We start from the raw sequence: 57166 nt of genomic DNA on the forward strand, positions 1-57166 counted from the left end.
TTCCCGGAACCGAGATTGGTACAGAAATACGCAGATTGTCGTTGAGCTCTTCACGTTGCTCCTGCTGTTGCAGGTACTGTTTCCAGTTGTTGCCCAACAACTCTTTGGCATGCTTGCCCAGCATATTGTCATTGCCGCTGGTACCTGTAATCACACCAGCTGCGCTGACGATCAGGGTCTCCCCTTGGCCATCATAGATGTTATTGTTGAGGCTCTTGGCCTGCTGGTTAAGGGCAGTAACCTCAAGATCGACGCCGATGATCCCCTTGAAGTCTCCGTCAATAAACAGTGGGGATGAGATGGTACTCAGCATGACTTGCTTGCCATTTACATCAAATACATAGGGATCGATAAGGCATGCACTTTTATGCTGTTGGGGGCAACTGTAATAGTCGTTGGCTGGGTTACCGAAGCTGTCGGTATCTGTTTTGGTAATGGAGTAAAGCAGGTCTGTGCCTATAGAACCCCCGTCACGGTAGTAATAGGGAACAAACCGGCCATTACTGTCACTGCCCAGCTCCTTCTGGCCGACATAATTACTATCTTGCTCGTCCAGTGCGTTGGGCTCAAATCCCGCCAAGACGCCATATATCTGAGGATCTGTGGTCAACGTTTTTTTCATTAGTGCAACAACGTTGGGGCGCGTCAGTGGTAGCTCCTTGGAAATGGCCAGTTGAACCACTCCTGCAAGTTGTTGGTCATATGCCAATGCCTTTTGTAGCAGTTGGGTGATGGTGGCCGCCTCGGCGCGGGCATTGGCGCTGACCTTCTGCCAGGCCTCCTGCTGCAGCGCTTCACGGCTGGAGCTGATGGTGAGTTGTTGAGTCTGCTGACCCGAGTATTGGTTGAGCAGGATCAGGATGACCAAGGCGGTGGTCATGGCGATCCCGGCCATCACTAGAATGCGATTCTGGATAGAACGGAACTGCATCGTCTCTTCCTTTTTAGTAGCGGTGTTATTTGGATATCGACCGAAGCCGACAGTGGTTGTAGCAAATAGGAAATAGAACTTCTGTTTTGCGATCCCCTTCAAATATCAGGCGGCAAGCGCCCCGCCAGTAAATTTAATCCCCTACTTTAGCCCGCAATGGCTTCATGGTTTTCCCATCCGTGATTGTCGGTGCTAAAATGCGACGGTTTTTTTAACGAATTGGCCCAAGGCCCTCTACACAAGGCTTAAAGATGAAAGTCAAAACCCGTTTTGCTCCCAGCCCGACCGGCTTTTTGCATGTCGGCGGTGCCCGTACCGCACTCTATTCCTGGTTGTTTGCAAAGAACCAGGGCGGTGAGTTCGTGCTGCGTATTGAGGATACCGACCTGGAACGTTCCACTCAGGAGGCGATCGACGCCATCATTGAGGGCATGGAATGGCTGGAGCTGAACTGGGATGAGGGCCCCTACTACCAGACCAAGCGCTTCGATCGCTACAACGGTTTGATCGACGAGATGCTGGCCGATGGCCGCGCCTACAAGTGCTTCTGCTCCAAAGAGCGTCTGGAAGCACTGCGCGAAGGCCAGATGGCCAACGGCGAGAAGCCCCGTTATGACGGCAAGTGCCGCGACCACGCCCACGATCACCCGGCCGATGCGCCGCACGTCATCCGCTTCCGCAACCCGACCGAAGGTTCTGTGGTGTTCGATGACCATGTCCGTGGCCGCATCGAGTTCGCCAACACCGAGCTGGACGATCTGATCATTCGCCGTACCGACGGCGCGCCGACCTACAACTTCTGTGTTGTAGTCGATGACTGGGATATGGAGATCACCCACGTGGTGCGTGGTGAAGACCACATCAACAACACCCCGCGCCAGATCAACATCTACAAGGCGCTGAACGCGCCGGTGCCGGAGTTTGCCCACGTCTCCATGATCCTGGGTGACGACGGTGCCAAGCTCTCCAAGCGCCACGGTGCAGTCTCCGTGATGCAGTACCGCGACGACGGCTACCTGCCGGAAGCGCTGCTGAACTATCTGGTGCGTCTGGGCTGGTCCCACGGCGATCAGGAGATCTTCAGCCTGGAAGAGATGATCAAGCTGTTCAGCCTGGATGCCATCTCCAAGTCTGCCTCTGCCTTCAACACCGACAAGCTGCTGTGGTTGAACAACCACTACATGCGCAGCCTGGATCCGGCTTATGTTGCCAAGCATCTGGCATGGCACATGGAAAACCAGAAGATCGACACCAGCAATGGCCCGGCGCTGGCCGACGTGGTCACCCTGCTGGCCGAGCGCTGCAACACCCTGGTCGAGATGGCCACCCAGAGCCGCTACCTGTTCGAAGAGTATGAAGCGATCGACGAAGCGGCTGCCAAGAAGCACCTGCGCGGCGTGGCTGCCGAGCCGCTGGCTCTGGCCAAAACCAAGCTGGCTGCACTGGATAGCTGGACTACCGAAGCGCTGCACGAGCTGATTGAAGCGACCGCCGCCGAGCTGGGTCAGGGCATGGGCAAGGTTGGTATGCCGCTGCGTGTGGCCGTCACCGGTCTGGGTCAATCTCCTGCCATCGACGCCGTAATGGCACTGGTCGGCAAAGAGCGTGTACTTGCTCGTATCGACCGTGCGCTTGCTTACATCGAAGCCCGTATGGCTGCCGAGTAAGTGCTGCCGATGTGGCAGACGAGGGGATTACCCCGCTCTGCCACATACTGAATAGCAAAAATCCGAAACCACTGGTTTCGGATTTTTTTATGGCCAGCGCACAGGCCGAAAATACTTTGGATAAAAAAAATGCCAGTCAGCTGATTGGCATTTTTATTGGGACAGAGTGCCGCTTAGTGGCTGTCGACCCAGACGAACTTGAGGACGAACAGCAGGGCCACCACCAGCACGCAGGGGTTGATCTCGCGCCAGCGGCCGGTGCCCGCCTTCATCACGCAGTAGGAGATGAAGCCCACGGCGATCCCCTCGGTGATGGAGAAGCTGAACGGCATCATCACTGCGGTCATAAAGGCCGGTACCGCTTCGGTCAGATCTTCCCACTTCACCCGGGTCAGCTCGGAGCACATCAGCACGCCCACATAAATGAGGGCGCCAGCGGCGGCGTAGGCCGGCACCATGGCGGCGACCGGAGAGAAGAAGATCGCCAGCAGGAACAGCAGGCCAACCACGATGGCAGTCAGACCAGTGCGGCCGCCAACGGCGACGCCGGAGCTGCTCTCGATAAAGGCGGTAACCGAGGAGGTGCCCATGAAAGCGCCGCCGACGGAGCTCACGCTATCGACCATCAGCGCCTGCTTCATGCGCGGGAAGTGCCCCTTGTCATCAGCCAGCTTGGCGCGGTTGGTGACGCCGATCAGGGTGCCGGAGGAGTCGAACAGGTTGACCAGCATAAAGGAGAAGATGATCCCGGCGAGGCTGATGTCGAGCGAACCCATCAGATCCAGTTGGCCGAACACCGGCTCGATGCTGGGGGGCATGGAGACAAAGCCCTTGAAGGTGACATCGCCAAACAGCCAGCCCAGCGCCGTGGTGACCACGATGGCGATCAGCACGGCAGAGTGGACGCCGCGGGCGGAGAAGATGCAGATCAGGAAGAAGCCGAGCAGACCCAGCAGGCAGGGCAGGGAAGTGAGGTTGCCCACCGTCACCATAGTCGCGGGGCTGGCCACGACGATCCCGGCGTTGTGCAGGCCGAGCAGGGCGATCAGCAGACCGATACCGGCGGTGATGCCGACCCGCAGGGTGAGCGGAATGTTGCCGATCAGCCAGTAGCGTACTCGCAGCAGGGTGAGGATCAACAGACCCATGGCGCCCCAGAAGATGGTGCCCATACCCACTTGCCAGGAGTAGCCCATCCCGGCCACCACCACGAAGGCGAAGAAGGCGTTGAGGCCCATGGCGGGAGCCAGCGCGATGGGCAGGTTGGCCAAGAGGCCCATCAGGATGCTGCCGATACCGGCGATGAGGCAGGTGGTGACAAAGACTGCCTGGGTGTCCATGCCGGCCGCAGAGAGGATCTGCGGGTTGACGAACACGATATAGACCATGGTCAGGAAGGTAGTGATGCCGGCGATCAGTTCGGTGCGGGCGGTAGTGCCATGGCCTTGCAGGGCAAACAGGCGCTCAAGCAATCCTTGCCCGGCGGCCTGATTGGCAGCTTGGTGTTGTTGATTCATGTTGGATTCCAATAGGTGACGTGAAATAAGCAGCAGGGGAACGGGCTATCCCATCCATGCGGGGTAAATTGCCCTGTTTCTGGCGGTTAAGTAACCAGACTCGTCCTGATACCGTGACAGCGCGCACATTTTTACACAGGCGGCGCCGTTTACAAACCCCGGATCTGCGAAGCAGATCAATGAATAGAGTAAAAATTCAAACGTTTGCTTTTTGAGCATGAAAAAAGGTTCTCAGCAGAGAACCTTTTATCGAAAATTGGGGGCTTAGAGGGTTTTGAAGTAGCGCTCGACCAGCTGGGCCAGCACAGAATCGAGCCGATCTTGAACCTCACCCAGTTCGCGGCCGAAGCGGCGCAGAAAAAGGCTCGCCTGCTCTTCGGTCAGCTTGCGCCCCTCGATAAAGAACTCCTGCTCCGGTAGTTGCTTGTCGTAGCGGGGGATCAGCACCCAGCTCACCAGCTCGGGCTCCACGGCGGCAAAAATCTTGGTGGCAGCAGCACAGAAGGTCTCTATGTGCTCCTTGCCATCCGGCCCGAGGCAACCCGGTTCAACCCGGATCTGGATGGTGAGTTTTTTCTCTATGGGGGTCGTCATCGTGCTACATCCATGCAAAGGCATCCGTCTAGGATTGTAAGTCAAAAGGCAAGAGAAAGGGGAGCCGAAGCTCCCCTCAACACGCAGTCAGCCTTATTTGGCGATGCGCTTGTACTTGGCGCGATGGGGCTGGATGGCCTCGGCGCCGTAGGTCTTCTTCTTCCACTCTTCGTATTCGGTAAAGTTACCTTCGAAGAACTCGATCTTGCCCTCATCCTGATAGTCGAGGATGTGAGTGGCGATACGGTCGAGGAACCAGCGGTCGTGGGAGATGACCATGGCACAACCCGGGAACTCCAGCAGAGCGTTCTCGAGGGCGCGCAGGGTTTCGATATCCAGATCGTTGGTCGGTTCATCCAGCAGCAGCACGTTGCCGCCGGTCTGCAGCAGCTTGGCCAGGTGCAGACGACCACGCTCACCACCGGAGAGTTCGCCAACCCGCTTCTGCTGGTCGGAACCCTTGAAGTTGAAGCGGCCGATATAGGCGCGGCTCGGAAACTCGTAGTTGCCGATGCGCAGGATATCCTGACCGTCAGCGACTTCCTCGAATACCGTCTTCTTGTCATCCATGCTGTCGCGGAACTGATCGACAGAGGCCAGCACCACGGTTTCACCCAGGGTGATGGCGCCGGAATCCGGCTGCTCCTGACCCGACATCATGCGGAACAGGGTCGACTTACCAGCACCGTTCGGGCCGATGATGCCGACGATGGCGCCCTTCGGAATGGCAAACGAGAGATCGTCGATCAGCACCCGATCACCGTAGGATTTGCGCAGGTTGGCCACTTCCACCACCTTGTCGCCGAGGCGCGGTCCGGGCGGAATGAACAGCTCGTTGGTCTCGTTGCGCTTCTGGTAGTCGTTGGTGTTGAGCTCTTCGAAGCGAGCCATACGGGCCTTGGATTTGGCCTGACGCCCTTTCGGGTTTTGACGAACCCACTCCAGCTCTTTCTCGATGGACTTGCGGCGAGCCGCTTCGGAACTGGCTTCCTGCGCCAGACGTGCGTCCTTCTGCTCCAGCCAGGAGGAGTAGTTGCCTTCCCACGGGATACCTTCGCCGCGGTCCAGCTCCAGGATCCAGCCTGCCACGTTGTCGAGGAAGTAACGGTCGTGGGTGATGGCCACAACAGTGCCTTCGTAGTCGTGCAGGAAGCGCTCCAGCCAAGCAACGGATTCCGCATCCAGGTGGTTGGTTGGTTCGTCCAGCAGCAGCATGTCCGGCTTTTCCAGCAGCAGACGACAGAGCGCCACACGGCGGCGCTCACCACCGGAGAGGTGCTTGATCTTTGCATCCCAGGCCGGCAGGCGCAGGGCATCGGCCGCACGCTCCAGCTGGTTTTCCATGTTGTGGCCACCCTGAGCCTGGATGATGGCTTCCAGCTCGCCCTGTTCGCGGGCCAGCTTGTCAAAGTCGGCATCCGGATCGGCGTAGGCCGCATAGACCTCGTCCAGACGGGCCATGGCGCGCTTCACTTCGCCAACGGCCTCTTCGACCGCTTCGCGTACGGTCTGCTCCGGATCCAGCTTAGGCTCCTGCGGCAGGTAGCCGATCTTGATGCCGGGCTGCGGACGGGCTTCCCCTTCGATCTCGGTGTCGATGCCTGCCATGATGCGCAGCAGGGTGGATTTACCGGCGCCGTTCAGACCCAGCACGCCGATCTTGGCGCCCGGGAAGAAGCTCAAGGAGATGTTCTTGAGAATATGACGCTTGGGCGGCACTACCTTGCCGACCCGGTTCATGGTGTAAATAAATTGAGCCATTGGCTAATTCTCTTCCTTTTCAGCAGGTTAATGTCTTGGCATTAACAGACTGATGTCGTGGTGGGGCCAGGTCGACACAGGTCAACCGGGTTCCAAAAAACCCGTCGATTGTAAACCAACGGACGAGGGGGGGCAAAGGTGGCACCCGGCTATGTCCCCCCTTTGCCGCAGCGGTCACGCCTTGCTGCATCAGTCGTGCAATTTGGGCATGATGTGGGCTGCCGTTTTGTCCCGGAGCCCTCATGAATCCATCTCCTCAAGCCCCCTCACTGGCCGCCTTTCTCTGCACAATGGGATTGGACGCCGCGCTGAGCGAAGCCATCAGCCTGCGCTGCCACGGCAGACACTGCGCGCCGGTCATGCACTGTTGGCGCAGGGGTCAGAGCAGGAAGCTGCCTTCTATATCGAAGCGGGCATCGCTCGCGCCTGCCACTACACCCGGGACGGACAGGAGCGCTGCAAGGAGTTCTACTTCGAAGGGGAGCTCTGCCTGCTCTATGACAGCTGGCTCACGGGATCGCCCGCCCGCTACCAGCTGGAGGCGCTGACGGAGTTGCAGGTAGTTCGGGTGCCGCTCGCCCTGCTGGAAGAGCCCGCCTGGCAGCCGGTCTGCATGGCCCTGCTGCGACAGCAGCTCGGTTACAAGGAGCGCAAGGAGGCGTTTTTGCTGCTCCACTCCCCCGAGGAACGTTATCGGGAGCTCTGCCACACCTTCCCCCACTGGCCAGCGCGGCTCACTCAGGTGCAGCTCGCCAACTATATCGGTATCACTCCGGTCACTCTGTCACGGATCCGCAGGCGCATTAACACGGGTTAATGCCGCTCTCCGACCATCCCCTCATGCTGCACCATCCAAATAACGGATGAGGTGTGGATGATGTCGCTGTTTCTGTGGTCGCAGCTGGTGGTAAGCCTGGCCTTGTTGCTCGATCTGTTGTCGTTTCAGTTGCGGGATCGCCGCAGGATCCTGGCCTGTCTGGCCCTCTCCTGTGCCCTCAATGCCGGTCACTTTACCCTGCTCGGGCAGTGGTCGGCTGCCAGCCTGTTGCTGCTGGCCAGCTGGCGCTTTCTGGTGAGCATCTGGCTGGTTCGCCGCATCTTGATGTGGTTTTTCATGGGGTTGGCCTGTGCGGCGGCGCTGGCGACCTATCAGGGCGCACTCTCATTGATCGGGCTGCTGGCGAGCCTGCTGCAAACCCGGGCCGCGTTTTGCCCGGATGATCGCCTTTTGCGGCGCTGGATGCTGCTCGGTACCCTCTGCTGGCTGGGTAACAACCTGCTGGTGGGCTCACCGGTCGCCGCGCTGATGGAGGGGCTGTTTCTGGTCAGCAATCTGGTGGGTTACTACCGCCACTATGGCTTCGATTATTGGGGGCGTGGCCGCCACAGTGGCCGCAGAAAGGGGCGTGTGCCGCCTTCCGGTCGGGCGAGCTCCTGACCTCCCGCTCAGGGCTGCTTGTGGCCAGCGAAGTAGAGCACCCGTTTCACATACTCCTGCGTCTCGTCATAGGGTGGGATCCCGCCATAGCGTTCCACCGCTTTTTCCCCGGCATTGTAGGCTGCCGAGATCAGTACCCAGTCGCCATCGAAGCGGCGATCCAGCCATTTGAGATAACTGACGCCACCCTTGATGTTCTGGGCCGGATCGAATGGCCGGGTTACCCCGAACCGTTGCTGGGTTTCGGGGATGAGCTGCATCAGCCCTTGGGCATTCTTGGGGGAAACGGCACGGCTGTTGAGATTGGATTCGGCGATGGCAATCGCCAGTACCAGCCGGGCATCCACCTTATGGTGTTTGGCTGCGTGGCGCAGCATGGTGACCAGTTTTTGCTTGGCAGGAGGCTGGCGGGCAACCCAGGTGTCGACATTGAAGGGGGTGGAAGGGAGCCCGGCCAGATAGCCACCCTGACTGCCACGGATCCCGATGCCGCACTGATCACCCATGGGGGCATTGCCGATGCGAGCGTTGTAGTAGCGGGCAGCCTGTCGGTTACCAAGGCGCATTGCCATGGCGAGGTAGCTGTTGGCCAGCTTGGCGCTGCGCACCGAGGCGGGGCCGGTGGCGAGCAGGCGGCCGATCCGGAAATATCCCTCTGGGTTGCCAGTGCTGGCGGCGACACAGTAGAGGGCGATGGCTTTTTGCAGATTGCCGTGTTGCTGGGCCACTTGACCCTGCTTGATCGCCGTCAGCGCCTTGGGGGCCTGTCTGAAATCCCTGCCTTGTGCCATCGCCTGCGGCGTACCTGCCAGTAACAACGACAAAAAAAGCAGCAAAAACAGTCCGTTTTCGCTGATGTGCCTCATGGGTTATCTCCTGTTTGAGTACAGAAGATATAGAGGAACATGGCTGCTATCGCCACGAACCCAGTGGATCCTGTTGTTATAGCCGGTTGATTTCAGAGAGCAAAACGGTATGGAACTTATAGGCTAGCCAATTGTGCCCTCAATCTAAAAATAGATTGCAAGGGACGTATTATTGGTCAGGCTGAGCTCCATCAGCTCCATCAGCTCCATCAGCTCCATCAGCTCCATCAGCTCCATCAGCTCCATCAGCTCCATCACCGCCGTTGCCGCCGTTGCCGCCGTTGCCGCCGTTGCCGCCGTTGCCGCCGTTGCCGCCGTTGCCGCCGTTACCGCCGTTGCCGCCGTTGCCGCCGTTGCCGCCGTTGCCGCCGTTACCGCCGTTACCGCCGTTACCGCCGTTACCGCCGTTACCGCCGTTACCATCGTTACCACCGTTACCACCGTTGCTACCCAGTACGGAGACTGGTTGGTTGTTACTAAGTGTTGAGCAGTCATCCCCTGTTGGGCATGGGGATTGCGCCCACAGCGAAGCACTTTGCAGGCAAGCAAGTAGTATCAGGCTCGAATAAAGTGGGGAAGTTGAGTTCATGATATCGAGCTTGTTAGATGAAGAAGCGTTGGCATAAGGATTTCTTAACAAACTCAGACATCCAAGTGGTAGGCAGATTCGTCTGGTTGGGCGGCTGGTAACTGGCGATATATCAGTCCAATTTCGTTGACAACCCAGAGCGAAAGCAGGGCCAGCAGGCTGAGCAGGGGAAGCAGAGAGTGGCTCTGGGTCAGGGCATAGGCCGCAATGGCGGCACCGGTCAAAAGCAGGGTTCGGATCATGAGGTGGCTCCTTGTCGTCATGGGGGTGTTGCATGGCCACGGACAGAGCGCCTGGGGTCGGGAGTTGTTCCCGGGTGGCACGAAGCGCGCTGAGTATATCGCGTCATGCCGCTGCCGATCCGTGGTGTCATCACACTTTCCATAGTCATGGGTTTCGTATCGAGTTGAGCCCCGCTAGGTGCGGGGCCAGTAATGGTTTGACGGTCAGAAGAAACCGCCGTTGTTATCGTCACTGTCGGCCCAGCCGCCACTCAGGTTATCGTCATCGAGAAAATTGCTGCCAACATCGGGAGGTGAATCCCAGCCGTCCCAGCGTACCGGTTCCACATCGACCGAATTGGCGATGGGCGCTGGCTCTATGATGTCGATGATCTCCTCGGGCCGGTTGCTGTGAAACAGTCCGCCGATCATATCGGCCAACATGACGCCACCGGCCACACCGGCGGCGGTTTGCAGGGCGCCCCCTAAAAAGGAGCTGGCACGGGATGCTGGCTGGGCAGGAGCGGTTGCCGGTGGCGGCGTAAAGCGCGGGGGCGGGCTGCTTTCGTTACCAAACAGGCCGGAGAGAAAACTGCCGCCGCTGGCACTGCTCTGGCTGGCTTCCAGCTCCTTGACCCGTTCGTTGAGGCGGGTAAGGGCAGCCTGCTGAATTAGCAGCGCCTGGGTCATGTAGTAGGGGGCATCGGGCTGCTGGGCCAGATGCTGGCGGATCAGCTGATCCGCTTGTGGGTCTCGCTTGCTATCCCTGGCTTGCGCTTGCTTGAGGCGGTCGAACAGTCCATCGATCAGACCCTGTTCCTGTGATTGCATCTCAAATCCTCGCTATGGTGCGCAGACAGTGTGTTCAGCCATCCTAAAACCCGCGGGGCATCAGTGGTATCTGATTAACTCATCAATGACCGAGGGGCTACCCGCGCTCGTCAGCGGGCGGGCCGATAGTAGTCGATATACCAGCGGACGAACTTGGCAACACCTTGCTTGAGGGGCGTAGCGGGGCGCAGACCGGTGAGGGTGTGTAGCGGTTCGCTGTCGGCCCAGGTGGCGTGCATGTCGCCTGCCTGCATCGGCAGCATCCGCTTGATGGCGGGCTTGCCGATGGAATCCTCCAGCGCCTCGATAAAATCGAGCAGCCGCACCGGCTGGCCGTTGCCGATATTGAGGATGCGGTAGGGTGCGGCGCTCTCGGCCGTGCTCTGCTCGCTGGCGTGCCAATCGGAATTGGGGCGGGGCGGCTGGTCGGCCACGGCGAGGATCCCCGCGACGATGTCATCTATGTAGGTGAAGTCGCGGCTGAGATCGCCGTAGTTATAGACGTCGATAGGCTCTCCCGCGAGGATGGCGCGGGTGAACTTGATGATGGCCATGTCGGGGCGGCCCCAGGGGCCGTAGACGGTAAAGAAGCGCAGCCCTGTGGTGGGCAGGCCATAGAGCGCCGAATAGGCGTGGGCCATCAGCTCGCCGCTCTTTTTGGTCGCAGCGTAGAGGGAGACCGGGTGATCCACCTGCTGCGCGGTGGAGTAGGGCATCTGATCCCCCATGCCATAGACCGAGCTGGAGGAGGCGTAGATGAGGTGCTGAATCCCGTGGTGACGACACCCCTCCAGCACCGTCAGCATGCCGGTGAGGTTACTGTCGGCATAGGCGAACGGATTGTCGATGGAGTAACGCACCCCCGCCTGCGCCCCCAGATGGATCACCCGCTCGAAACCATGATGGGCAAAGAGAGCCGCCATCGCCTCGCGATCCGCCAGATCCAGCCGCTCGAAGTGAAAATGGGGGAAACTGGCCAGCTGGGCCAGCCGTGCCTCTTTCAGGCTCACCTCGTAGTAGGCGTTGAGGTTGTCGATCCCCACCACCTGATGGCCTGCCGCACAGAGCTGGCTGGCCACGTGAAAACCGATAAAGCCAGCGACGCCGGTGACAAGATAGATCATGGTTGAGTCTCCGGGTTGCAGCTGGTGTTGGCAGGCTGCTTTTTGGCGGGAAGATGTGGCCGCCCGATGGCGTGATAGTCAAACCCGAGCTCGCTGAGCTGGCGCGGGTCATAGAGGTTGCGGCCATCGATGATGACGGGCTGGTTGAGCAGCGCTTTCAGCTGCTGGAAATCGGGGGCGCGAAACGCCTGCCACTCGGTACAGATCAGCAGGGCATCGGCCCCTTCCAGTGCCGCTTCCTGAGTGGGGCAGAGCAGCAGATCCGGCCGCTCGCCGTAAAGTTCGCGAGCGCGAGTCATCGCCTTGGGATCAAACGCCTGCACCCGGCCACCGGCAGCCCAGATGGCGGCCAGCAGCGGGCGGCTCGGCGCATCGCGCATATCGTCGGTGCCGGGTTTGAACGCCAGTCCCCACAGGGCAAAGGTGTGGCCACGCAGATCCGGGCCGAAGCGGGTCAGCAGGGTTTGCGCCATCTTCTGTTGCTGGCGCTGGTTGACCTGCTCGACCGCTGCCAGCAGCGGGGCGTCGCAGCCGACACTCGCCGCGGTATGGCGCAACGATTTGATATCCTTGGGGAAGCAGGAGCCGCCGTAGCCGCAGCCCGGGTAGATAAAGTGGTAACCGATGCGGGGATCTGCCCCCATCCCCTGGCGCACCGCCTCGATATCGGCCCCCAGCTGCTCGGCGAGGGCCGCTATCTCGTTCATAAAGGAGATCTTGGTGGCCAGCATGGCGTTGGCGGCGTACTTGGTGAGCTCGGCGCTGCGCAGATCCATCACCACGATCCGGTCGTGATTGCGGTTGAAGGGGGCGTAGAGGGCGCGCAACTGCTCAAGCGCCCGCTCGCTGTCACAACCGATGATGATGCGGTCCGGCCGCATGCAGTCGTTGACTGCTGCTCCCTCCTTGAGAAACTCGGGGTTGGCCGCCACCTCGCAGGCGAGGGGCAGCCCACGGGCGGCCAACTGCAGCTCAATGTGTTCTCTTACTTGCTGCGTTGTGCCGACCGGCACAGTGCTCTTGGTCACCACCAGCTTGGGGCGCTGCATCAGTCGGCCTATGGTGTCGGCCACCGCCAGCACATGTTGCAGATCGGCCGAGCCATCCTCGTCAGCCGGGGTGCCCACGGCGATCAGCAGTAGCTCGGCGTGTGCCACGCCAATGGCGGGATCGACCGTAAAGTTCAGGCGGCCGCTGGCCAGATGGCTCTCGACCAGCGGGGCCAGCCCCGGCTCATAGAAGGGGATCTGCCCTAGCCTGAGGGCGGCGATCCGCTCGTTATCCACATCCACGCAGCAGACCTGATGGCCCACCTCGGCCAGAACGGCGGCCTGCACCAGCCCGACATAGCCTGTGCCAAAAATGGTGACCTTCATGAAAAGTGCCTCGTGCTGTGGATGGAGTGATGGCGCGCTTAAAGCGCGGCATGCTGCATCTTGGTGCAGCGAGTGTCAATGCCAGATGACAGGCACCAGAATGGGGCGTTCAGCCCGACTGTTGTGATCCTTTTCACAAAAAATAGACTGGACCCCATAACGAAGCCCTGTGGACAGGGCTCGCAGCCCGCCCGCAACGGCAGGCGACAGACACACTCTCTTTACTTCGCTTGGATACAGGTTATGGACAACACCTCGATTCGCACTGCCCATCCTATTTATGAGGATGTGCTGGCTCTGCTGACGGCGGCCGGCTTTGTTTCCCTCGGCATCTTTCTGTTTCATCAGGTTGGCCTGCTCACTGGCGGCACCGCCGGGCTGGCGCTGTTGCTGCAAAAGGTGACCGGCATCAGCTTCGGCCTGCTGTTTTTCGGCATCAACCTGCCCTTCTATGCGCTGGCATGGCTGCGGATGGGGCCACGTTTTACCTTCAACACCTTTGTCTCGGTGGCGGCGGTCTCCTACATGACCGATCACCTCAACGGGGTGTTGCAGATCGGCAAGATAGAGCCTCTCTATGCGGCGCTGATCGGCGGTACCCTGATTGGCATGGGGCTGCTTATTATGTTCCGTCACAAGTCGAGTCTGGGGGGCTTCAACATTCTGGCGCTCTTTATTCAGGATCGCTTTGGCATCCGGGCGGGCAAGCTGCAGATGGGGCTCGATTGCGCCATTGTTGTTGCCTCGTTTTTCGTGGTGCAGCCCTGGATCCTGGCGCTCTCCATCGTGGCGGCGGTTATCTGTAATCTGGTGTTGACACTCAACCACAAGCCGGGCCGCTACCAGATTGCCTGATGAGCGGTAGCCGTGACCCGATAGCACGAGGCGGCCTGATGGCCGCCTCGTCTGTTTCTACCCTGGGGTTTGTTCGCTGCGCCTAGCTCGCCTGCTCCAGCCTGCTGTCACCGCTCATGGCGTTGCCACTGATGGCGCTGCCGCTGATAGCGTGACCACCGACGGCGAGCGGGGTGTGGCAGGCCACCTGATGATGGGCCTCATCACACGCCTCAAGCCTTGGCGCCTTGCTTTTGCACAGCTCGGTCGCATGGGGGCAGCGCTGGTGGAAGTGGCAGCCGCTTGGCGGCGAGATGGGGGAGGGCACATCGCCGGTCAGCAGAATGCGCTGGCTGCGCCTGCGCGGGTCCGGTACCGGAATGGCGGAGATCAGCGCCTGGGTATAGGGATGGCGCGGCGTCAGATAGAGCGACTGGGCATCCGCCAGCTCGACGATCCGTCCCAGATACATCACTGCGATACGATCCGAGATGTGTTTAACCACCGACAGATCGTGGGCGATGAAGATGATGGAGAGGTTCATCTCCCGCTGCAGGCTGAGCAGCAGGTTGACGATCTGCGACTGCACCGAGACATCGAGGGCCGAGACCGCCTCGTCGCACACCAGCAGCTTGGGCTTGAGGGCGATGGCGCGGGCGATGCCGATCCGCTGGCGCTGACCGCCGGAAAACTCGTGGGGGTAGCGATCCACCGCACTGCCCGGCAGGCCCACTTTTGCCAGCAACTCCTGCACCCAGCCGCGGCGCTGCTCAGTGTTGCCTTTACCGTGGATGATGAAGGGCTCCTCCAAAATTTGGCCCACGGTGTGGCGGCTGTTGAGGGATTCTGCAGGGTCCTGAAACACCATCTGCATCTCCTGACGCAGGGAGCGCATCTCCTTCGGGCTGAGGGCGGTGATGTCGCGCCCCTCGAAGGTGATGGTGCCTGCGGTCGGCTCGAACAGCTTGAGCAGGCTGCGCCCGAGGGTGGACTTGCCGCAGCCCGACTCACCCACCAGCCCCAGCGTCTCCCCCTGCTTGAGATCGAAGCTGATGCCATCCACCGCATGAACCGTATATTGCTTGCGCAGGAAGCCGCCTCCCAGCCGGAAATGCTGTTTCAGATCCCTGACCGATAACAGAGTGCTCATACGGTCAACTCCTTCCAGTAGTGACAGGCGACATGGTGGCGCGAATTGAGTTGCTCCACCGCCGGAATGGCGCTGACACAGAGGTCGGTCGCATGGGGGCAACGGTTGGAGAAACGGCAGCCAGCGGGCATCTCGTGCAGGGCCGGTACCTGTCCCTTGATGGTCTTGAGCAGGCTCTTGGGCTCATCCTCAAGGCGCGGGATCGAGCTCATCAAGCCGTGGGTATAGGGGTGACGGGGGTGGTCAAACAGCTCGAATACGTCGGCCTGCTCTACCGCCCGCCCGGCGTACATCACCACCACTTCGTCGCACAGCTCAGCTACTACCCCCAGATCGTGGGTGATAAAGATGATGGCCATGCCGGTCTGGGCTTGCAGCTCTTTCATCAGTTCGAGGATCTGGGCCTGAATGGTGACATCCAGCGCCGTGGTCGGCTCGTCGCAGATAAGCAGGTCTGGCTCGCAGGAGAGCGCCATGGCGATCATCACCCGCTGGCGCATACCGCCGGAGAGGTTGTGGGGATAGACCGCAAAGCGCTGAGCCGGTTCCGGGATCCCCACCTTCTGCAGCATGGCGATGGCCGCGGCTTTACGCTGGGCCTTGTCATACTCGGGGCGATGGAGGCGAAACACCTCCATCAGCTGCTCACCGACCGTCTGCACCGGGTTGAGGGCCGTCATCGGCTCCTGAAAGATCATCGAGATGCGGTTGCCGCGCACCTTGTACATCTGATCCGGTGCAAGCGACAACAGCTCCTCCCCCTGAAAGCGGATGGAACCGGCGACTACCTGACCGTGGGGCTTGGGCAAGAGCCCCATGATGGCGAGTGAAGTGACACTCTTGCCACAGCCGGACTCGCCGACGATCCCCAGCGTCTGACCCGGGGCCACCTTGAAGCTGACCCCGTCGAGCACCTTGATCTTGCCGTCATCGACGGCGAACTCCACCTCAAGATCGCGTACTTCGAGGATTGGGGCCTGGTGCTGGCCGTTATCAGCGGCGAACTCCCCCCCGTTATCCGGTACGTCAAGAATGGGGGCCTGAGTGTTGGGCATAACGGCTGCTCCCTTCGCAATGGCCTGAATATCAATGACGTGCATAGGTCTTGTCGAGCAGGTTGATGGGCGCCAGCGCCTCCCCTGCCTCCTTGGCGTTGCGGGTCTCTTCCTTCACCTTGGGATCGAGCCAGAGCAGACCGCCACTACTGTGAGGATAACCGTCCATCGGCCAGTAGAGCAGATCCGGCGTGTTCTTGGTGGCAGGAACTTCCGGCAGCATCACATAACGCCAGCTGCTGGCCCGCACATAGTTGAGCTGCACTCCGGGCACGAAGATGGCGAGGTCATAGATGCGCTGCTGGATCTGCCGGGAGAGCTTGGCCCGTTTGGCCATGTCGAATTCGACGTTGTAGGCATCGATCAGCGCGTCCAGCTCCTTGTCAGCCACGTTGAACAGGTTGTTGGTCTGCGGCTTGTTGGCGTTGGCGGAGTGGAAAAACTCCCAATATTGCGGATAGAGACCGCCGCCGCCCCAGCCGAGCCAGGCCGCTTCGTGTTTCTTCTCCAGCATTACCTTGAAACCGGTGGCGCCATCCACCAGGTTAAGCTCCAGATCGAGACCCGCTTTCTTGGCCTCCTCTTTCAGCACGGTCAGCCGCTTGGAGTGCTCCTGACTGGTGTAGGTGAGTGCCAGCGTCAGCCGCTCCCCCTTCTCATTTTGCAGGATGCCGTCCGGCCCCGGCTTGTTGTAGCCGCCCTTGGCAAAGTACTCCCGCGCCTTGCCAATGTCATAAGCCCGCTCAGGCAGCGTGATGTCAGTGAACTCGCCAAAGCCCGAGTCGAAGGTGGTGGCTCTGTCGTAGTCGCCGCGCAGCACGGTCTCGATCATCTTGTCGATATTGAAGGCGTGCTGGATGCCGAGGCGCACGTTTACGTCCGCCAGCTTGGGGTTGGCCACATTGAGGTGAACCCCCTGACCGCCCTGTTTGGTATCGGTCATGGCCATTACCTTCTGCACGTAGCCTTTTTTGTACTCTGGGGTGACCGCTTTTTCATGCCACCAGTTGGGCAGGATCATCTCGAAGGTATCGATCTCCCCTTTCAGGAAGTGGCGGAAGGCGATGTTGTGATCGCGGATCACCTGCACCTTGATGGTGTCGATGTTGAATCTGTGCTGGTTGTAGCGATCGTCTTTTGCCCACCAATCCTTCTGCTTGCTGAAGGTGACCGACTTGCCCTTCTTGACGTCGCTGATCACGTAGGGGCCTGTGGTGGGCACCACGGCCCAGTTGTACTGCTTCACCCAGTTGGGGGTCAGCTTGTAGTAGTGCTTGGGCTGGGGCCACAGCTCGGTGGTGTTGAGCAGGTCCATCTTGGCTTTGCGGTTGCCCGCTTTGACCATAATGGTGTGATCATCGATCTTCTCTACCGCTACCACTTCAGTGGTGTAGTAGTTGTTGAACCAGGGCCCCTTGATGTGTTTGGAGCGCATCATCTCGTAGCCGAAGGTGTAGTCATCGGCATTGACCGGTTTGCCATCCGACCATTTGGCTCGCGGATCCAGCTTGAAGTAGACGGTCTGGCTGTCTGGCGCGATGGCCCAGTGGGTCGCCAGCGAGGGAATGGGGTTGCCGGTATTGGGGTGGAAGCTGATGAGTCGCAACTGGTTATCAAGAATAAAGGAGCGGAACGAACCGTTGGAGTCAGGCCCCACGGTGCGAAACGTCAGCGGAAAGCTCTCCACAAACATATTGAGGTTGCCGCCCGACAGTGCCTTGGGGGAGGCGAACACAGGATCCGTGTCGTTGGTCTCCCATTTGAGATCGGCGGGCAGGCTGGCCGCCCAGACCCAGGATCCGTTTACCAGCACAAAGAGAGCACCTATCCATTTGATTTTATTTTTCATGTTTGACTTCCAGGTCTGGCCCCTGCACTGGGGGTCTTGATTGATAACGGGATTATCCCTTGCTCCCGGGACCGCCGATGGCGGCGGCCCGTCCTTCATTAATCACTGTTCGTTACCCGGCGCCTGCCGATGCGCTGGTACCGTCTGGCTTATTGGTAACGGGTAAATTTGCGCGGATCAAACGCCTCGCGGATCGCCTCACCAATAAAGGAGACCATGATCAGCACCAGACTCACCGCTGCCACCACCGAGCTGACGATCCAGATGGCATCCAGATTGTTGATGCCCTGGGAGAGCAGCTCCCCCCAGCTCGGGGTCGGCGGTGCCAGCCCGAAGCCCAGATAGTCGAGTGCCGTCAGGGTGGAGATATTGCCCACCACGGCGAACGGCGCCAGGGTGACGATCATCATCAGGGTGTTGGGCAGGATGTGGTTGAAGATGATCCGCCCGGTGGTCGCCCCTTGCGCCCGCGCCGCCATCACATAGTCCCGCGCCCGCTCCTTGTAGGTGAGGGTGCGCATATACCAAGTGATCCCCATCCAGCCGAACAGCACGTTGATAGCAACAAACAGGCCGAAGTTGGGCTTGGCCAGCGACACCAGGATCATGATGACGTAGAGAAACGGCACTTGGGACCAGATCTCGATAAAGCGTTGCAGGATGAGGTCGAAGCGGCCGCCGAGAAAGCCCATCAGACAGCCGATGGTTACCCCGATGGCGTAACTGGCCGCCAGCGCGATAAAGGCAAAGCCGATGGCGATGCGAAAGCCGTAAACCAGCCGCGCCAGTACGTCGCGGCCGCTGGTGTCGGTACCGAGGAAGTGGCGCTCAGCCGCGCTGGGGGCGTAGGGCGGGTAGGCATCCTCCTTGAAATCCTGCTCGTAGGGATTCCAGGGCACCGGCGGCAGCAGCACCCAGTCGCCCTGGCCCTCTGCGGCAAATTTGGCCTTGAGCTGGCGGTAGTTGGTTTCGTACTCGTAATCGAGCCCGAACTGCTGGCCGGGGATCACATCGCCATAGGTGGGGAAGTGCAACTGTCCCTGATAGCTCACCATCAGTGCCCGACTGTTGACCAGCAGCTCCGCCAGCAGGGAGAGCAGCACCAGGGTGGTGAAGATGATGAAGGAGTAGTAACCGCGCTTGATCGACTTGAAGCGCTTGAGTTTTTTCAAGGTAACTGGATTGAGCTTCATGGTCATTCTCCAAACCGCACGCGCGGATCAACAAGGGCAACACAGATATCGGAGACGATATTGCCAATCAGCATCAGCATGGAGGTGATGGCCAGAATGCCCATGACGGTGGGGTAATCCCGCTCGACGATCGCCTCGTAACCGAGCAGGCCGATGCCGTCGATGTTGAAGATGGTCTCGATGAGGAAGGAGCCGCCAAAGAAAACGGTGAGCACAGACCCCAGGTGACTGGCGATGGGGATCAGACTGTTGCGCATCGCGTGGTCGGTGACCGCCTTGCGAAACGGTAACCCCTTGGCCACGGCGGTGCGCACATAATCGGCCGACAGGTTCTCCATCAGGCTGTTTTTCATGGTCATGGTGAGGATGGCGAAATCGCCGATGGCGTAGGCGATAAGCGGCAGCAGGGCGTGGGCAAAGACAGTGCGGATCTGATCCCAGCTGCTCTCCATGTATTCAAAGTCGTCTCCCGGAAAACCGCCCATCGGCAGCCACTCCAGATGGAAGGCGAAGACGGTGATGAGGAAGATCCCTACCACATAGGCGGGCAGGGCATAGGCCATGTAGATGAGCATGGAGCTTAACGAGTCGAAGCGGCTGTTGTGCCTGAGCGCCTTCGCCACACCCAGCGGAATGGAGACCGCATAGCTCAGCAGAAAGGTTGCCAGCCCGAAGAAGGCGGTAACGGGAAGCCGCTCCTTGATGAGATCCCACACCGGCTCGTAGTAGCGGGTCGATTCGCCCAGATCGAGTACCGCCAGCTTCTGCAGCCACTCCCAGTAGGCGACCAGCATGGGCTTGTCGAGGCCATAGAAGGCCTTGAGCTCCTCGATCTGTTCATCGGAGAGGGCCTGTGCCCCCTTGCTGCCACTGGAGCGGCCGGATTCATTCTGGGAAACTTGGGCTTGCAGCAGCATGCGTTCGACCGGTCCACCCGGCACGAAACGGGTGATGGTGAAGACGAGCAGGGTGATACCGAGAAACGTCGGGATGATCAAAAGCATCCGGCGTAGGAAATACGACAGCATGGTGGAACCTCGTCCTTGTTGTTCTTTTTTGCGGCCAGTCAAATCCGGTGACGGGCCTGTCCTTCCTGGCATTACGCGCTGGATTGGTTGCCAAACAGCAGACAATCCGCTTGGCCACTGTAAAAGCTCTGCAACAAAAATCAAGTACAAGGAAATGGAAAACTGGGACAAATGACCCGCTGAGACCAAAAGCACCGAAAAATGACGTTTTTTATCTGAAAAGTGAAAATCAAAACAAAACGCTACTGCTCAACATTATTTTAAAAAATATAAACAGCTGTTTGTTTTAGTTTTAATTGGTTTTAATTTGTTGATTTGTAATGTTTTTGTTTGTGGTGTGAAATTGAAGGAAAACGATGTCATCTCGACAATTTTATCTGTTATCCCCATGAGAACGGTCAGGTGCAACCCTCATGAAGTTAGTGTTTTATTCTTATTAATGCCAATAAATCAAAATAAGATATAAACGGACAGCACGTTAACTAATAAGTTCATCAAATTTTAATTCAGCGCCATTTATGCCATTTAACAATGTTTTTACATTGTGTGGGTTGTTTTTGGCAGAATTATTCACTAATTATGCCGGTCAAAATTAATACACTCCGCTTATTCTACGTCCGACCTCGCCACACCCCTGCTCCATTGACGTCGCTAGTCAAAGATTGATAAGCCTTACACATCGCTCCAAAGAGGGCGGTATCAGGAAGCAAACAATAAACAACCAGGAAGGATATAAGCGATGCTTAGGAAGAGCAGAATCTCTGCTGCGATTGCGTTCGCCTTGGCGAGCCTTGCGGCGGCCCCATCCGTATCTGCCGAAGAAGGGCAGAACGTCGAAAAACTGCAGAAAATCAAAGTCACTGGCTCCCGTATCTCCCGTGTTGATGTTGAGGGGGCGACTCCGGTTGTCTCTGTCAGCAAGGCCCAAATTGAACAGTCTGGTCAGCAGACTGTGGCCGATTATCTGAAACAGGCCTCCTACAACTCCTTCGGTGGTTTCTCCCCATCCTCCGGTAGTTCTGCCCAGTCACAAGCCACAGTAGGGCTGCGTGGCCTTGGTGAAGATCGCACGCTGGTGCTGCTTAATGGCAAGCGTATCGCTGGTTCTCCCTCTATGGGTGGCACTGCCATCAACCTCAATACCATCCCCATGGCGGCGGTTGAGCGGGTGGAAGTGAACCTGGATGGTGGCTCCGCACTCTATGGCTCTGATGCCATCGGCGGCGTTATCAACGTGATCCTCAAAGAGGGTTTCGAAGGGCTGACTTTCCAGGGACGTATTGGTTCACCGACCGAAGAGGGGGGGGACGAGCAGAGTGGTTCCATCGTTAGCGGCATCTCGGGTGAGAAAGGCTCCCTGATGATGGTCTACGAGCACGATGTGAAAGACGAGATCTATTACAAGGATCGCGACTATCTGGCGAAAGAGGGGGCAACTGCTCCGAGTCTCTATGGCCGCAATATCAAGGGAGTGGATGCCACTACCGGCAAGACGGTTACCCGTACCCTGAATGGGGTTGACTGTGAAGGTACCGGCACCGGTTTCGTCACCAAGGGCACTGCTTGCCGTTTCGACTTTGCTCAAGTCGCTGCCAAGACTGCCTCTCGTACCCGTGACACCGTCTACCTCAACGGTCGCTACCATATCAACGACAATGTGGATTTCGTGCCACAGATGATTGGTTCTCGCGTCACCAGTTTTGGTCGTTTCGCGCCAGCTGCTGGTGCCTTCACCGTGGATGGTTCCACCCCTGAAAGCGCAGCAGTGCTGTCTGCCAACAACTTCAGCACCGCCAAGGCTGCGACCGTTTACTACCGCTTTAACAACGTCGGTCCCCGTGACAACGATGTGACTGACTTGACTGGTACCCTGAACCTGGGTTTTGAAGGGGTGGTGCCGACCGAAGCAGTAGGCGATCTGGAATGGAATGCCGGTTACATGTATTCCAAAACAGATAACCAGAGCACCGGCAATGGTTATGTCTTGGCACCCGCCGTGGAAACTCAGGTCAATACCGGCAAGTTTGTTAATGGCAGCTTCTCTGATGCGGCGACCAAGGATCTCTCCTATACCACCAGCCGCAATTCCAAGATGGACTTCTTCCAGTGGTACGGCGGTGTAGGTTGGGATATGGGCGAACTGCCCGCTGGCCCGGTCAGCTGGTACCTTGGGGCCGAGTATAACGATTGGGTTTACTCCGATACCTATGACAGCCAGTCTGAAGCGGGTAACGTACTGGGTTCATCCGGTAACTCCGGTGGTGGTGTACGCGATGTGTTTGCCACCTACATCGAGAGCCTGATCCCCATCACCGAGCAGATCGAACTGAACCTGGCGGGTCGTTATGACAAGTACAGCGATTTTGGCAGCGCCTTCTCGCCCAAAGCGAGTCTGCGTTATCAACCGCTCGACCAGCTGATGTTCCGTACCTCCTGGTCCCAGTCTTTCCGCGCGCCGGGTCTGAACGATCTCTACGCGGCTGATGCTCAGTCAGCGGACTTTGCCAAGGACTATGTCTATTGCCAGGCCAATGGTGTGGCCAACTGCTCCGAAGAGCAGTACATGACCACCCGTCAATCCAACAAGAACCTGAAGGAAGAGACCGCCAACACCTTCACTATCGGTACTGCCTACAACCCACTGGACAATCTGAATCTGTCGCTCGATTACTACTACATCAAGATTGATGACGTGATCCAGCTGGCTACCACCCAGACCCAGTTCTATCAAGAGCTCAATACCGGCAGCAACCCGAACGTCATCCGTGATGCCAACGGCGATGTCGAGATGGTCTATGCCGGTATGGTCAACCTTGGGCAACTCAAGACCAGTGGTATCGACTTCAAGGCGGACTACAAGTACGACTTCAACTCCTTCACCCTGCGCTATGACTTTGGCAGCACTTACATCCTGAAGTATGAAGAGGGTCTGTTTGCTGGCGGCCCAATGGTCGACAAGAAGGGCTGGAATGGCAAACCCGACTTCCGCTTCAACTCCGGGATTGGTGCCAACTTCCCGCAGCTGTGGAATCTGGATACCTACCTGAGCACCAACTATATCGACTCCCAGAGCCAGGACTATGTGGATGGCAAGGAAGAGGGGCATATCGCTTCCAACACCATCTGGAATCTTAACGTCGCGGTCGATACCAGCTGGAATGCCAAGATCCAGACCGGTGTGAAGAACATGTTCAACCGCGGGCCTTCTCTGTCCAACGATGGCTTCACCTATGAAGAAGACCTCTACGGCATCGACGGTCGCGTCTACTACATCGACTACACCCAGAAGTTCTAATCAACCCTGTTGATATACAACCTCAGCCGGCCCGGTCGGGCCGGCTGTGCCCAACGTCCAAGGAAGTTACGGAGATAGGGTAATCCTATGAAGACAAGGACCATTACAATGAAGAAAGCGCTCCTTGGCAGCCTGGTTTCGGCCGCCTTGTTGACCAGCTTCAGTCTGAGTGCCGCCACTGCCAGTCAGGCCGTGGACGCTCAAGCCGCCACCGACAACGCATCCAAAGTTTCCCAGCAGAAGATCGACAGCTATGCCGAATCTGCCGAATCCGCACTGGCCCAGTACAAGGCCGCCCTGCGTCAGGTCGACAGTCTGCGCACCTACAACGAGCAGGTGAGCAAGATGGTCGAGTCCCAGAGTGCCGAGCTGGCGTCGATGCAAAAGCAGATCGCCCAGATTGATCAGACCAGCACCGAAGTCGTCCCCCTGATGCTCAAGATGATCGACTCCCTCGAGCAGTTTGTGGCGCTGGATCTGCCGTTCCAGAAGGTCGAGCGCGAGGACCGCGTAGCAGCCCTGACCGACCTGATGAACCGGGCCGATGTCACCATCTCCGAGAAGTACCGCAAGATCCTGGAGGCCTACCAGATCGAGGAGGGCTTCAGCCGCACCATCGAATCCTACAAGGCGAGCCTGGACAAGGATGGCAGCGAGAAGACCTACGAGTTCCTGCGGGTTGGCCGCATCGCGCTGCTTTATCAATCCCCGGATGGCAATGAAACCGGGATGTGGAACAAGAAGACTCGCCAGTGGGAAGAGTTGCCCCAGGAGTATCGCAGTGCGGTTGAACAGGGCCTTCGCATCGCCAAGAAGCAGGCGCCTCCCGCTCTGATCAAGCTGCCGGTTCAAACTGCGGAGAAAGCATCATGAAAGGAATCAAACTTGCGATTGCCTCCCTGATTGCGGGAGCAACCCTGGTCACCCTGCCGGTGACCGCCGCCGAAAAACCGGTGGATCTCAATGCGCTGCTGAATCAGGTCAAGGCCTCCAGCCTGAGCGAATCCCAACTCAACAAGGAGCGGGAAGCCCGCTTCCTGGCTGACAAGAACGAGCAGGGGGCGCTGCTGGCCAAGGCCAAGGCCGAGCTGGCAGCCGAAACCGCCAAGGGCGAGCAGCTCAAGGCGACCTTTGATGCCAACGACAAGCAGCTGACCGAGCTGACTGAAACCCTGCGCCAGCGTTCCGGCAACATGGGCGAGATGTTTGGTGTGCTGCGTCAGTTCGCTGGTGAGTTCAAGGGGATCTTCAACGCCTCCGCTCGTCGGGTCGAGCATCCGGAACAGACCGCGCTGCTGACCCGTCTGGCCGAGAGTAAAGAGCTCCCCTCCAGCGACGATCTGGAAGCGTTCTGGACCACCACCCTCAGCCGCATGGTGGACGGTGGCAAGGTGAGCCAGATCCCGGCGACCGTGGTCTACGGCGAAGGCAACCAGGCCGAGAAGACGGTCACCCAGATCGGTGAGTTCAACACTGTCTCCGAAGGCAAGTACCTCACCTTCGTGCCGGAGACCGGCAAGTTCGAGCAGCTTTCCCGTCAACCTGACAAGGGGGTGCTGGAACCGATCGCCGAGTTTGAACAGGGCGGTGACGGGGTCAAACCCATCTTTATCGACCCATCTCGCGGCGTGATCCTTTCTCTGCTGGTGCAGTCACCGACTCTCAAGGAGCGGATCGATCAGGGTGGTGAAGTGGGTTACGTCATCATGGTGCTCGGTGTGCTCGGTACCCTGCTGGCCATCTTCTGCGGTATCCGGCTGTCGTTGATCGGCTCGTCCATGCGCAAGCAGCTGAAATCCGATCAGATCATCAAGGGCAACCCCATTGGTGACATGCTGGGAGCCTACCAGAGCCATCGCGGTGACAACATCGAGGATCTGGAGTCCAAGCTCGACGAGATCATCCTGCGCAACGTGCCCAAGTTCGAGAAGGGTATCAGCATCATCAAGCTGATCGCTTCCGTCGCGCCGCTGCTGGGCCTGCTCGGCACCGTAGTGGGGATGATCGCCACCTTCCAGGCCATCACCCTGTTCGGTACCGGCGATCCCAAGCTGATGGCGGGCGGTATCTCCGAGGCGCTGGTGACCACCATGCAGGGTCTGGTCGTCGCGGTGCCCATGCTGTTCCTCTACACCATAGTGCAGACCCAGAGTCGTCGTCTGATCCAGGTGCTGGAAGAGCAGAGCGCCGGTTTCGTGGCCCGTTATCAGGAACGTCTGCACGCCTCCAAAGCCGCAGCGTAAGGAGTCACCCATGTGGTTCTGGTTGATTGAAGAAGTCGAGTCGGTCCGCCGGTTTTTGGGATTGGGGGGCGATGTACTGGTCGCCCTGTTCTTCCTGACCCTGATGATGTGGGCCCTGTTGCTGGAGCGCTGGTTCTACTTCATGGCGGTTTACCCCAAGCAGGTGAAGCAGACCAAGGCCACCTGGCTGGCCCGCACCGATCACCTCTCTTGGTCTGCCAAGCAGATCCGGCGCGAGCTGGTCTCACGGGTTGCCATGGCGGTGGACAAGGGGATGCCGGTCATCAAGGTGCTGATCGCTCTCTGCCCGTTGATGGGGCTGCTCGGCACCGTGGTGGGGATGGTGCAGGTGTTTGACACCCTGGCCATCACCGGCACCGGTTCGCCGCGGGCGATGGCATCGGGGATCTCCAAGGCAACGGTACCGACCATGGCGGGCATGATCGCCGCCCTTTCCGGCCTGTTTTTTGTCAACCAGCTCGATCACAAGGCCAAACTGGCGGTGCAAAAGCTGGAAGACAACTTGAAACACGGTTGACGCAGGATGCATACCCCCGGCGAGGCATGGCCTGCCGGGGGCACAGAACAAGCAAGGAGTTTCTGCTATGAGAAAACGTTACAGCGACAGCGGTGCTGACGAGGCGGCTATCGATTTGACCCCCATGCTGGACATAGTGTTCATCATGCTGATCTTCTTCATCGTCACCACCTCCTTCGTCAAGGAGTCCGGTGTCGAGATCAACCGTCCCAGTGCCAGCACGGCCGAGACGGTGAAGAAGGGCAATATCATGGTCGCGGTGCGCGAAAACGGTCAGGTCTGGGTCGACAAGCGGGTGGTTGAGGTGGGGGCGGTGCGCGCCAACATCGAGCGGCTGCGGGCCGAAAACCCGGAGAGCGCCGTGGTGATCCAGGCCGATAACGAATCCCGTTCCGGTCTGGTGGTGCAGGTCATGGATCAGATCCGCATGGCCGGTGTCCAGAACATCTCCATCGCGGCAGACAAGAGCAGCTGATGCCGGAGAGAGACCTATGAGATACCTGATATCGTTGGCGGTCTCCTGTGTGGTGGTGTTCTTTCTGTTTCTGGGAATGAACAAGCTGATCACACCGGATCACCGGGAGCTGGTGGAGAAGGATGACGTCACCATGACCGATTTCATCCGCCTCAAGCCCCAGGAGACCCTGCAAGAGAAACAGCGGGAGCTGCCCAAACCGCCGCCGCCCAAGCGTCCGCCACCGCCTCCCGAGATGGAGGTGGCCAGCACGGATCGGCCGAAGATGGAGAGCGCGCCGATGGACATGCCCAAGCTCGACATCCCGGTCAATATCGGTGGTGGTAACGCGCTGGGTGCTTACAGCACCGGCGGTGGTGGTGGCGGCGTCGGTGGCAACAACGGCGCTATTCCGCTGGCAACCTTCGAGCCCATGATGCCCCGCAAGGCGGCACTGGCGGGGCTGGCCTCCGGCAAGGTGCTGGTGGAGTTCACCGTCACCGAGCGCGGCACCGTCAGCAACGTGCGGATCGTCAAGGAAGAGCCGCGCAGCTATGACCTCGGTAAAGAGGCGCGCAAAACCATCGCCAAGTGGACGTTCAAACCGGCCATGGTGGATGGCAAGCCGCAGGCGAGCCGTATGCAGCAAGAGATCGAGTTTGCGGTCAACTAAGGAAGGTGGCGATGAACAAGTTACACAAGATGATCCTCGCCCCGGTCGCCATGGCGGTGCTGCTCAGCACCGCCAGTTGGGCCGCCGAGCAGCCGGCCCTGTCGGATCGGGCCTATCGGGCGGTCAACAAGGCGCAGGAGCTGATCACCGAGAAGAAATACGGCGAGGCCAATGCCAAGCTGCAAGATGCCCTCTCCAGCGCGGGCGAGCGGGTCTACGACAAGGGGGTCATATTGCAGACTCTCGGTTTCGTAGCCGCCCAGCAGGAGAAATACGGTCAGGCGACCAAGTACTTTGCTGATGCCATCGCGACAGGCGGCCTGCCGCCACCTGTGGCCCAGCAGGTGCGCTACAACCTGGCCCAGCTCTATATGGCGGAGGGTAATTATCAGGGCTCGATCAAGACCATGAAGGAGTGGTTTGCCAACCAGGGCAAGGATGACAAGCCCAACTCCCATGCCTATATCACGCTGGCCAACGCACACGTGCAGCTCAAGCAGTACCGTGACGCGATTCCGGCGGTGGATCAGGCGATCAAGCTGTCGGCAGGTAAAGCGCCGGAGTCCTGGTATCTGCTGAAGATGGGCGCTCACTACGAGCTGAAACAGTACAAACCGGCGACCGAGGTGCTGACCTCTCTGGTCAACATGTTCCCGGAGAAGAAGAAGTACTGGACCCAGCTGTCGGCCATGCATATGCAGGCAGGCAACGATGCCAAGGCGCTGGCGGCGCTGGAGTCGGCCTACAACCTCGGCATGTTGACCGAGGCCGCCGAGCTGCAGCGCCTCGCCAACTACCTCGCCTTCACCGGCATTCCCCATCGCGCCGCCCGGGTGATGGAGAAGGGGATGAAGGATGGGCTGATTGAGCCGAGCGCCGGCAACTACAAGACCCTGGCCAACTACTGGCATCAGGCCAAGGAGCTGGATCCGGCCATCGATACCCTGGCCAAATCCTACCAGCTGGTCCCGAGCGCCGAATTGCAGCTGAAAATGGCACGCATGATGATCCAGAGCAAACGCTATCAGGATCTGGTGGCGCTGGCCGCCAAACCGGCCGCCAATGCCAATGGTGAACAGCGTGCTGATCTCAAGTTCCTGACCGGGGTCGCCTATTTTGAGCAACAAAAGCCGAAGGAGGCCCTCAACGCCTTCACCCAGGCGGCTCAGAATGGCAACGTCAGCGGTCGGGCATCTCCGTGGATCAGCTTCCTCAAGGAGCAGAGTGGCACCGGAGAGGCAGCCGTCCAGTAATTCCAATGACAACTACCTGTAGTCCCTTTTATGGTTGCCTGGTGGCTCCATTAACCGCTCTTCGGAGCGGTTTTTTTATGGTGGCTGCCAGCACCGGCGGGTGGCCGATGCGCGGTTTTATCCCTCTTCATGCCAATACAGAGCCTCTATCGACATTGGTCTATCTCTCCCGGTGTGACAAACGTTTCAGCTAGGGCTGCAACCGTGAAGCAAGGTGGCGCTGCGTTGTGGTTGATGGGGCTCGGGTGGCTTGCTGACAGGCGGGCCGTGCCATTCATCTTTCTCTTTGCTGCGACTTGCCTGTGTGGCTTTTGCCCTGTTGATAAGCGTCACACCGAAAACGGCTACTTTTAACAAGAAAAGCAACATATGGAAGTTGAAATTTTGGCCGACTCAGGAAAGAATGCGCGCTCGGTTATTGGCGTCGTGGGGCAGGTTGACCCGCCACCGGCAGACCGAGGATGAGACGGCCCCCGGCCCATTTGGTACAGGAAACCACACAGGAATTTTATGAATCCCCTTCGCACTGCCGCTTCGGCCCTTTTATGCACATTTGCGCTGGTCAGCCAGCAGGCTGCCGCCGTCGAGTACCGTCTGCCTGCGGCCAACAGCCGCCTGATCGGTGAAAACCAGGAATACGTGGTGCCTGCGGACAACCGTCCGCTGGAGCAGATCGCTGCTGACTTCCAGCTGGGTCTGACCAACATCATGGAAGCCAACCCGGGCGTAGATCCCTATCTGCCGAAGGCGGGTAGCACCCTGATCATCCCCCACCAGCTGATCCTGCCCAACGCGCCCCGCGAAGGGATCGTCATCAACGTTGCCGAGATGCGTCTCTACTACTACCCGAAAGGGAAGAACGTGGTGGAAGTGCTGCCCATCGGCATCGGTCAGCTGGGGGTAAACACCCCGGAGAACTGGATCACCAAGGTAGAGCGCAAGCGCGCCAACCCGACCTGGACCCCGACCGAGAACATCCGTCGTCGCTATGCCGCCCAGGGCAAGACCCTGCCGGCAGTATGGCCAGCCGGTCCGGATAACCCCATGGGTCTGCACGCCCTCTATATCGGCAACCTCTATGCCATCCACGGCACCAACGCCACCTTCGGTATCGGTCTGCGGGTGAGCAGCGGCTGCGTGCGTCTGCGCGCTGACGACATCAAGTATCTGTTCGACAACGTGCCGGTCGGCACCCGCGTCCAGTTCGTCAACCAGCCGGTCAAGACCACGGTCGAGCCGGATGGCGGTCGCTACATGGAAGTACACGAGCCGCTGTCGCGCACCGAGGAGGAGTTCAACTCCACCGCCTCCGTGCCGCTCCCGATGACACCGGCCATCACCCGCTTCATCGCGCACGCCGAGTCTGACTCCAACGTGGTCAAGCAGGTGCTGGAACAGCGTACCGGTATGCCGACCCGCCTCAATCCCTGATTGAGCAAGTTGGCGGTGCCGCGCGCACTGGCTGAATAAAGAAAACGGCGACCAGATGGTCGCCGTTTTTTATGGGGAGAGTCACCGCTTGCTTACTGCACGCAGACCGGGCAGAAGGCGTAGGTGCCTTGCGGATCGTTGAAGCGGGTGAGCGGGTCGAGACTGCGGTTCACTTCCACCAAGGCCTTGCCAAAGCCGACTGGCAGCCAGCTTTGCAACTGGGGGGCCAGCACTTGGGCGCTGCTGTCAAACAGCTGGCGCAGGAACTTGTCCTTGGTGGACTCCTCCTGCTCGATGGGGGTCACCTGCCACTCCTTGAGGTTGGCCAGTTCGGCGGCGGCCTTGATGGCGTCATCCAGATTGCCGAACTCGTCCACCAGACCCAGGGCCTTGGCATCTTCGCCGGTCCAGACTCGGCCTTCGGCCGCTTTTTCGGCCTCTTCCGGGCTCAGGCCGCGGCCCTTGCTGACCAGACCGATGAAGCGCTGGTAGGTATCTTCCACGCTCAGCTGGATTGCCCGACCGACGTGATCCGGCAGGGCGCGGGTCGGGCCGACGCCAACGTAATCTGTGGTGCCAACCCCGTCGGTATGCACGCCGAACTGGGCCAACGCCTTGTCGATGGTGGCAAACATGCCGAACACCCCGATGGAGCCGGTGAGGGTGGTCGGGGAGGCGAAGATCTTGTCCGCATCGGCGGAGATCCAGTAGCCACCGGAGGCGGCATAGCTGCCCATGGAGACAACTACCGGTTTGCCTGCCTGTTTCAGGGCCAGCAGCTCGGCGCGGATCTGCTCGGCGGCGAAGGCGCTGCCGCCCGGGCTGTCGACCCGCAGGACCACTGCTTTGACCTTGTCATCGCGGCGAGCATCGGCCAGCAGGTCGGAGAGGCTATCACCGCCGATGGTGCCGGCAGGCTGGACGCCATCCATGATGGCGCCGCTGGCGACCACCAGACCCACCTCATCCTTGCCGCTCTGGGGATATTGTTCCGGAATGGCAGCCAGATACTCTTTCAGGCCGACCCCTTTCCAGCCGTGGTCGTCCGCTTCACCCACCTCTTTAATGACCGCCTGGGTCATCTCGTCGCGGGTGGCCAGCTGATCCACCAGACCGTTGTCGAGGGCGTAGTTGGCGGCATTGCCACCGGCTTTGCGCAGCAGCTCGAGGAAGCGATCCTTGCCTGGCGCGACCGCCTCGGGTTCGATCTCCCGCTGCTCGGCTACGTCAGCCACATAGGATTGCCACAGCTGATCCAGCCAGCGCTGGTTTGCTTCTTTGCTCTCGGGGGACATCTCGTCGCGGGTATAGGGTTCGACGAAGGATTTGTAGGTGCCGACCTTGAATACATGCGGGGTGATGTTGAGCTTCTCCAGCGCCGACTTGAAGTAGGTCTGGTAGACACCAAGCCCCTCAATCACCACGGCGCCGCTCTGGTTGAGCAGCACGTGATCGGCGTGGGCCGCCAGCAGGTACTGGCCTTGAGTGTAGAAGTCGGCCATGGCGATCACCGGTTTGCCGCTCTCCCGGAAGGAGTCGATGGCACTCGCCACCTCCTGCAGTTTGGTGAAGTTGGCTCCCTGCAGCCCTTGCGGCTTGATCACCAGCGCCTTGATGCGCTCGTCATCCTTGGCACTCTTGATGGCCCACAGCAGGTCGGAGAGGACGATCTCGCTCGGCTGCTCGTCGCTGCTGTCCATCTGGCGCAGCAGTTGTACGGTGGGATCTGTCTGGGAGCGTTGCTCCACCAGCACGCCGTTGAGATTGAGGGTCAGCGCCCCTTCGATGGGCGCCTTGGGAGCCTCTTTCTGGCTGACGCTGAAGACGATGACCAGCACTACGATGAGAAACAGCAGATTGACCAGCATCAGCCGGGTGAAATTGAGCAGGCGCCACAGGCTGCGGAACAACCAACCCAGACCTTTGAAAATAGACATAGTCGCGTTATCGCCCTGTTAATGGGTAGAGAAGAGCCATTATTAACCAGTTGCGGGCGAAATTGCCATTTCCGACTGGCGGATCCCGTCTATCTTCGTTCAGGGCACGGCTGTTCGCTGAAAAATTGTCCAAACATTTGTTTGAAAAAGAATTTTCGATTCTTTACTCTAGCCTCAGTTTGATAACAAAAAATTAACTGGAGGCATCGTGAGCCGCTATCCGACCCTGCTGACCCCGCTCGACCTTGGTTTTACCCAGCTGCGCAACCGGGTGTTGGGCGTTGTTCCATGCACCCTGGCCTTAAAGAGGAAGGCATCATGAGTCGCTATCCCCATCTGCTGAAGCCCCTTGACCTCGGTTTTACCCAGCTGCGCAATCGCGTGTTGATGGGCTCCATGCATACCGGCCTCGAAGAGGAGAAGGGCGGTTTTGACAAGCTGGCCGCCTTTTATGCCGAGCGCGCCCGTGGTGGTGTTGGCCTTATCGTCACCGGCGGCATTGCCCCCAACCTGCGCGGTCGGCTGGTGCCTCACGGCTCCCAGCTAAGCTTCCCCTGGCAGGTGAGCAAGCACAAGAAGGTGACCAGCGCCGTGCATCAGGAGGGGGGCAAGATAGCGCTGCAGATCCTCCATGCCGGTCGTTACGCCTATCATCCGTTCAGTCTGGCGCCGAGCGCCCTCAAGGCACCCATCTCCCCGTTCAAGCCACGCGCCATGAGCGAGCGACAGATCCGCGGCACCATTCGCGACTTCGCGGCTACAGCAGCGCTGGCTAAGGCAGCCGGTTATGACGGCGTCGAGGTGATGGGCTCGGAAGGCTATCTCATCAACCAGTTCATCTGCGAGCGCACCAACAAACGGACCGATGGCTGGGGCGGCAGCAGCGAAAACCGGATGCGCTTCCCGGTGGAGATTGTCCGCGCCATCCGCGAGCGGGTCGGCACCGACTTCATCATTATCTTCCGCCTCTCCATGCTGGATCTGGTGGAGCAGGGCTCGACCCTGGAAGAGGTGATTGCCCTTGGCAAAGCGCTGGAAGCTGTGGGGGTGACCCTGATCAACACCGGTATCGGTTGGCACGAAGCGCGCATTCCCACCATCGCCACCAGCGTGCCACGCGGCGCCTTCAGCTGGGTGACAGCGGAGCTGAAAAAACACCTCAAGGTGCCCCTCATTACCACCAACCGTATCAACACCCCCGAGGTGGCCGAGCGGATTCTGGCGGGTGGCGAGGCGGATATGGTCTCCATGGCGCGCCCTTTCCTGGCGGACCCGGAGTTTGTCATCAAGGCGGCCGAGAACCGGGCGGACGAGATCAACACCTGCATCGCCTGCAATCAAGCCTGCCTCGACCATGTGTTCAAGCAGAAGCGCGCCTCCTGTCTGGTCAATCCCCGCGCCTGTTTCGAGACCGAGCTGACCTTTGGCCGCGTGCCCCAGCCCAAAAAACTGGCGGTGGTGGGGGCGGGCCCGGCCGGGCTGGCATTTGCCTGCTACGCTGCCGAGCGCGGTCATCAGGTGAGCCTGTTCGATCAGGCCAGCGAAATCGGCGGCCAGTTCAACTTCGCCAAGCAGATCCCGGGCAAGGAGGAGTTTCACGAAACCCTGCGCTATTTCGCCAAACGGCTGGAGAAGTGCGGCGTCGAGCTCTATCTGGGCCAGCGCCAGAGTGCCGAGAGCCTGCTCGGCGGCGGTTTTGACGAGGTGATCCTCGCTACCGGTATTCGTCCGCGCACCCCCAATATTCCGGGCATCGAACATCCCAAGGTGATGAGTTATCTCGATGTATTGCGGGATCACAAACCGGTCGGCCAGAAGGTGGCGGTGATCGGTGCCGGCGGCATCGGCTTCGATGTAGCTGAGTATCTGGTAGAGAAGAAAGTGGAGATGGATGCCGATGGGCACCGTGATCACTGGCTCAAGGAGTGGGGCATTGACAAGCAACTCGGCGAGCGCGGTGGCCTCACGGCTCCTGAAATCGACGCCCCCGAGCGTCAGATCTGGCTGCTCCAGCGCAAGGAGAGCAAGGTGGGTGACGGACTTGGCAAGACAACCGGCTGGATCCACCGTACCGTGCTCAAGAACCGCAAGGTGCAGATGCTCTCCGGGGTGCAATATCTGGGGATCGATGACGCGGGTTTGCACATTCAGGTGGGCGAGACCAAGCAGTGTCTGCCGGTGGATCAGGTTATCGTCTGCGCCGGGCAGGAGCCCCTTAAAGAACTGCAGGCCGGGTTGCAGGCGGCAGGCAAGCCGGTGCATATCATCGGCGGAGCCGACGTGGCTGCCGAGCTGGATGCCAAGCGCGCCATCCGGCAAGGGGCCGAGCTGGCTGCGATCATCTAGCCAACTGTGCCCTCTTGTCCTTTATAGTGCGATAAACCCCTGAGCCTCAGGGGTTTTCTTCATTCGGTGCTGTGCTAAGGTAGCGCCATCATTGCCCCAGAGAAGGAATTGCCCATGGATGCCCTCACCCTGTTGCTCAATCGTCACTCCTGTGGCCGTCTCGCCGATCCCACCCCGAGCGGTGAGGTGCTCGACAATATCCTCAAGGCGGGCCTGCGCGCGCCGGATCACGGCACCCTGACCCCCTGGCAGTTCATTCTGTTTGAAGGGGAGGGGCGTGAGCGGCTGGGCAAGCTGCTGGCCGAGGCGGCCCGTGCCCGTGGCGAAGATGAAGAGAGCATCAAGAAGTGCAGCGAAGCGCCGCTGCGGGCGCCCTTGATCGTCGCTGTGGCAACCCGTTATCAGGATCACCCCAAGGTGCCGAAACTGGAGCAGGAGCTCTCTGCCGGTTGTGCCCTGATGGCGATGCAGATGGCTGCGCAGGCGCAGGGCTTCAACGGCATCTGGCGCTCCGGCTGGTTTATCTTCGATGAGCAGATCAACAAGGGATTGGGACTGGCGGCAGAGGATCAGCTGGTGGGTTTCCTCTACCTCGGCACCCCCATGCTGGAAGCGCGTAAACTGCGCGAACTGCCGCTCGATGAGTTTGTCCGCCGTTTCTGACTTTTCGGCCACGTTGCGGTTGAGAGAAGCAAAGCCTCGAGAAATCGGGGCTTTTCTGTTTAACCGTGAATAGTAACCAGAGAAATTGGGGAAAATAAATGGGTCAAAGAGGCTTCGCGCGTCATAGCAGGTAATTATTTAAATAGTGCGATGTACCTCGCAATCCTGTTGTATTTCACTATGTAAAACGTTTGCGCATTCGCTAATATCTCCCTGCCAGTTTAGAAGGGCACTCCTTCTAATTTTTCTGCGATGAGAGTCGCAATTCCGTAGCACCTTTTAACAGCCCAACGTCTTCGTGACATTGGGCTTTATTTTTTTATGGGGTGTCGGGGCTGTTGTGAACTGATGGCGGTATCGGCATACAACCCGGTTGGCTGCCTTATGCCCTGTTTTTGGCTGGCAGGATCCGGGCTGGATTACCGACTACCCGAGCTCCGGCCGGTACATCTTTGGTGACTACGGCGCCTGCGCCGACGATCGCCTCCCGCCCTATGGTGACGCCGGGCAGCAAGATGGCGCTGCCCCCAATCCAGACCTTGTCTTCAATGGTGACCGGCAGCGCCGTCTCTGTTCCCTGAATCCGTTCGTCGGCCTCCAGCGCATGGGCTGCGGTATAGATCTGCACATTTGGCCCAATCATCACATGGGCGCTGATGCGAATAGGGGCATTGTCCAGCAGGGTCGCCCCCATATTGATGTAGGAGTCCTTGCCCAGGTGGATGTGGCGGCCATAGGTGCAGTAGAGGGGCGGGCAGATAAAGGCGTTCTCTGCCAGTTCGCCAATCAGCTCCGCCAGTAGTGCCCGCTGCTCAGCCTCATCTTCCGCCTGATTGAAACGGCGATAGCGCCGTGCCGCCTCCCGGCGCAACAGGGCCAGCTCGGGTGCCATGCAGTTGTAAGGTTGGCTGCAGATCATCTTCTGGTATTCGCTCATGAAGGTTGCTTTCCTTTATCTGCCAGGGATTTGGATATTGGCGCCAATACGGCAGAAGTAACGTGATCATCCACCCGATACGGGCAGAACCAGGTTGGCAGGTCTGCCTTCGGCAAAGGCCAGTACATTCTCGAACGCCACGCGAAAGTAGAGTTCGTAGCTGTTTTGCTCCACATAGCCGAGATGAGGCGTCGCCAGTACATTGGGCAGGCGCAGCAGGGGCTCGCTTTCCTGTGTCGCCGGCTCGATGTCAAATACATCGAGCGCGGCCCGTTTTCCAGGATGGGTACTTAGCTCTGCATAGAGGGCGCCCGGCTCGATAAGTTCGGCACGGCTGGTATTGACCAGCAGAGAGTCAACTTTCATGCGGGCCAGATCTGCGCGGGTAACAGCGCCGCGGGTTGCCTCGCTCAGGCGCAGATGCAGCGTGAGGATATCGGCTTGACTGAAGAGTGCCTCCTTGCTGGAGGCGTAGGCATAGCCATCCAGCTCGGCCTGCCTGCGCGAAGCCTCACTGCCCCATATCAGTACCGACATGCCAAATGCCTTGCCATAGCGGGCGATCCGCTGGCCTATCTTGCCGTAGCCCCAGATGCCGAGCGTCAGCCCATGCAGCGTGCGTCCCAAACCGAGGTCACCAGATTGCTGCCATTGGCCTTGGCTTAACGCCTGGCTGTAAGCAGGTATATGGCGGGAGGCTGCCATAATGAGCGCCCAGCAGAGCTCGGCGGGAGCAATAGGGCTGCCGATCCCTTCTGCCACGGCAACGCCGTACTGCTGGCATAGTGCCGGGTCGATATGCTGGCTGACTTTGCCGGTCTGGCTGATGAGTTTAAGGGTGGGAAGCCGCATCAGCAGCTGTTCGTCGATGCGGGTACGCTCGCGGGTCAGCACCAGTGCTTCCATTCCTTCCAGCAGGGCGGCAAGGCGCGTTGTATCGGGTTCGCTCTGGTTGAGGATGGTGACGTCATGACCCGCCAGCAGGGTAAAGCAGGGGAGGTGGCGCACCTGATCCTGATAGTCATCCAGAATGGCAATCCGCATAAGAAATCCTTCTCGGTTGCGTTGGCTCGGACCGCTATCTTACCGGAATAAAAGGTGTCTGTTGTTTTCAAACGAACACAATCAGAAGGGAGGGCGATCAAGCCCATGTCCACGGACTGGGATGAGCCCGACAGGCCAAAACAATCAGGGCCCCCGAACGGGAGCCCTGATAGTACGAGCTTGGCGTCTATGTTGTCCGCACTTAGCCGTGTTTGCGGCCGGAGAGACGGCACCACTCCTCCTTGACGGCGGTCGGGTCCATCTCGAACCACTGGCCGTAGATGGTTTCCAGTTCCGGGGCCTGACTTTCCAGCACGCCGGAGAGGGCCATCAGGCTGCCCGGCTTGCCGTGACCGGCGATCAGCGGTGCCAGTTCGCGCAGCGGGCCGGCCAGGATGTTGGCGACCACCACGTCCGCTTCGACATCTTGCGGCTGGTCGGCCGGCAGGTAGAGCTCAATCTGGTCGGCGACGCCATTGCGCGCGGCGTTGTCGCGGCTGGCCTGAATGGCCTGCGGGTCGATGTCGATGCCGATGACGCGGGCAGCACCCAGTTTCAGGGCGGCGATGCCGAGAATGCCGGAGCCACAGCCAAAGTCGACAACGGTTTTACCGGCCAGATCCAGCCCGTCCAGCCACTGCAGGCAAAGCGCTGTGGTGGGGTGGGTACCGGTACCGAAGGCCAGACCCGGATCCAGCATGACGTTGACTGCATCGGGGTTCGGCACATCGCGCCAGCTCGGGCAGATCCAGAGGCGCTCGCCAAACTGCATGGGGTGGAAGTGATCCATCCACTCGCGCACCCAGTCCTTGTCCTCCAGCTGCTCGACCTTGTAGCCGACGTTTTCGCCGAAGATCTGCTGGAAGAAGGCGATGGTGGGAGCCGGATCGGTTTCGGCATCGAACAGACCCATCACTTCGGTCTCGCCCCAGAGCGGGGTTTCACCGGGCATGGGTTCATAGACGGGCACATCCTTGGCATCCATAAAGGTCACCGCCTGGGCTCCACGCCCCAGCAGCATGTTGCTCACCTTGTCTGCGGTCTTGGCAGTGGCGTTGATTCGAATTTGTATCCAGGGCATGGCGTCGACTCTTCATAAATGTGAAACCGCGAGATTCTACCATCATGGGGCAGTGCTGTCGTGGTTTGCCCATGACGTGGAGGGATTCGGGGGCTTTTGCCGGATTGGCACGTTTCCTGTATTGCTCTATGCAGGCGAAGACGACCGGTTTTCGCTGAACGCTTTGCTCAAGTTCCGTCATCTTTCACTGCCACCCTCGGGTGGCATTTTTTTATCTGCGCTTGTTTGCCTTGGTAAACAGTCTGCCAGACAAAAAAAGAGCAAGGTCGGCACCTTGCTCAAGGACGGGCTGACGCCGTTTTGGCGCATTCATGCTGCTGTTGGCACGCCAGATGCAAAGACTAATATGTCCTGCATAAGGATATGTGTGTGATTGTTACCCCAATGTTCAGGTATTCAGGCCATTTCTCGCGAAATGGCCTCTTTTTTGGCTGATTGTCGGACGTTGGTCTGCCACAGGCTGTCATGAGTGCCGCTGATTGTGCCCGTTTGGGGCATCTCCTTGGTGAACTTATCCCATCATGGTGCGTTGGAGGGCTTAGTTGGCAAAGCCGCTCATGTCGATCACCAGCTTGCCAACCATACGGCCCGCTTCCACCTCGGCATGGGCCTGAGCCAGCGTGATCGGGGTCAGTGACGAGATGGTTCTGGTCAGGGTGGTCTGCAATACCCCTTCATCGACCAGTGCCGCCACCCGGCCGAGCAGGCGGTGCTGCTCGATCATGTCCGGCGTCTGGAACAGGGAGCGGGTGAACATGAACTCCTGGCTGAAGGTGACGCTCTTGCTCTTGAGCAGGGAGAGATCCCACGGCTCGCTCGATTCGGCGATGGTACAGATATGGCCGAACGGGCGGATCAGCCCGGCCATGGTGGCCCAGTGCTCGGCGGTGGCGTTGGTGCAGAAGATGGCATCGACCTGAGTGATGCCAAGGGCGGTCAGCTCCTCCTGCAACTTGTGATGGTTCACGACCTGATGGGCGCCCATCTCGAGGCACCACTCGCGGCTTTCGGGGCGGGAGGCGGTCGCAATCACCTCCATACCGGTGAGTTGGCGGGCCAGCTGGATGGCGATGGAGCCAACGCCACCGGCGCCGCCGATGATCAGCAGTTTGCCACGGCTCTCGCGGGCGAGGGCAAAGCGCTCGAACAGGGTCTCCCAGGCGGTGATGGCGGTGAGCGGCAGGGCGGCGGCCTCCACATCGCTCAAGCTGGTGGGGGCGATGGCGGCGATGCGCTCATCCACCAGTTGCAGGGCGCTGTTGCTGCCCGGGCGGCTGATATCACCGGCATACCAGACCCGGTCGCCCGTCTTGAACAGGGTGACTTCGCTGCCGGTGGCGATCACTTCCCCCACCGCATCCCAGCCGAGTACCCGAGGCGAGCTTTCAATTTTGGCCTTGGGGGAACGCACCTTGGTATCCACCGGATTGACGGAGGTGGCGGTGACCCGCACCAGCAGATCCCGCGGACCCGGAACCGGATCGGGCAGGTTGGCGGCGATGAAGCAGTCGGGGTGGTCGCTTGGCAGATAGTGAGTCAGGGCAATGGCTTTCATGGTTTTTCCTTTCAAATCGCTGTGTTCGGGATTGCCACTCACTCTAGTCTGGTTGATTATCAAGATTAAGATGGGTAATCGGTAAAGACTGTTTGAATATATGAACAATGTCGATCTGGAGTTGATGGGGCTGTTTGCCACCGTGGTAGAGCAGGGGAGCTTTACCCGGGCCGCCGAGCTGCTTGGTATGCCCAAGTCGTCGGTGAGCCAGAAGATCTCGCGGCTCGAATCCCAGCTCGGGGTGCGGCTGTTGCAGCGCACCACCCGCAGGTTGAGCCTGACCCCGCAGGGGGAGCTCTATGTGGAGCACTGTCAGGGGCTGCTGGCACTGGCCCGCAGTGCCAATCTGGCGATGGCACGGCTGCGCTCGGCCCCGGCGGGGCGGGTGCGGATCACCGCCCCCGAGGCGACCGGTACTCTATTGCTTGGCCGGATCCTCGCCGAGTTTCGCGCCCTCTATCCCGAGGTGGTGCTGGAGCTGACCCTGAGCGACGATCAGCTCGATCTGGTGGGGGAAGGTTATGATTTGGCGCTGCGGGCGGCGCCGCTGAAAGACTCCAGCCTCATCTGTCGGCGTATCGGTCAGGTGGCGCGTCATCTGGTGGCAGCGCCCGCCTATCTGGCGGCCCACGGCATGCCGCAACAGTTGAGCGAGCTGGGCCGTTATGCCTGTCTGGTGCACTCGGCCATGCCGGTGTGGCCATTGCAGGAGGGTGGCTGGCGGCCGCAGGGGGCCTGTGTCAGCAACAGCTTGTTGGCGCTGCGGGAGATGGCGCTTCATGACGGGGGGATTGCCCTGTTGCCCCACCATGTCTGTGAAGGGGATTTGGCGGCGGGGCGGCTGCAGAAGGTGTTGCCGGATCAGCCCATTCCGGCCAACCCGTTCTACCTAATCTATCCGAGTCGGGAGCATCTGGCCCCCGCTCTGCGCACCCTGATGGATTTCGTGGCCGAGCGGTTGCCGTTTGCCTGAGTTACCAGCTGCTCTGGCTGGCCGACTCCTGATTGGGTTTGAGGCCGAGGGGGACCGACTGGCGCTCCGCCAGCATGCGGATCTGCCCTTCAATCAGGCTGGCGCTGGGGCCCAGCACCAGCACCAGCTGGTGCTCGTTGAGCTGGATCCAGGAGAGGCAGCCCAGGCCCAGCAGGCGGGATTCATCCACCAGTGAAATATCGCGCACCCGCAGGCTGAGGCGGGTGATACAGACACTCATCGCCACCAGATTGTCCATCCCGCCCAGCACCTTGAGGTACTGGATCGCCAGCATCTGGGGATCGGAGGGGGCAACGCTGGCAAGGCGCGGATGCTCCACCGCGATGGGCTTGCTCGGCATGCTGAGGGGGGCACGCTCCAGCAGTTGGTAAAAGAGCAGGGTGTAGGCGACGAAAAACAGGATACCGACCGGAATAAGCCAGAAGCTGTGCTCCCCAGCCTGATAGCTCAGCACCAGATCCAGCAGACCGGCGGAGAAGTAACTGCCCACCTTGATCCCCAGCCCGCTACAGACAGCGAGCGACAGCCCGGTCAGCAGGGCGTGGGCGAGAAACAGCCAGGGGGCGGTAAAGGCGAACAGAAACTCAATGGGCTCTGTGATACCCACCAGTGCCGAGGTGAGCGCCAGGGTGAGCAGCAGCCCGCCCTGCGGCAGCCGCTGCATCCGCTGGCGGTGCAGCCAGATGGCAAAACAGGCGCCCGGCAGGCCGAACATGATGATAGGGTAGAGACCGGCCACATACCCTTCATGAAGGGGCTGGGCGGTGGCCAGCGCCTGCAGGTTGCTCTCGCCAAGGCCGATGACGCTACCCAATACCTGATGCAGCCCGAGCGGGATCAGCAAGCGGTTGAGGGTGCCGTAGCAGAAGGCGCCAAACGGCGTGGTGAGCAGCTCGGAGGTGAGCAGGGTCAGCCCGCGCTCCAGCGGCGGCCACAGCAGCGAGAGGGGGATGGCGATCAGCAGGCAGGCCAAGGCCGACACCAGCAGGCTGGGAAACTCTCCCCTGGCGATCTGCAGCCAGCGGGGCAGGGTTTGCTGGTGAACCCAGGGGTAGATGATGGCGGTGGTGAGCCCCGCCAACAGGCCGCAGATCATGTCGGCGTGCAGGTTGGGGGCCAGCGTATTGAAGGCGGTGCTGAGCAGCAGGAAGTTGACCGCCCCCGCCAGCGTCTGCCCGCCCAGCTCCTGCCGACTCAGGCCAAAGGCGATCGCCACCGCATAGATAAGCGGCATCTGGCTGAAGATCGCCTGACCGGTGAGGGAGAGCACCGCCAAATCGAGCACGTCGGGTTGACCAAGCCGGTAGATCAGCGCCGCCATCGGCAGGATGGAGACGGGCAGCAGCAGGGCATAACCGAGCCGCTGCAGGGCTTGAGTAACGACTTGTCGAGTGGCTTTAACGGGCATACAGCGGCTACGTTCTGTGACTTGGCGCACAGTTTAACCGGAAAACACCTATTTGGGGATAGTTTTGGAACCCCTAATTTATATTTTTATTATTTCTGCCCGAAAAGCTCGCGCACTTCCCGCGAGGGCGGTGCCGTCAGCAGGCTGACCGTGATAAAGACCACCAGCGCCAGCGTGAGGCTTGGCACGATGGCGTGCAGACCAGCCAGCTTGATCCCCCACTGACTCAGTACCCCATAGCTGACGATGCCGCTGACCATGCTGGCCAGCGCGCCCGGGCCGTTGGCCCGTGACCAGTAGAGGCCGAGCACCAGCGGCCAGAGGAACACCGCCTGCAGACCGCCAAAGGCGAGCAGGTTGAGCCAGATGATCATCTCGGGTGGTTGCAACGCCGCCAGCAGCACCAAAGTGCCGAGGATCAGGGTGCAGAGCAGAGAGAGGCGGGGAATGCGCACTTCCAGCTTCTCCTGCTTTGGACTCAGATAGTTGAGATAGAGATCCTTGACCAGAGTGGCGGAAGCCTGGATCAGCTGGGAGTCGATGGTGGACATGATGGCCGCCATCGGCGCCGCCAGAAAGACCCCGGCCAGCCAGGGGGGCAGCACTTCCATCATCAGGGAGGGCATGATCTTGTCCGGGCTGTCCATACCCGGCAGGATGGCGCGGCCAAGGGCACCCGCCAGATGCATGCCGAACATCAGCAGGGCGCTGACCACGGTGCCGATCAGAATGCCGCGATGGAGCGCCTTGCTGTCGCGATAGCCAAAGCAGCGCAGCGCCGAGTGGGGTAGCCCCACCACCCCGACACAGACCAGGATCCAGAAGCTCAGCATAAAGGGCTGGGTCAACATGTCGCCGGCCCCTTGCGGGCTCACCAGCTTGGGATCGATCTCCCTGAGCTGGTGGATAAGGTTCGGCAGGCCGTCACCGGCAATCAGAATTCCCGCCAGCAAGGCGCCGGTGCCGATCAGCATGATGATCCCTTGCAGGGCATCGGTCATCACCACCGCGCGAAAGCCGCCGATGATGGTGTAGAGCAGCACACAGCTGGCAAACAGCATCAACCCCTGCTGGTAGGAGAGGCCGGTGGCGGTCTCCAGCAGGCGGGCGCCGCCGATAAACTGCACCACCATAGTCGCGATAAAGGCGAGGATGATAGTAACGGATCCGAGGATCACCACCGCCTTGCTCTGGTAGCGGGCCCACAGCATGTCGTTGATGGTCACCGCATTGACCCGGCGGGCGATGATGGCGAACTTCTTGCCAAGTACTCCCAGAGTGAGCCAGACGGTGGGCAGCTGGATCATCGCCAGCAACACCCAGCCCAGACCGATCTTGTAGGCCGCACCCGGTCCGCCGATAAAGGAGGAGGCCGAGGTGTAGGTGGCCACCAGCGTCATCGCCAGCACCAGCCCGCCCATGCTGCGGTTGCCGATGAAGTACTCCTGCACGAAGTTGCCTTCTGCGCGATGGCGGCTAGCCCAGAAACCCACCCCCAGCACCAGCACCAGATAGATGACGAGCGGCAGCATCAACTCAAGATTCATGGGATGACTCCTTGCCGCAAGGGGCGTGGGTATCGAGGGGGATCTCCACAAACAGCCGGTTCACCATCAGGGCGCAGAGCAGAATGAACAGCAGCGGCATCACCATGCAACTGAGCAGGAACCACAGTGGCAGCCCCCACAACTCCAGCTGGAGCGGGATAAAATAGGCGGTGCCATACCAGGCAAAGAAGTAGAACAGGGTCAGCAGCAGGCAGAAAGCTGCTTCCCGGCGGGCGAGAGCAAAACGGTTCACCTTGGCCTCCGACAAATTTGAGGGGCGCAAGGATAACAAAAAAGGGCCATGTCGCCATGGCCCTTTTTCAGCAGAGGCTCCTTGCGGAGCAGACTTCCACCGGAAGTCCGGTCTCTATCAGCGATCCTTACAGACCTAATTTCTTGTGCAGATAGTGGATATTGGTGCCACCGTGCTGGAAGTTTTCGTCTTTCATGATCTCTTTTTGCAACGGTACGTTGGTCTTGATCCCTTCCACCACCAGCTCGTCCAGCGCATGGCGCATGCGGGCGATGGCAATGTCACGATTCTCGCCGTAGCAGATCAGCTTGCCGATCATCGAATCGTAGTGGGGCGGTACCTTGTAACCGGCATAGATGTGGGAGTCCCAACGCACGCCCAGACCACCCGGCGCGTGGAAGCGCTGCACCAGACCCGGAGAGGGCATGAAGGTGGCCGGATCTTCGGCGTTGATCCGGCACTCGATGGCATGGCCACGGATGCGGATATCCTGCTGGGTGATCGACAGGGGCTGACCGGCGGCGATGCGCAGCTGCTCCTTGATCAGATCGATACCGGTGACCATCTCGGTGACCGGATGCTCAACCTGAATACGGGTGTTCATCTCGATGAAATAGAACTCGCCGTTCTCGTACAGGAACTCGAAAGTACCCGCGCCGCGGTAGCCGATCTCGATACAGGCGCGCACACAGCGCTCGCCGATGAACTTGCGCATTTCGGCGGTGATGCCGGGCGCCGGCGCCTCTTCCACCACTTTCTGGTGGCGACGCTGCATGGAGCAGTCACGCTCGCCCAGATAGAGGGCGTTGCCCTGGCCGTCTGCCAACACCTGAATTTCAATGTGGCGCGGGTTTTCCAGGTACTTCTCCATGTAGACCATGTCGTTCTTGAAGAACTGGCCAGCTTCGGATTTGGTCAGCGCGATGGCGCCCGCCAGTTCCGCTTCATTGCGCACCACGCGCATACCGCGACCACCACCGCCACCGGCGGCCTTGATGATCACCGGATAGCCGATGCGCTTGGCAATGGCGGCGTTGTGCTTGGCATCGTTGTCGACGGGGCCGTCAGAGCCCGGTACACACGGTACGCCCGCTTTCTTCATCGCTTCGATGGCGGAGACCTTGTCACCCATCAGGCGAATGGTCTCGGCGCGCGGGCCGATGAAGATGAAGCCGGATTTTTCGACCACTTCGGCGAAATCGGCGTTCTCGGAGAGGAAGCCGTAACCCGGGTGGATGGCCACAGCACCGGTTACCTCAGCGGCGGCGATGATGGCCGGGACATTAAGGTAGGATTCAGTACTGGCCGGTCTGCCGATACAGATGGATTCGTCGGCCAGCAGCACATGTTTGAGCTCCCGGTCGGCGGTGGAGTGAACGGCCACTGTCTTGATCCCGAGCTCTTTACAGGCGCGCAGGATCCGCAGGGCAATTTCACCGCGGTTGGCGATGACTACTTTGTCCAACATGGGTGGCGATTTCCCTTATTCGATGATGAACAGCGGCTCGTCAAATTCGACGGCCTGACCATTTTCAACCAGGATCGCTTTGATCACACCGGCCTTGTCAGACTCGATTTGGTTCATCATTTTCATGGCTTCGACGATGCACAGGGTGTCGCCGACATTGACTTGCTGACCCACTTCCGCGAACGGCTTGGCATCCGGGCTGGAGGAGCGGTAGAAGGAGCCAACCATCGGGGAGCGCATCAGGTGACCGCTCGGGGCGGCATCTGCGGCCGGTGCGGCGGCAACCGGGGCGGCAGCGGCAGGTGCGGCAACCGGAGCGGCTTGCTGCATCATCATCTGCGGCATGGCGGTGGTCACCTGACCGGAGAAGTTGCGGCTGATGCGAACGGACTCTTCACCTTCGGAGATCTCCAGTTCGGCGATGCCGGACTCTTCAACCAGTTCAATCAGCTTCTTGATTTTGCGGATATCCATTAGCATTCTCTTTCTTCTTTATCTGATCAGTGATTATCAAGCCGCGCGCAGATGGTGCACGGCCGCGGTTAAAGCGAATTGGTAGCCATCGGCCCCCAGACCACAAATGACCCCTTTGGCGACATCAGACAGATAGGAGTGATGACGGAACGGCTCCCTGGCATGGACGTTTGACAGGTGAACCTCGATAAAAGGGATGGCGACACCCAGCAGCGCATCGCGAATGGCGACGCTGGTGTGGGTGAAGGCGGCTGGATTGATGATGATAAAATCCACCTGGCCCATGGCCTGATGAATGCGGCTGACCAACTCATGTTCGGCGTTGGATTGCAGATGTTCCAGAGTGACACCGAGTTGGCTGGCGTTAAGCTTCAGATCGGCGACGATCTCATCAAGCGTCTTGCTGCCGTAGATACCCGGTTCCCGTTTGCCCAGCAGATTCAGGTTTGGTCCGTTGAGCAGGAGAATGCGGTGATTTTGCGACATATTGAGTACATCCTCGATGATAATGCTGCTATCTATCAGCTATCTTGTGGACTACCAGAAATCTAGCCATTTTCTGCGCAAATCGGTGTGCCCTGGCACACAGATTTCGCAATTATATTGATTTCGTGAAAATTAGCAGCATTTTACTGGTCTAATCTCTACATCTGGCTATTTGTTGCACGTTTCGACCTGAGATACTTCGTCGCTGCCACCTTGCTGTTTGCTGGCAGATAAGAAACGACAAAGCCGGCACAGGGCCGGCTTTATTGAGCAACAAACGAAGCGGGATCAGGCTGCTTCCGACTTCTCGCGAATGAGTTTGTCTACTACCCCCGGATCCGCGAGGGTGGAGATATCCCCCAGGCTGTCGGTCTCGCCGGTGGCGATTTTGCGCAGAATTCGCCGCATGATCTTGCCGGAACGGGTCTTCGGCAGCCCCTCCGCCCAGTGAATGACATCTGGCGTGGCGATGGCACCGATCTCCTTGCGCACCCACTCCTTCACCTCTTTGTGCAGCTCGCGGCTCGGCTCTTCCCCGGCGATCAGGGTGACATAGGCATAGATACCCTGACCCTTGATCTCGTGAGGAACCCCCACCACCGCGGCTTCAGCAATCTTGGGATGGGCCACCAGCGCCGATTCAATTTCGGCGGTACCCATGCGGTGGCCAGAGACGTTCAGTACATCATCCACCCGACCGGTGATCCAGTAGTAGCCGTCCTCGTCGCGACGGGCACCGTCGCCGGTGAAGTAGCGGCCCGGGAAGGTGGAGAAGTAGGTCTGCTCGAAGCGCTCGTGATCGCCGAATACGGTGCGCATCTGGCCCGGCCAGGAGTCGGTGATCACCAGATTGCCCTCGGTGGCCCCCTCCAGCGGTTCGCCCATGTTGTCCACCAGCACAGGTTGCACCCCGAAGAAGGGACGAGTCGCCGAGCCCGGTTTGAGGTCGGTGACGCCGGGCAGCGGCGTAATCAGGATGCCGCCGGTCTCGGTTTGCCACCAGGTATCGACGATGGGACAGCGCTCATCACCAATGGTGCGGTAGTACCACTCCCAGGCTTCCGGGTTGATGGGTTCACCCACCGAACCCATGATGCGCAGGCTCGAACGGGAGGTGCCGGTCACGGCCTCGGTGCCTTTGGCCATCAGGGCGCGGATGGCGGTCGGGGCGGTATAGAGAATGGTGACCTGGTGCTTGTCCACCACCTGACTCATGCGGTTGGTGGCCGGGTAGTTGGGCACCCCTTCGAACATGATGGTGGTGGCGCCGTTGGCAAGCGGCCCGTAGACCAGATAGGAGTGACCGGTGACCCAACCCACATCGGCGGTACACCAGTAGATATCCTCTTCGTGGTAGTCGAACACATATTTGAAGGTTAGGGTGGCATAGACCAGATAGCCGCCGGTGGTGTGGAGCACCCCTTTGGGTTTGCCGGTGGAGCCGGAGGTATAGAGGATAAAGAGCGGATCTTCGGCGTTCATCGCCTCGGGCGGGCAGTCGCTGCTGACGGTGGCGGTCGCTTCATGCCACCAGATGTCGCGGTGGTTGTGCCAGGCGACATTGCCGCCGGTGCGCTTGAGCACGATCACTTTGTTGACCTGGGTATCCGGGTTGGTGAGCGCTTCATCCACATTTTTCTTGAGTGGCACCGGACGGCCGCCACGCAGTCCCTCGTCGGCGGTGATCACGATGCGCGAGCCCGAGTCGATGATGCGGCCAGCCAGCGCTTCCGGCGAGAAGCCGCCGAATACGATGCTGTGTACCGCGCCGATGCGGGTACAGGCCAGCATAGCGATGGCGGCTTCGGGCACCATGGGCATGTAGAGGCAGACCACGTCGCCGCGGTGAACCCCTTGTGCTTTCAATACGTTGGCAAACTTGCACACTTCGCTGTGCAATTCGCGGTAGGTGAGTTTGCGATCTTCGGCGGGGTTGTCCCCTTCCCAGATGATGGCGACCTTGTCACCCCGTTCGGCGAGATGGCGATCGAGACAGTTGGCCGAGACGTTGAGCTGGCCATCTTCAAACCATTTGATGGAGACATGGCCCGGATCGTAGGAGGTGTTCTTGACCTTGCTATAGGGTTTCATCCAGTCGAGAATTTTTCCCTGCTCTCCCCAGAAGGTATCGGGATCCTCGACGGAGGCCTGATACATGGCGGCGTAGTCGCCCTTGTCGAGCAGTGCATTGCTGCTGATGTGGGGTTTGACCGGGTAGACCTTGCTCTCGCTCATCTGTCACTCCTTTGAATAGATCTTTTAATGGTTTCTTAACAACTTATACCTTTGGTGGCGGGGGGCAATTAGACTTTTGGATAGGCGGCAACAGTTGGTTACAGGACAAAGAGTGACAATTAATCGGTGAGTGGGTAAAAGGGGGCGTTTCGATTAATTGGAGGTCATGATGTTTTCTCTGTTGCTCTGTGCATCCCTCTGGCAGTTTGATGCGCCAGTGCCCGCTGGCGAACCCCCGAAAGAGTTTGCGATCACCCATCAGGAGGCTTCACCTGCGCTGCGGGATCGGGTGGCCGATCAGCTTGGTCATGCATGGCAGGCCAAGGAGCCCGGTACCAGACTCACCTTCAGCGAGCCAGCTCCCCGTTATGCAGGCGAATCACCGTTGACGCGCATGCTCAATGATCGTGATGATGGTTGGGAATCCCGCTTGCAGATTGAGTGGTAACCCGGTCGGCAGCCAGGAGGCTGATGCCTCCCGGCTGGTGATGATGATTGCCTGCCTCTATGAGACGTAGCGTTGATGCAGGCGATCTCCCATATGTTCGACATGCAGTGGTTTGCTGAACAGATAGCCCTGTCCTTCGCCGCAGTTGAGTGACTGCAAGAAGGCGTGTTGTGCCTTGGTTTCAATTCCCTCGGCGGTGACCTCCATATCCAGACTGTCTGCCAGATTGATGATGGTGCGGCAGAGCTCCCGACTGTTCTTGTCTTCCGGTAATGCCTGCACAAACGCCCGGTCGATCTTGATGCGATCGATCGGCAGGGTCTTGAGCAGACTCAGTGACGAGAAGCCGGTACCAAAGTCATCGATGGCAATCTGCACGCCGAGATTTTTCAGGCGGGTAAAGAGATCCAGACTCTGTTCGACCCTCTGGATGATGCTCTCCGTCACCTCGATCTCGAGCCGTTCTGGCGGAAATCCTGTCTCGGCCAGAATGGCGGCGACCCGTTCAACGTAGCCCGGGGATCGCATCTCCCGCACCGACACATTGACCGACAAGCGGGGCACCGGCAGTCCGGCGGCCAGCCAGTTTTGTCCCTGCTCACAGGCGTTGCGCATTACCCATTCCCCAATTTTCTCTATCAGGCCGCACTCCTCCGCCACCGGAATAAAACGGGTCGGCGCTATCATCCCCTCATTGGGATGCTGCCAGCGCAGCAGGGCTTCCAGTCCACTCAGGTGGCCGTTGGCCAGATTGGTCATGGGTTGATAGAAGATGCAGAGCTGTTCGAGTTCCAGGGCCTTGAGCAGACCCTGCTCAATCTGCATCCGCTCGCGTGCTCGAGCCGCCATGCAGGGGGTATAGAACTGGAATCCGTTGCGCCCCTGACTTTTCGCCTCGTACATGGCGCTGTCGGCGGCGCTGACCAGGGTTTCCGGGCTGTCTGCATGATCCGGATAGATGGCGATACCGATACTTGCCGAGATTGCCACCAGCTCATGGGCCAGCTCAACCGGTTCACGCAACACGGTCAGCAGGGTATTGGCCAGGGTTGCCAGCTCGTCAGGCTCCTCCAGATAGGGGATCAGCACCAGAAACTCGTCTCCCCCGAGGCGGGTCGCCAGATCGTTGTGTTGCAGGCAGCCGCGGATCCGCTCTGCCAGCCGCTTGAGCAGCTCATCGCCAACTCCGTGGCCCAGGCTGTCGTTGATCAGCTTGAAGCCATCCAGATCTATAAAGAGCAGCCCCAACCGTTTGCGATTGAGCTGCGCGGTTTTCAGCTCAAGGGCCAGCCGCTCCTGCAACAGATGACGATTGCCCAGCTCGGTCAGGGGATCGTGATAGGCAAGGTGGTTCAGCTCGGCCTCCACCTTGCGAATGGCGCTGATGTCGGAAAGGGCGATCACATAGTGAGTAGTGTTGTTGAAGTTGTCATAGACAGCGCTGATCTGCTGCCAGGAGGAGAAGTAGCTGCCATCCTTGCGCAGACAAACCATCTCGCCATGCCAGGCGTTGTTGCCGGGGCGCAGGTGATACCAGGGATAGTCGAGGTCAGTGTAGCGCCTGGGATGCATGATGATATCCGGGGTACGGCCTATCACCTCCTCGGCATTGTATTGGGTCAGCATGGTGAAGGCCGGGTTGACCGACAGAATATGGTGTTCGCTGTCGAGGATGATGATCCCCTCGGCAGTGGTATCGAATACCACGTTGGCCTGATGGAGTCGCTCCTCCTGACGGCGGCGGGCGGTGGCATTGTGAATGACCCCCATGACCCGGTGGCCGACCGACTCGGTGGCGGGGACATGGTCGGCATGAATATCGACCCAGTGGCGCTCGTTGAGAGTGGTGAGGTAGCTCAGGGTGAGATGGATGGGGTCATGACTTTGCAGGGCGGCCTTGAGCTGGCTGCCGGATTCCGGTTCAAAACAGTCGACGAACGCTTGCAGCCCGCCGTGGAACTGGTTGGCCTCGATACCCAGCAGCGGCTCAATTTGGCCGTCGAACAGCAGTCTGTCCTCCGCCACGTGCCATTCCCACACCCCGATTTGGGCCGCTCGCATTGCCAGTTGCAGCCGTTGTTCGGTTTCGTACTGCTCGGTGATGTCCCGCACAATGGCGAGGATGCCGTTCAGCTCCCCCTTCTCATCACGCATCGGGCTGTAGGTGGCCTGAAAACGGCGGGAACTGCTGTCGTACGCCGCGGTTTGGCCCGTGATGGCGATATCTACGTAGGGCATGCCGCTTCGCATGATCTGCTGAAACATGGGCTCCAGGGTCGGTGCCAGTTTGGGAACCACCTCTCTGAGGTGCTTGCCCTGATGCTCCTCGATGCTTTTGCCATTGATGTCGGCCAGCACCTGATTGACTTTACGGTAGCGAAATTCGCAGTCAAAGACGCCGATGCCCAGAGGGGCATTATCCATCAGCTGTTCCAGGACGGTGTGATCTGACAGCTGGCTCAACATTGCCTCGGTGTCGGCGTTGAAAAGCTTCCCATCCATGATGACCTCGGCATTGATTGTTTTATCACTTGCATCAGTTGTCAGTATGGCACGAACTGTTTGGCTGGGAGTCAAGCGGAGTTATCTGGTTGTTTTGACGGCAAGAATAGGCATAAAAACCTGATAAAAAGGATGGAGAAAGGGGGCGAGTGGTTATCCCTTCTGGCGACCAAACGCCTGAATACCGCGTACAAATACCAGCCAGCCGATCAGATGGAAGGGGAGGGCAAGCAGATAGAGCAGCAGGAAGTGCGACTCGCAGCCACTGCTGTTGATGAAGTCGATCCAGGCGGCCAGCAGCGCCAGCATGCCGGCAATCTGGAAGCGGCGGCGCAACACCACCTCGACGCCGAGATTGGCAAGGTAGAGGGTGAGCAGGATGCCGGCAAAGCCGGTGAGCTGGGCGGTGCCGTAGAGCTCGCGATCCGGGTTGAACTGCAGCGCAATCAGGGGAGTAATGCCCTGATCCAGCGGGATCAGGGCCAGCAGCCAGCATGCGATCAGAAGCAGGGCTGTTTTCATCGCGGCCTCAGTCGGCGGACGGTGCCGGTTTGACCAGAGAGAGGTAGTTGGCATCCATCTTGAGGAAGACCCCCAGCAGACGGGCACTGGCGCCGTAGAAGCCAAACCGGTCGGCGGCGCGACAGGCGCTTTCGAACTTGTCAAACCAGCCCAGCAGATGACCGTGCAGCAGCGCTTCCTGCTCGTCGAGCCAGCGTTCCCGCTCGGCTGCGCTCTTGGCTTCCGCCGCACGGATGATGAGATTGCCCATCAGATCCAGCTCGATGGCTAGATGATCCGCAGGCTCTTTGTATTTATCGCTGACATTGATACCAAGGCGATCGAGGCGGGCCTGCATCTCGGCCATCGGGGCCTGCATCAGCAGCTTGGCCTCGCCACGGTAGAGCGATTCGTAGGGCAGGGCGCCCTGTTTGGGATCCACCAGAAACAGGCCGGCGAAGTCGGCGGCGAGTTCCAGCTGGCGATCCGGGCGCACCAGCAGGCGGGCGATGGCCTCGTTGAGCTCGGCCACGGCTTCGCGCATCGGATCCAGGGTGGAGAGGCTTTTCAGGAAGCTTCGCACATCATAGGTGTCATATTCGGCGATCTGCTCATCACTGAGTTCGGCGGCGAACAGGGTGGAGAACCACCAGTAGAGTTCGGCCCGGCGTTCGCTGGTAGCCATAAATTCCTGCATTTTTCCTCCGTGGATGGCAATCGGGAGCCTTGATGGCTCCCGATTCTAACGACTTTAAAAATAAAGGAAACTCAAGGGGGCGCTTTCGTCCCCCTGGGGTCAGAGTGCCGGGAACATGGGGTCGATGCCCTTGGCCGATTCCGGCGCGCCGAAGGCAGTGACGGCGGGCGCCTGTCCGCGGAACTTCTCGATCTCCACCAGCGCGGTGTGGGCCGTGGTGGCCTGCGCCAGGCTGGAGGAGCCGATGTCGGCGGTCAGCACGTTGGGATCGCCGTAGGTACAGAGAGTCCCTACCTTGCCGCCCTCTTGCGGGCCATACCAGGCTCCTTCCTGTATCCGGACTACGCCGGGGGCGTAGTCATCGCTCACCACCAGCCCGGCCAATACCTGACCGCGGCCGTTGAACACCCGCACCAGATCGCCGTCCTTGAGGCCGCGGGATTTGGCATCCTGCGGATTCATGTAGACAGGCTCGCGACCCTGCACTGTATAGGTGGCGCGATAGTTGTCGGAGGAGCAGAGCTGGCTGTGCAGCCGCTTGTCCGGGTGGCAGGATTGCAGGTGCAGCGGGTACTGCTTGCTGCCCGGCCCGCCGTGTGAGCGCTCGTAGGGCTCGATCCAGACCGGATGGCCCGGGCAATCCCCATAGCCGTAGTCGGCAATGGTCTTGGAGTAGATCTCGATAAGGCCAGACGGGGTACCGAGGGGTTCCAGATCCGGCTCCTGACGGAACGACTCGTGACGCACCCAGGGCTGGCCTGCCGGGAAGGTGACGAAGCCTTCGCCGTGCCAGAACTGGCTGAAACGGGGCAGACGGATGCCGATGCCGCGGCCCTGCAGGCGGGCATCGTCATAGATGCTCTGGATCCACTCCAGCTTGCTCTTGCCGCCGGTGAATTCGACCTCGCGACCGAAGCGACGGCAGAGATCGGCGAAGATGTCATAGTCATCGCGCGCCTCGAACAGCGGCTCCACCACCTTGTACATGGCCAGAATGCCCGCGTTGGAGTGAGAACCCCACTGCTCGATGTCGTCCCGCTCATAGGTGGTGGTGGCGGGCAGCACGATATCGGCGAAACGGCAGCTGGCCGTCCACTGGTGATCGATGCTGACCACGGTTTCCAGCTTGCGCCAGGCGGCGACCATCTTGTTGCGATCCTGCTGGTGGTGGAACGGGTTGTTGCCGCAGAACACCGCCATCTTCATGTGGGGGTAGGTGATGGTCTGGCCGTTGAAGGCGATCTGCTTGCCCGGATTGAGGATGCAGTCGACGAAGCGGGCCACCGGAATGTATTTGGAGTAGCCCTTCCAGTCGCCGTCATGGAGTGGTTTAACGCCGGGAATGACCGAGCTGAAACCTGACATGATGGGGCCGCTGGAGGTGATGGTGCCCGCCCCGTTGTAGTGCCAGCCAAAGCCGTAACCGCCCCCCGGCAGGCCGATCTGGCCAATCATCGAGGCCAGTACCACCAGCATCCAGGCGTACTGTTCGCCGTGGTGCATACGCTGCACGCACCAGCCGCCGATAAGCTGGGTACGGCCGCTGCTCATGGTGCGGGCCAGCTCGCGGATGGTTTCGGCTGGTACGCCACAGATGGCGGCGGCCCACTCTGCGTCCTTCACCTGACCATCGCTGGTGCCCAGCAGGTAGGGCAGGAACTTGTCAAAACCGGTGGTGTAGTCTTTCAGGAACTTCTCGTCGTGGCGCTTCTCGCTGTAGAGGGTGTGGGCGATGCCCAGCATCAGCGGTACGTCGGTCTGCGGATTCAGGGTCACCTGATCGCAATTGAGGTACTTCTGGGTCTTGGATTTGACCGGGTCGACACTGATCACTCGGATCTCGCCCTTGGCCACCTTCTCTTTCAGCTGTGCCCAGTAGTCGTAGACGCTGTGATCCGGCACCAGCCAGCCCACCTGCAGGTTCTTGATGGGATCGGAGCCCCAGATGACGATGGTTTTGCTGTGCTCCAGCACCAGCGGCCAGGAGGTCTGCTGCTCGTATACCTCCATGGCGCCCGCCACGTGGGGCAGGATCACCTGGGCGGCACCGGTGGAGTAGTCACCAGCCTTGGCCAGATAGGTGCCGTGCAGGTTCATGGCGCGCCCCAGCATGGCACCAGCGGAGTGCAGTTTGCCTACCGACTGCCAGCCGGAGTGACCGGCATAGAGGGCGCTCGGGCCATAGATCTTCTGCACCCGCTCCAGCTCGTGATAGAAGAAGTCCAGCGCCTGGGACCAGGTCACCCGCACGAAGCGGTTCTGGCCACGTTCGCTGGTGTCGGACTGGTGCCCCTTGCGCAGCCAGTCCAGCCGCACCATGGGGTAGCGGATGCGGGAGGGGTTGTAGACCACCTCACTCAAGGCCTTGAGCATGTCGGTGGGGTGCTTGTCATGCTCGAACGGCTGGGTCTCGACCCAGCGCCCATCGACCACCCGGGCACGGAAGGCGCCCCAGTGGGAGCCGGACTGCACCAGCTTGTCGCCAGACTCGGCGGCCATCACGGCGCGACCGAGCAGGGAGGGGCCGATCAGGGCAGAGGCACCGCTGGCCAGCAAGCCACCCAGAAAACCACGACGGGAAATATTGATCATCTTGTTATTCCTCTTTCGAATCCGGACTTAGTGGCTGCCCTGACCACCGGTATCGGCGGCATGGTTTTGCAGGTATTTGAGCAGGGTGCGCTCCTCTTCCTTGCTCAGGCGATAGTAGGCAGACATCGCCTTGAGCCCCGAGATCCAGCCGTTGGCAGTGAAGTGAGCGGGATCCGGCGCGCCGTGGCAGGAGTTGCAGGTGGATTTGTACATCTCGCCGGCGTAATCCCAGATCGGCTTGAGCGAGGACTCAAAGCCCTTGCCATCGACCCAGGCCTGCACCTGAACCTGTTCCCACTTGATATGGGTGGCGCTGTCGGTCTCCTGTTTGAGCACTTTCTCGCTCGCTTTCAGTTCGTCACGGATGGTAGCGACGAAGACCCGCTTGCCCATGTATTCGCTCAGCACCCGGCCCTTGCCATCGCTCTCGCGCCACCCTTCGATGGTCACCTTGAGGCGATCGCCGCTGCGGTCCACCACGTCGATGCGGGAGGCAGGCAGCAGTTTGCCGACCGGGTCGGTGCTCTGCTCGCTGGCGTAGAGATCTTTTTCACCCAGGTTGTAGAGGGTCTCGGCGGCTGGCGCCTCTTGCGCGTCGTTGACCAGGGTGGCGTAAGTGGCCCGGAAGCCCCCCGCCATGTTGGGCAGTTCGTGGGCGATGCCCTTGTGGCACTCGATGCAGTTCATGTTCTTCGCCGCCGCATCTTTCATCGCCAGCGCTGCCGCCGGGGACTGCTTGGCGTGATCCATGTTGTCGTAGCTATGGCAGGACTTGCAGGTCTTGGAGTTCTGGCTGCTCATCCGTGCCCACACCTTCTCGGCCAGATGCAGGCGCCGGTCCTCGAACTTCTCCTGGGTGTCGATGCTGTGGCCTATGTACTCCTGATAGAGGTCGTTGGCCGCCTCCATCTTGCGGGCCACCTTGCCGACAAAGTCCTTCGGCTGATGACAGTCGGTACAGACCGCCTGTACCCCTGAGGCATTCTTGAAGTGGATGGACTCCTTGTACTCCGGATAGACGGTGTCTTTCATGGAGTGGCAGGAGATACAGAATTCGAGGCTGCTGGTTTTCTCAAAGCCATAGTGCAGGCCGACGGTGCCCGCGAGGGTGACGCCGACGCCCACCAGAAGCAGCGCCAGTACCGACCAGCGACGGCTGGGGGTGCGCAGGAAGTGCCACAGTTTTTTCATCATGCTCTCTCACATCACTTTTTTGATGGGAGCCATGATAGGGAGGCGTTGTGAACAGGGCTGCCGCCACAAATTAATGAAATAGGGGTATTTATGACAAAATGTGAATAGAATAATCCTCCCTTGTCGACCATCGTGAACCCTGCCCATGAGTTACCACATTCTGGTTGTTGAAGATGATGCGGTTACCCGCGAGAAGCTGACCGGCTATTTCGAGCGGGAGGGCTATCGGGTGACGGCGGTCGAAAATGGCCTGGAGATGCGCGCCGTACTGGCAGAGCAGCCGGTCGATCTGGTGATGCTGGATATCAACCTGCCGGGGGAAGATGGTCTGCTGCTGACCCGTGAACTGCGGGCGCGCAGCACGGTGGGGATCATTCTGGTCACCGGCCGCAGCGATGCGGTGGACCGGATTGTCGGCCTCGAGATGGGGGCCGACGACTATGTCACCAAGCCGTTCGAGCTCAGGGAACTGCTGGTGCGGGTCAAGAATCTGCTGTGGCGGATCTCGCTGGCGGCCGCCGCGCCGAGCGAGCCTGCGGTGGCTGACGATGCGGTGCGCTTCGGCCCCTGGCGGTTTGATATTCCCCGCCGCCAGCTCAGCAAGGACGGGGTGCCGGTGCGCCTGACCAAGGCCGAATATGAAGTGCTGGTGGCCTTTGTCGCCCATGCCGGGCGGGTGCTCAGTCGGGAGAGGATCCTGACCCTCATCAGCCATCGCGGCGATGGCCCGAGCGATCGCACCATAGACGTGTTGATCCGGCGGCTGCGCGGCAAGATGGAAGCGGATCCGAGGGATCCCCAGCTGTTTGTCACCGTCCATGGTGAAGGCTATCTGTTTGCCGGCGAGATAGCCTCCTGAGCCCGTTACGGTGGCCTTGACCTGTTTGACCGGG

Annotated in this window: 48 protein-coding genes and 1 pseudogene (1 of these 49 only partly in view); 18 read left to right on the forward strand and 31 right to left on the reverse strand. The window is 59.7% G+C overall.

Annotated features, from left to right (window positions below; all coding sequences use genetic code 11):
• Positions 1–931, reverse strand: partial view of a methyl-accepting chemotaxis protein gene (locus AB5Y73_RS01405; protein WP_107682573.1) — the start only. It extends 1172 nt beyond the left edge of the window; the window shows 931 of its 2103 coding nt (coding positions 1–931); the start codon lies at positions 929–931; its stop codon lies beyond the left edge, outside the window.
• Between the two features lie 251 nt (positions 932–1182).
• On the opposite strand from AB5Y73_RS01405, the gene gltX reads away from it, so the two are divergent.
• Entirely contained in the window at positions 1183–2598 is a 1416-nt protein-coding gene (gene gltX / locus AB5Y73_RS01410; protein WP_107682572.1) for a glutamate--tRNA ligase, read from the forward strand.
• A 173-nt stretch (positions 2599–2771) separates the two neighbouring features.
• Here gltX and AB5Y73_RS01415 read toward each other — a convergent pair whose 3' ends face one another.
• The 3 genes from AB5Y73_RS01415 to ettA form a co-directional block, all read right to left on the reverse strand.
• The gene (locus AB5Y73_RS01415) at positions 2772–4115 is read right to left on the reverse strand and encodes an NCS2 family permease (protein ID WP_107682571.1); all 1344 of its coding nucleotides are present in this window, start codon (positions 4113–4115) and stop codon (positions 2772–2774) included.
• 264 nt (positions 4116–4379) lie between these two features.
• Complete coding sequence (locus AB5Y73_RS01420; RefSeq protein WP_064337236.1) at positions 4380–4709, reverse strand: hypothetical protein; 330 nt, start codon at positions 4707–4709, stop codon at positions 4380–4382.
• 93 nt (positions 4710–4802) lie between these two features.
• Complete coding sequence (ettA, locus tag AB5Y73_RS01425; RefSeq protein WP_005358378.1) at positions 4803–6470, reverse strand: energy-dependent translational throttle protein EttA; 1668 nt, start codon at positions 6468–6470, stop codon at positions 4803–4805.
• A gap of 242 nt (positions 6471–6712) precedes the next feature.
• Between ettA and AB5Y73_RS01430 the strand changes: the two are divergent.
• Positions 6713–7287, forward strand: a pseudogene (locus tag AB5Y73_RS01430) (Crp/Fnr family transcriptional regulator).
• 57 nt (positions 7288–7344) lie between these two features.
• Complete coding sequence (locus AB5Y73_RS01435; RefSeq protein WP_181497572.1) at positions 7345–7908, forward strand: YgjV family protein; 564 nt, start codon at positions 7345–7347, stop codon at positions 7906–7908.
• Between the two features lie 8 nt (positions 7909–7916).
• Here AB5Y73_RS01435 and AB5Y73_RS01440 read toward each other — a convergent pair whose 3' ends face one another.
• Positions 7917–8774: a lytic transglycosylase domain-containing protein gene (locus tag AB5Y73_RS01440; RefSeq protein ID WP_107682570.1), complete on the reverse strand. Its 858-nt coding sequence runs from the start codon at positions 8772–8774 to the stop codon at positions 7917–7919.
• 172 nt (positions 8775–8946) lie between these two features.
• Between AB5Y73_RS01440 and AB5Y73_RS01445 the strand changes: the two genes are divergently transcribed.
• On the forward strand, positions 8947–9261 hold the full coding sequence (locus AB5Y73_RS01445; RefSeq protein WP_279499309.1) for a hypothetical protein: 315 nt from the start codon (positions 8947–8949) through the stop codon (positions 9259–9261).
• 155 nt (positions 9262–9416) lie between these two features.
• Here the strand turns inward: AB5Y73_RS01445 and AB5Y73_RS01450 are convergent, their stop codons facing one another.
• The 4 genes from AB5Y73_RS01450 to AB5Y73_RS01465 all read right to left on the reverse strand — a co-directional run bounded on the left by AB5Y73_RS01450 (position 9417) and on the right by AB5Y73_RS01465 (position 12915).
• Positions 9417–9605, reverse strand: coding sequence for a hypothetical protein (locus AB5Y73_RS01450; protein WP_107682569.1), 189 nt, complete (start codon positions 9603–9605; stop codon positions 9417–9419).
• 204 nt (positions 9606–9809) lie between these two features.
• Positions 9810–10415 carry a DUF2076 domain-containing protein gene (locus tag AB5Y73_RS01455; protein ID WP_107682568.1) on the reverse strand — a complete coding sequence of 202 codons (606 nt, stop codon included), beginning with the start codon at positions 10413–10415 and terminating at the stop codon, positions 9810–9812.
• A gap of 110 nt (positions 10416–10525) precedes the next feature.
• The gene (locus AB5Y73_RS01460) at positions 10526–11539 is read right to left on the reverse strand and encodes an NAD-dependent epimerase (protein ID WP_107682567.1); all 1014 of its coding nucleotides are present in this window, start codon (positions 11537–11539) and stop codon (positions 10526–10528) included.
• Positions 11536–12915: a UDP-glucose/GDP-mannose dehydrogenase family protein gene (locus AB5Y73_RS01465; protein WP_279499307.1), complete on the reverse strand. Its 1380-nt coding sequence runs from the start codon at positions 12913–12915 to the stop codon at positions 11536–11538. Before AB5Y73_RS01465 ends, AB5Y73_RS01460 begins: the two co-directional genes overlap by 4 nt.
• A gap of 243 nt (positions 12916–13158) precedes the next feature.
• On the opposite strand from AB5Y73_RS01465, the gene AB5Y73_RS01470 reads away from it, so the two are divergent.
• Positions 13159–13770 carry a YitT family protein gene (locus AB5Y73_RS01470; protein WP_005349421.1) on the forward strand — a complete coding sequence of 204 codons (612 nt, stop codon included), beginning with the start codon at positions 13159–13161 and terminating at the stop codon, positions 13768–13770.
• A gap of 82 nt (positions 13771–13852) precedes the next feature.
• Here the strand turns inward: AB5Y73_RS01470 and AB5Y73_RS01475 are convergent, their stop codons facing one another.
• The 5 genes from AB5Y73_RS01475 to AB5Y73_RS01495 all read right to left on the reverse strand — a co-directional run bounded on the left by AB5Y73_RS01475 (position 13853) and on the right by AB5Y73_RS01495 (position 20024).
• Complete coding sequence (locus AB5Y73_RS01475) at positions 13853–14899, reverse strand: ABC transporter ATP-binding protein (protein ID WP_107682566.1); 1047 nt, start codon at positions 14897–14899, stop codon at positions 13853–13855.
• Complete coding sequence (locus tag AB5Y73_RS01480) at positions 14896–15954, reverse strand: ABC transporter ATP-binding protein (RefSeq protein WP_107682565.1); 1059 nt, start codon at positions 15952–15954, stop codon at positions 14896–14898. The genes AB5Y73_RS01475 and AB5Y73_RS01480 overlap by 4 nt, the downstream gene beginning before the upstream one ends.
• 31 nt (positions 15955–15985) lie before the next feature.
• Positions 15986–17803, reverse strand: a complete 1818-nt coding sequence (locus AB5Y73_RS01485) for an extracellular solute-binding protein (protein ID WP_118854261.1) — start codon at positions 17801–17803, stop codon at positions 15986–15988.
• Positions 17804–17952: 149 nt separating this feature from the next.
• A complete protein-coding gene (locus AB5Y73_RS01490) occupies positions 17953–18996 on the reverse strand; it encodes an ABC transporter permease (RefSeq protein WP_013724081.1) in 1044 nt (347 codons plus the stop codon).
• A 2-nt stretch (positions 18997–18998) separates the two neighbouring features.
• Positions 18999–20024: an ABC transporter permease subunit gene (locus tag AB5Y73_RS01495; protein WP_139710230.1), complete on the reverse strand. Its 1026-nt coding sequence runs from the start codon at positions 20022–20024 to the stop codon at positions 18999–19001.
• 739 nt (positions 20025–20763) lie between these two features.
• Here AB5Y73_RS01495 and AB5Y73_RS01500 point away from each other — a divergent pair.
• The 8 genes from AB5Y73_RS01500 to AB5Y73_RS01535 all read left to right on the forward strand — a co-directional run bounded on the left by AB5Y73_RS01500 (position 20764) and on the right by AB5Y73_RS01535 (position 29911).
• Positions 20764–23319, forward strand: a complete 2556-nt coding sequence (locus AB5Y73_RS01500) for a TonB-dependent receptor (RefSeq protein WP_107682563.1) — start codon at positions 20764–20766, stop codon at positions 23317–23319.
• Between the two features lie 108 nt (positions 23320–23427).
• Complete coding sequence (locus tag AB5Y73_RS01505) at positions 23428–24192, forward strand: DUF3450 domain-containing protein (protein WP_107682562.1); 765 nt, start codon at positions 23428–23430, stop codon at positions 24190–24192.
• Positions 24189–25562: a MotA/TolQ/ExbB proton channel family protein gene (locus AB5Y73_RS01510; protein ID WP_107682561.1), complete on the forward strand. Its 1374-nt coding sequence runs from the start codon at positions 24189–24191 to the stop codon at positions 25560–25562. Before AB5Y73_RS01505 ends, AB5Y73_RS01510 begins: the two co-directional genes overlap by 4 nt.
• A gap of 10 nt (positions 25563–25572) precedes the next feature.
• Entirely contained in the window at positions 25573–26100 is a 528-nt protein-coding gene (locus AB5Y73_RS01515; protein ID WP_005338936.1) for a MotA/TolQ/ExbB proton channel family protein, read from the forward strand.
• Between the two features lie 67 nt (positions 26101–26167).
• Positions 26168–26575: a biopolymer transporter ExbD gene (locus AB5Y73_RS01520; protein ID WP_005338933.1), complete on the forward strand. Its 408-nt coding sequence runs from the start codon at positions 26168–26170 to the stop codon at positions 26573–26575.
• 16 nt (positions 26576–26591) lie between these two features.
• Positions 26592–27227, forward strand: a complete 636-nt coding sequence (locus tag AB5Y73_RS01525; protein ID WP_005343441.1) for an energy transducer TonB — start codon at positions 26592–26594, stop codon at positions 27225–27227.
• A gap of 11 nt (positions 27228–27238) precedes the next feature.
• Entirely contained in the window at positions 27239–28480 is a 1242-nt protein-coding gene (locus AB5Y73_RS01530) for a lipopolysaccharide assembly protein LapB (RefSeq protein ID WP_107682560.1), read from the forward strand.
• A gap of 510 nt (positions 28481–28990) precedes the next feature.
• A complete protein-coding gene (locus tag AB5Y73_RS01535; protein ID WP_005338927.1) occupies positions 28991–29911 on the forward strand; it encodes a L,D-transpeptidase family protein in 921 nt (306 codons plus the stop codon).
• Between the two features lie 92 nt (positions 29912–30003).
• On the opposite strand, the gene sppA is transcribed toward AB5Y73_RS01535, so the two are convergent.
• Positions 30004–31848 carry a signal peptide peptidase SppA gene (gene sppA, locus AB5Y73_RS01540; protein ID WP_107682559.1) on the reverse strand — a complete coding sequence of 615 codons (1845 nt, stop codon included), beginning with the start codon at positions 31846–31848 and terminating at the stop codon, positions 30004–30006.
• Positions 31849–32166: 318 nt separating this feature from the next.
• Here sppA and AB5Y73_RS01545 point away from each other — a divergent pair, with 318 nt between their 5' ends.
• Together AB5Y73_RS01545 and AB5Y73_RS01550 are read left to right on the forward strand one after the other, a co-directional pair.
• Entirely contained in the window at positions 32167–34194 is a 2028-nt protein-coding gene (locus AB5Y73_RS01545) for an NADPH-dependent 2,4-dienoyl-CoA reductase (protein ID WP_107682558.1), read from the forward strand.
• A 114-nt stretch (positions 34195–34308) separates the two neighbouring features.
• Entirely contained in the window at positions 34309–34857 is a 549-nt protein-coding gene (locus tag AB5Y73_RS01550; RefSeq protein ID WP_107682557.1) for an NAD(P)H nitroreductase, read from the forward strand.
• A gap of 382 nt (positions 34858–35239) precedes the next feature.
• On the opposite strand, the gene AB5Y73_RS01555 is transcribed toward AB5Y73_RS01550, so the two are convergent.
• The 4 genes from AB5Y73_RS01555 to AB5Y73_RS01570 all read right to left on the reverse strand — a co-directional run bounded on the left by AB5Y73_RS01555 (position 35240) and on the right by AB5Y73_RS01570 (position 39474).
• On the reverse strand, positions 35240–35794 hold the full coding sequence (locus tag AB5Y73_RS01555; protein ID WP_107682556.1) for a sugar O-acetyltransferase: 555 nt from the start codon (positions 35792–35794) through the stop codon (positions 35240–35242).
• 66 nt (positions 35795–35860) lie between these two features.
• The gene (locus AB5Y73_RS01560) at positions 35861–36838 is read right to left on the reverse strand and encodes a D-2-hydroxyacid dehydrogenase family protein (protein ID WP_107682555.1); all 978 of its coding nucleotides are present in this window, start codon (positions 36836–36838) and stop codon (positions 35861–35863) included.
• Positions 36839–37040: 202 nt separating this feature from the next.
• Positions 37041–37919, reverse strand: coding sequence for a 50S ribosomal protein L11 methyltransferase (gene prmA, locus AB5Y73_RS01565; RefSeq protein WP_005349476.1), 879 nt, complete (start codon positions 37917–37919; stop codon positions 37041–37043).
• Positions 37920–38457: 538 nt separating this feature from the next.
• Positions 38458–39474: a zinc-binding alcohol dehydrogenase family protein gene (locus AB5Y73_RS01570; RefSeq protein ID WP_118854260.1), complete on the reverse strand. Its 1017-nt coding sequence runs from the start codon at positions 39472–39474 to the stop codon at positions 38458–38460.
• Between the two features lie 100 nt (positions 39475–39574).
• On the opposite strand from AB5Y73_RS01570, the gene AB5Y73_RS01575 reads away from it, so the two are divergent.
• Positions 39575–40447, forward strand: a complete 873-nt coding sequence (locus AB5Y73_RS01575; protein ID WP_162504381.1) for a LysR family transcriptional regulator — start codon at positions 39575–39577, stop codon at positions 40445–40447.
• A 1-nt stretch (position 40448) separates the two neighbouring features.
• Here the strand turns inward: AB5Y73_RS01575 and AB5Y73_RS01580 are convergent, their stop codons facing one another.
• The 7 genes from AB5Y73_RS01580 to acs all read right to left on the reverse strand — a co-directional run bounded on the left by AB5Y73_RS01580 (position 40449) and on the right by acs (position 48339).
• Positions 40449–41876: a PTS transporter subunit EIIC gene (locus tag AB5Y73_RS01580; RefSeq protein WP_088870041.1), complete on the reverse strand. Its 1428-nt coding sequence runs from the start codon at positions 41874–41876 to the stop codon at positions 40449–40451.
• 89 nt (positions 41877–41965) lie between these two features.
• Positions 41966–43423 (reverse strand): sodium/pantothenate symporter, encoded by a 1458-nt coding sequence (gene panF, locus AB5Y73_RS01585; protein WP_058059446.1) that lies wholly within the window; start codon positions 43421–43423, stop codon positions 41966–41968.
• A complete protein-coding gene (locus AB5Y73_RS01590; protein WP_118854259.1) occupies positions 43413–43676 on the reverse strand; it encodes a YhdT family protein in 264 nt (87 codons plus the stop codon). The genes panF and AB5Y73_RS01590 overlap by 11 nt, the downstream gene beginning before the upstream one ends.
• Before the next feature lie 127 nt (positions 43677–43803).
• Positions 43804–45144: an acetyl-CoA carboxylase biotin carboxylase subunit gene (gene accC / locus AB5Y73_RS01595; protein WP_005338910.1), complete on the reverse strand. Its 1341-nt coding sequence runs from the start codon at positions 45142–45144 to the stop codon at positions 43804–43806.
• 15 nt (positions 45145–45159) lie between these two features.
• Positions 45160–45618: an acetyl-CoA carboxylase biotin carboxyl carrier protein gene (gene accB, locus AB5Y73_RS01600; protein ID WP_005338908.1), complete on the reverse strand. Its 459-nt coding sequence runs from the start codon at positions 45616–45618 to the stop codon at positions 45160–45162.
• 36 nt (positions 45619–45654) lie between these two features.
• Positions 45655–46104, reverse strand: coding sequence for a type II 3-dehydroquinate dehydratase (aroQ, locus tag AB5Y73_RS01605; protein WP_118854258.1), 450 nt, complete (start codon positions 46102–46104; stop codon positions 45655–45657).
• A gap of 288 nt (positions 46105–46392) precedes the next feature.
• Complete coding sequence (gene acs / locus AB5Y73_RS01610; RefSeq protein ID WP_107682552.1) at positions 46393–48339, reverse strand: acetate--CoA ligase; 1947 nt, start codon at positions 48337–48339, stop codon at positions 46393–46395.
• Between the two features lie 166 nt (positions 48340–48505).
• Between acs and AB5Y73_RS01615 the strand changes: the two genes are divergently transcribed.
• The gene (locus AB5Y73_RS01615) at positions 48506–48787 is read left to right on the forward strand and encodes a hypothetical protein (protein WP_225315392.1); all 282 of its coding nucleotides are present in this window, start codon (positions 48506–48508) and stop codon (positions 48785–48787) included.
• A 57-nt stretch (positions 48788–48844) separates the two neighbouring features.
• Here AB5Y73_RS01615 and AB5Y73_RS01620 read toward each other — a convergent pair whose 3' ends face one another.
• The 5 genes from AB5Y73_RS01620 to torC all read right to left on the reverse strand — a co-directional run bounded on the left by AB5Y73_RS01620 (position 48845) and on the right by torC (position 56273).
• The gene (locus AB5Y73_RS01620; protein ID WP_107682551.1) at positions 48845–51289 is read right to left on the reverse strand and encodes an EAL domain-containing protein; all 2445 of its coding nucleotides are present in this window, start codon (positions 51287–51289) and stop codon (positions 48845–48847) included.
• A gap of 153 nt (positions 51290–51442) precedes the next feature.
• Positions 51443–51811, reverse strand: coding sequence for a hypothetical protein (locus AB5Y73_RS01625; protein WP_107682550.1), 369 nt, complete (start codon positions 51809–51811; stop codon positions 51443–51445).
• A gap of 7 nt (positions 51812–51818) precedes the next feature.
• Positions 51819–52487: a molecular chaperone TorD gene (gene torD, locus AB5Y73_RS01630; RefSeq protein ID WP_021230390.1), complete on the reverse strand. Its 669-nt coding sequence runs from the start codon at positions 52485–52487 to the stop codon at positions 51819–51821.
• Between the two features lie 99 nt (positions 52488–52586).
• Complete coding sequence (gene torA / locus AB5Y73_RS01635; protein ID WP_107682549.1) at positions 52587–55079, reverse strand: trimethylamine-N-oxide reductase TorA; 2493 nt, start codon at positions 55077–55079, stop codon at positions 52587–52589.
• 27 nt (positions 55080–55106) lie between these two features.
• A complete protein-coding gene (gene torC, locus AB5Y73_RS01640; protein WP_005343495.1) occupies positions 55107–56273 on the reverse strand; it encodes a pentaheme c-type cytochrome TorC in 1167 nt (388 codons plus the stop codon).
• A gap of 145 nt (positions 56274–56418) precedes the next feature.
• On the opposite strand from torC, the gene torR reads away from it, so the two are divergent.
• Positions 56419–57132, forward strand: coding sequence for a two-component system response regulator TorR (torR, locus tag AB5Y73_RS01645; protein ID WP_107682548.1), 714 nt, complete (start codon positions 56419–56421; stop codon positions 57130–57132).
• Positions 57133–57166 lie beyond the last annotated feature (34 nt).

The sequence above is a fragment of the Aeromonas sp. s7(2024) genome, assembly GCF_040907825.1.
Classification (GTDB): domain Bacteria; phylum Pseudomonadota; class Gammaproteobacteria; order Enterobacterales; family Aeromonadaceae; genus Aeromonas; species Aeromonas veronii.

Bases quoted from the DNA above. Each gene is read 5' to 3' on its own strand.
- AB5Y73_RS01580 (WP_088870041.1), bottom strand. From the start codon at position 41,876: ATGCCCGTTAAAGCCACTCGACAAGTCGTTACTCAAGCCCTGCAGCGG.
- sppA (WP_107682559.1), bottom strand. From the start codon at position 31,848: ATGTCTATTTTCAAAGGTCTGGGTTGGTTGTTCCGCAGCCTGTGGCGC.
- AB5Y73_RS01465 (WP_279499307.1), bottom strand. From the start codon at position 12,915: ATGAAGGTCACCATTTTTGGCACAGGCTATGTCGGGCTGGTGCAGGCC.
- AB5Y73_RS01550 (WP_107682557.1), top strand. From the start codon at position 34,309: ATGGATGCCCTCACCCTGTTGCTCAATCGTCACTCCTGTGGCCGTCTC.
- AB5Y73_RS01575 (WP_162504381.1), top strand. From the start codon at position 39,575: ATGAACAATGTCGATCTGGAGTTGATGGGGCTGTTTGCCACCGTGGTA.
- accC (WP_005338910.1), bottom strand. From the start codon at position 45,144: ATGTTGGACAAAGTAGTCATCGCCAACCGCGGTGAAATTGCCCTGCGG.
- AB5Y73_RS01500 (WP_107682563.1), top strand. From the start codon at position 20,764: ATGCTTAGGAAGAGCAGAATCTCTGCTGCGATTGCGTTCGCCTTGGCG.
- AB5Y73_RS01480 (WP_107682565.1), bottom strand. From the start codon at position 15,954: ATGCCCAACACTCAGGCCCCCATTCTTGACGTACCGGATAACGGGGGG.
- AB5Y73_RS01515 (WP_005338936.1), top strand. From the start codon at position 25,573: ATGTGGTTCTGGTTGATTGAAGAAGTCGAGTCGGTCCGCCGGTTTTTG.
- AB5Y73_RS01475 (WP_107682566.1), bottom strand. From the start codon at position 14,899: ATGAGCACTCTGTTATCGGTCAGGGATCTGAAACAGCATTTCCGGCTG.
- AB5Y73_RS01535 (WP_005338927.1), top strand. From the start codon at position 28,991: ATGAATCCCCTTCGCACTGCCGCTTCGGCCCTTTTATGCACATTTGCG.
- accB (WP_005338908.1), bottom strand. From the start codon at position 45,618: ATGGATATCCGCAAAATCAAGAAGCTGATTGAACTGGTTGAAGAGTCC.
- AB5Y73_RS01460 (WP_107682567.1), bottom strand. From the start codon at position 11,539: ATGATCTATCTTGTCACCGGCGTCGCTGGCTTTATCGGTTTTCACGTG.
- AB5Y73_RS01615 (WP_225315392.1), top strand. From the start codon at position 48,506: ATGATGTTTTCTCTGTTGCTCTGTGCATCCCTCTGGCAGTTTGATGCG.
- torA (WP_107682549.1), bottom strand. From the start codon at position 55,079: ATGATCAATATTTCCCGTCGTGGTTTTCTGGGTGGCTTGCTGGCCAGC.
- gltX (WP_107682572.1), top strand. From the start codon at position 1,183: ATGAAAGTCAAAACCCGTTTTGCTCCCAGCCCGACCGGCTTTTTGCAT.
- AB5Y73_RS01570 (WP_118854260.1), bottom strand. From the start codon at position 39,474: ATGAAAGCCATTGCCCTGACTCACTATCTGCCAAGCGACCACCCCGAC.
- torC (WP_005343495.1), bottom strand. From the start codon at position 56,273: ATGATGAAAAAACTGTGGCACTTCCTGCGCACCCCCAGCCGTCGCTGG.
- AB5Y73_RS01560 (WP_107682555.1), bottom strand. From the start codon at position 36,838: ATGCGGATTGCCATTCTGGATGACTATCAGGATCAGGTGCGCCACCTC.
- AB5Y73_RS01440 (WP_107682570.1), bottom strand. From the start codon at position 8,774: ATGAGGCACATCAGCGAAAACGGACTGTTTTTGCTGCTTTTTTTGTCG.
- torR (WP_107682548.1), top strand. From the start codon at position 56,419: ATGAGTTACCACATTCTGGTTGTTGAAGATGATGCGGTTACCCGCGAG.
- AB5Y73_RS01415 (WP_107682571.1), bottom strand. From the start codon at position 4,115: ATGAATCAACAACACCAAGCTGCCAATCAGGCCGCCGGGCAAGGATTG.
- AB5Y73_RS01490 (WP_013724081.1), bottom strand. From the start codon at position 18,996: ATGAAGCTCAATCCAGTTACCTTGAAAAAACTCAAGCGCTTCAAGTCG.
- AB5Y73_RS01625 (WP_107682550.1), bottom strand. From the start codon at position 51,811: ATGAAAACAGCCCTGCTTCTGATCGCATGCTGGCTGCTGGCCCTGATC.
- ettA (WP_005358378.1), bottom strand. From the start codon at position 6,470: ATGGCTCAATTTATTTACACCATGAACCGGGTCGGCAAGGTAGTGCCG.
- acs (WP_107682552.1), bottom strand. From the start codon at position 48,339: ATGAGCGAGAGCAAGGTCTACCCGGTCAAACCCCACATCAGCAGCAAT.
- AB5Y73_RS01420 (WP_064337236.1), bottom strand. From the start codon at position 4,709: ATGACGACCCCCATAGAGAAAAAACTCACCATCCAGATCCGGGTTGAA.
- AB5Y73_RS01470 (WP_005349421.1), top strand. From the start codon at position 13,159: ATGGACAACACCTCGATTCGCACTGCCCATCCTATTTATGAGGATGTG.
- prmA (WP_005349476.1), bottom strand. From the start codon at position 37,919: ATGCCCTGGATACAAATTCGAATCAACGCCACTGCCAAGACCGCAGAC.
- AB5Y73_RS01525 (WP_005343441.1), top strand. From the start codon at position 26,592: ATGAGATACCTGATATCGTTGGCGGTCTCCTGTGTGGTGGTGTTCTTT.
- AB5Y73_RS01450 (WP_107682569.1), bottom strand. From the start codon at position 9,605: ATGATCCGAACCCTGCTTTTGACCGGTGCCGCCATTGCGGCCTATGCC.
- AB5Y73_RS01505 (WP_107682562.1), top strand. From the start codon at position 23,428: ATGAAGAAAGCGCTCCTTGGCAGCCTGGTTTCGGCCGCCTTGTTGACC.
- AB5Y73_RS01435 (WP_181497572.1), top strand. From the start codon at position 7,345: ATGATGTCGCTGTTTCTGTGGTCGCAGCTGGTGGTAAGCCTGGCCTTG.
- AB5Y73_RS01520 (WP_005338933.1), top strand. From the start codon at position 26,168: ATGAGAAAACGTTACAGCGACAGCGGTGCTGACGAGGCGGCTATCGAT.
- AB5Y73_RS01545 (WP_107682558.1), top strand. From the start codon at position 32,167: ATGAGTCGCTATCCCCATCTGCTGAAGCCCCTTGACCTCGGTTTTACC.
- torD (WP_021230390.1), bottom strand. From the start codon at position 52,487: ATGCAGGAATTTATGGCTACCAGCGAACGCCGGGCCGAACTCTACTGG.
- AB5Y73_RS01485 (WP_118854261.1), bottom strand. From the start codon at position 17,803: ATGAAAAATAAAATCAAATGGATAGGTGCTCTCTTTGTGCTGGTAAAC.
- AB5Y73_RS01555 (WP_107682556.1), bottom strand. From the start codon at position 35,794: ATGAGCGAATACCAGAAGATGATCTGCAGCCAACCTTACAACTGCATG.
- AB5Y73_RS01530 (WP_107682560.1), top strand. From the start codon at position 27,239: ATGAACAAGTTACACAAGATGATCCTCGCCCCGGTCGCCATGGCGGTG.
- aroQ (WP_118854258.1), bottom strand. From the start codon at position 46,104: ATGTCGCAAAATCACCGCATTCTCCTGCTCAACGGACCAAACCTGAAT.
- AB5Y73_RS01495 (WP_139710230.1), bottom strand. From the start codon at position 20,024: ATGCTGTCGTATTTCCTACGCCGGATGCTTTTGATCATCCCGACGTTT.
- AB5Y73_RS01510 (WP_107682561.1), top strand. From the start codon at position 24,189: ATGAAAGGAATCAAACTTGCGATTGCCTCCCTGATTGCGGGAGCAACC.
- AB5Y73_RS01455 (WP_107682568.1), bottom strand. From the start codon at position 10,415: ATGCAATCACAGGAACAGGGTCTGATCGATGGACTGTTCGACCGCCTC.
- AB5Y73_RS01620 (WP_107682551.1), bottom strand. From the start codon at position 51,289: ATGGATGGGAAGCTTTTCAACGCCGACACCGAGGCAATGTTGAGCCAG.
- panF (WP_058059446.1), bottom strand. From the start codon at position 43,423: ATGAATCTTGAGTTGATGCTGCCGCTCGTCATCTATCTGGTGCTGGTG.